At 70.3% G+C, this 56,991-nt stretch carries 56 protein-coding genes and 2 tRNA genes (1 of these 58 only partly in view); 21 read left to right on the top strand and 37 right to left on the bottom strand.

Going from position 1 to position 56,991, the window contains the following annotated elements; translation table 11 throughout:
* The 10 genes from Q1V88_RS14615 to Q1V88_RS14570 all read right to left on the bottom strand — a co-directional run.
* Positions 1-80, bottom strand: the 5' portion of a protein-coding gene (locus Q1V88_RS14615; RefSeq protein ID WP_300682024.1) for a hypothetical protein. It extends 67 nt beyond the left edge of the window; the window shows 80 of its 147 coding nt (coding positions 1-80); it begins with the start codon at positions 78-80; its stop codon lies off the left edge, out of view.
* A 96-nt stretch (positions 81-176) separates the two neighbouring features.
* Positions 177-479 (bottom strand): hypothetical protein, encoded by a 303-nt coding sequence (locus Q1V88_RS14610; RefSeq protein ID WP_300682023.1) that lies wholly within the window; start codon positions 477-479, stop codon positions 177-179.
* 5 nt (positions 480-484) lie between these two features.
* On the bottom strand, positions 485-1,780 hold the full coding sequence (locus tag Q1V88_RS14605) for an MFS transporter (protein ID WP_300682022.1): 1,296 nt from the start codon (positions 1,778-1,780) through the stop codon (positions 485-487).
* Positions 1,777-2,478 carry an FCD domain-containing protein gene (locus Q1V88_RS14600; RefSeq protein ID WP_300682021.1) on the bottom strand — a complete coding sequence of 234 codons (702 nt, stop codon included), beginning with the start codon at positions 2,476-2,478 and terminating at the stop codon, positions 1,777-1,779. Before Q1V88_RS14600 ends, Q1V88_RS14605 begins: the two co-directional genes overlap by 4 nt.
* A gap of 73 nt (positions 2,479-2,551) precedes the next feature.
* On the bottom strand, positions 2,552-2,929 hold the full coding sequence (locus Q1V88_RS14595; protein ID WP_300682020.1) for a VOC family protein: 378 nt from the start codon (positions 2,927-2,929) through the stop codon (positions 2,552-2,554).
* Between the two features lie 26 nt (positions 2,930-2,955).
* Entirely contained in the window at positions 2,956-4,191 is a 1,236-nt protein-coding gene (locus tag Q1V88_RS14590; protein ID WP_300682019.1) for a low temperature requirement protein A, read from the bottom strand.
* Positions 4,192-4,250: 59 nt separating this feature from the next.
* A complete protein-coding gene (locus Q1V88_RS14585; protein WP_300682018.1) occupies positions 4,251-5,030 on the bottom strand; it encodes a lysophospholipid acyltransferase family protein in 780 nt (259 codons plus the stop codon).
* Positions 5,031-5,036: 6 nt separating this feature from the next.
* Complete coding sequence (gene murD / locus Q1V88_RS14580; protein ID WP_300682017.1) at positions 5,037-6,359, bottom strand: UDP-N-acetylmuramoyl-L-alanine--D-glutamate ligase; 1,323 nt, start codon at positions 6,357-6,359, stop codon at positions 5,037-5,039.
* Positions 6,346-7,695, bottom strand: a complete 1,350-nt coding sequence (locus Q1V88_RS14575; RefSeq protein WP_300682016.1) for a hypothetical protein — start codon at positions 7,693-7,695, stop codon at positions 6,346-6,348. The genes murD and Q1V88_RS14575 overlap by 14 nt, the downstream gene beginning before the upstream one ends.
* A 116-nt stretch (positions 7,696-7,811) precedes the next feature.
* Complete coding sequence (locus Q1V88_RS14570; RefSeq protein ID WP_300682015.1) at positions 7,812-10,085, bottom strand: MMPL family transporter; 2,274 nt, start codon at positions 10,083-10,085, stop codon at positions 7,812-7,814.
* Positions 10,086-10,252: 167 nt separating this feature from the next.
* On the opposite strand from Q1V88_RS14570, the gene Q1V88_RS14565 reads away from it, so the two are divergent.
* From Q1V88_RS14565 to Q1V88_RS14550, 4 genes are all read left to right on the top strand, one after another.
* The gene (locus Q1V88_RS14565; RefSeq protein WP_300682014.1) at positions 10,253-10,837 is read left to right on the top strand and encodes a TetR/AcrR family transcriptional regulator; all 585 of its coding nucleotides are present in this window, start codon (positions 10,253-10,255) and stop codon (positions 10,835-10,837) included.
* A 320-nt stretch (positions 10,838-11,157) separates the two neighbouring features.
* A complete protein-coding gene (locus Q1V88_RS14560; protein ID WP_300682013.1) occupies positions 11,158-12,096 on the top strand; it encodes a hypothetical protein in 939 nt (312 codons plus the stop codon).
* Between the two features lie 173 nt (positions 12,097-12,269).
* The gene (locus Q1V88_RS14555; protein WP_300682012.1) at positions 12,270-13,667 is read left to right on the top strand and encodes a hemolysin family protein; all 1,398 of its coding nucleotides are present in this window, start codon (positions 12,270-12,272) and stop codon (positions 13,665-13,667) included.
* Positions 13,660-14,700 carry a hemolysin family protein gene (locus tag Q1V88_RS14550; protein ID WP_300682011.1) on the top strand — a complete coding sequence of 347 codons (1,041 nt, stop codon included), beginning with the start codon at positions 13,660-13,662 and terminating at the stop codon, positions 14,698-14,700. Before Q1V88_RS14555 ends, Q1V88_RS14550 begins: the two co-directional genes overlap by 8 nt.
* A gap of 40 nt (positions 14,701-14,740) precedes the next feature.
* Here Q1V88_RS14550 and Q1V88_RS14545 read toward each other — a convergent pair whose 3' ends face one another.
* Entirely contained in the window at positions 14,741-15,199 is a 459-nt protein-coding gene (locus tag Q1V88_RS14545; RefSeq protein ID WP_300682010.1) for a ribosomal protein L7/L12, read from the bottom strand.
* A 112-nt stretch (positions 15,200-15,311) separates the two neighbouring features.
* Here Q1V88_RS14545 and Q1V88_RS14540 point away from each other — a divergent pair, with 112 nt between their 5' ends.
* Complete coding sequence (locus tag Q1V88_RS14540) at positions 15,312-16,052, top strand: endonuclease/exonuclease/phosphatase family protein (RefSeq protein ID WP_300682009.1); 741 nt, start codon at positions 15,312-15,314, stop codon at positions 16,050-16,052.
* Here the strand turns inward: Q1V88_RS14540 and Q1V88_RS14535 are convergent.
* The 3 genes from Q1V88_RS14535 to Q1V88_RS14525 all read right to left on the bottom strand — a co-directional run bounded on the left by Q1V88_RS14535 (position 16,046) and on the right by Q1V88_RS14525 (position 17,693).
* Positions 16,046-16,777 carry a hypothetical protein gene (locus Q1V88_RS14535; protein ID WP_300682008.1) on the bottom strand — a complete coding sequence of 244 codons (732 nt, stop codon included), beginning with the start codon at positions 16,775-16,777 and terminating at the stop codon, positions 16,046-16,048. The two genes, Q1V88_RS14540 and Q1V88_RS14535, sit on opposite strands and share 7 nt — an antisense overlap.
* A gap of 211 nt (positions 16,778-16,988) precedes the next feature.
* Positions 16,989-17,061, bottom strand: a tRNA-Ala gene (locus Q1V88_RS14530).
* Between the two features lie 62 nt (positions 17,062-17,123).
* The gene (locus Q1V88_RS14525) at positions 17,124-17,693 is read right to left on the bottom strand and encodes a helix-turn-helix domain-containing protein (RefSeq protein ID WP_300682007.1); all 570 of its coding nucleotides are present in this window, start codon (positions 17,691-17,693) and stop codon (positions 17,124-17,126) included.
* A gap of 78 nt (positions 17,694-17,771) precedes the next feature.
* On the opposite strand from Q1V88_RS14525, the gene Q1V88_RS14520 reads away from it, so the two are divergent.
* Positions 17,772-18,701, top strand: a complete 930-nt coding sequence (locus Q1V88_RS14520) for an NAD(P)/FAD-dependent oxidoreductase (protein WP_300682006.1) — start codon at positions 17,772-17,774, stop codon at positions 18,699-18,701.
* Between the two features lie 30 nt (positions 18,702-18,731).
* Here Q1V88_RS14520 and Q1V88_RS14515 read toward each other — a convergent pair whose 3' ends face one another.
* From Q1V88_RS14515 to Q1V88_RS14465, 11 genes are all read right to left on the bottom strand, one after another.
* Positions 18,732-20,825, bottom strand: a complete 2,094-nt coding sequence (locus Q1V88_RS14515) for an acyltransferase family protein (protein WP_300682005.1) — start codon at positions 20,823-20,825, stop codon at positions 18,732-18,734.
* 278 nt (positions 20,826-21,103) lie between these two features.
* A tRNA-Ala gene (locus Q1V88_RS14510) sits at positions 21,104-21,176 on the bottom strand.
* Between the two features lie 90 nt (positions 21,177-21,266).
* On the bottom strand, positions 21,267-21,893 hold the full coding sequence (locus Q1V88_RS14505; RefSeq protein WP_300682004.1) for a histidine phosphatase family protein: 627 nt from the start codon (positions 21,891-21,893) through the stop codon (positions 21,267-21,269).
* Positions 21,890-22,303 carry a ribosome silencing factor gene (gene rsfS, locus Q1V88_RS14500; protein WP_300682003.1) on the bottom strand — a complete coding sequence of 138 codons (414 nt, stop codon included), beginning with the start codon at positions 22,301-22,303 and terminating at the stop codon, positions 21,890-21,892. Before rsfS ends, Q1V88_RS14505 begins: the two co-directional genes overlap by 4 nt.
* A gap of 9 nt (positions 22,304-22,312) precedes the next feature.
* Positions 22,313-22,942 carry a nicotinate-nucleotide adenylyltransferase gene (gene nadD / locus Q1V88_RS14495; RefSeq protein WP_300682002.1) on the bottom strand — a complete coding sequence of 210 codons (630 nt, stop codon included), beginning with the start codon at positions 22,940-22,942 and terminating at the stop codon, positions 22,313-22,315.
* Positions 22,943-22,956: 14 nt separating this feature from the next.
* Positions 22,957-23,109, bottom strand: a complete 153-nt coding sequence (locus tag Q1V88_RS14490; RefSeq protein ID WP_300682001.1) for a hypothetical protein — start codon at positions 23,107-23,109, stop codon at positions 22,957-22,959.
* Between the two features lie 28 nt (positions 23,110-23,137).
* Complete coding sequence (locus Q1V88_RS14485; RefSeq protein WP_300682000.1) at positions 23,138-24,403, bottom strand: glutamate-5-semialdehyde dehydrogenase; 1,266 nt, start codon at positions 24,401-24,403, stop codon at positions 23,138-23,140.
* A 59-nt stretch (positions 24,404-24,462) separates the two neighbouring features.
* Positions 24,463-25,929, bottom strand: a complete 1,467-nt coding sequence (locus Q1V88_RS14480; protein WP_300681999.1) for a phospholipase D-like domain-containing protein — start codon at positions 25,927-25,929, stop codon at positions 24,463-24,465.
* Positions 25,930-26,129: 200 nt separating this feature from the next.
* Complete coding sequence (locus Q1V88_RS14475) at positions 26,130-27,092, bottom strand: electron transfer flavoprotein subunit alpha/FixB family protein (protein WP_300681998.1); 963 nt, start codon at positions 27,090-27,092, stop codon at positions 26,130-26,132.
* A gap of 19 nt (positions 27,093-27,111) precedes the next feature.
* Positions 27,112-27,903: an electron transfer flavoprotein subunit beta/FixA family protein gene (locus Q1V88_RS14470; protein ID WP_300681997.1), complete on the bottom strand. Its 792-nt coding sequence runs from the start codon at positions 27,901-27,903 to the stop codon at positions 27,112-27,114.
* Positions 27,904-27,970: 67 nt separating this feature from the next.
* Positions 27,971-28,294 (bottom strand): hypothetical protein, encoded by a 324-nt coding sequence (locus Q1V88_RS14465; RefSeq protein ID WP_300681996.1) that lies wholly within the window; start codon positions 28,292-28,294, stop codon positions 27,971-27,973.
* 103 nt (positions 28,295-28,397) lie between these two features.
* Here Q1V88_RS14465 and glgX point away from each other — a divergent pair, with 103 nt between their 5' ends.
* From glgX to Q1V88_RS14445, 4 genes are read left to right on the top strand one after another with little or no spacing between them, the layout of a single operon-like run.
* Entirely contained in the window at positions 28,398-30,551 is a 2,154-nt protein-coding gene (gene glgX, locus Q1V88_RS14460) for a glycogen debranching protein GlgX (RefSeq protein WP_300681995.1), read from the top strand.
* 16 nt (positions 30,552-30,567) lie between these two features.
* The gene (locus Q1V88_RS14455; protein ID WP_300681994.1) at positions 30,568-32,439 is read left to right on the top strand and encodes a maltotransferase domain-containing protein; all 1,872 of its coding nucleotides are present in this window, start codon (positions 30,568-30,570) and stop codon (positions 32,437-32,439) included.
* Entirely contained in the window at positions 32,436-34,241 is a 1,806-nt protein-coding gene (gene glgB / locus Q1V88_RS14450; RefSeq protein ID WP_300681993.1) for a 1,4-alpha-glucan branching protein GlgB, read from the top strand. The genes Q1V88_RS14455 and glgB overlap by 4 nt, the downstream gene beginning before the upstream one ends.
* The gene (locus Q1V88_RS14445; protein ID WP_300681992.1) at positions 34,238-35,020 is read left to right on the top strand and encodes an NUDIX domain-containing protein; all 783 of its coding nucleotides are present in this window, start codon (positions 34,238-34,240) and stop codon (positions 35,018-35,020) included. The genes glgB and Q1V88_RS14445 overlap by 4 nt, the downstream gene beginning before the upstream one ends.
* Positions 35,021-35,050: 30 nt before the next feature.
* Here Q1V88_RS14445 and Q1V88_RS14440 read toward each other — a convergent pair whose 3' ends face one another.
* From Q1V88_RS14440 to Q1V88_RS14430, 3 genes are read right to left on the bottom strand one after another with little or no spacing between them, the layout of a single operon-like run.
* Positions 35,051-35,986 (bottom strand): tetratricopeptide repeat protein, encoded by a 936-nt coding sequence (locus tag Q1V88_RS14440; RefSeq protein WP_300681991.1) that lies wholly within the window; start codon positions 35,984-35,986, stop codon positions 35,051-35,053.
* Between the two features lie 10 nt (positions 35,987-35,996).
* The gene (gene meaB, locus Q1V88_RS14435) at positions 35,997-36,953 is read right to left on the bottom strand and encodes a methylmalonyl Co-A mutase-associated GTPase MeaB (RefSeq protein ID WP_300681990.1); all 957 of its coding nucleotides are present in this window, start codon (positions 36,951-36,953) and stop codon (positions 35,997-35,999) included.
* Positions 36,943-38,127 carry an acetyl-CoA C-acetyltransferase gene (locus Q1V88_RS14430; protein WP_300681989.1) on the bottom strand — a complete coding sequence of 395 codons (1,185 nt, stop codon included), beginning with the start codon at positions 38,125-38,127 and terminating at the stop codon, positions 36,943-36,945. The genes meaB and Q1V88_RS14430 overlap by 11 nt, the downstream gene beginning before the upstream one ends.
* Before the next feature lie 49 nt (positions 38,128-38,176).
* On the opposite strand from Q1V88_RS14430, the gene mce reads away from it, so the two are divergent.
* From mce to Q1V88_RS14410, 4 genes are all read left to right on the top strand, one after another.
* On the top strand, positions 38,177-38,632 hold the full coding sequence (gene mce / locus Q1V88_RS14425) for a methylmalonyl-CoA epimerase (RefSeq protein ID WP_300681988.1): 456 nt from the start codon (positions 38,177-38,179) through the stop codon (positions 38,630-38,632).
* 207 nt (positions 38,633-38,839) lie between these two features.
* Positions 38,840-40,180 carry a crotonyl-CoA carboxylase/reductase gene (gene ccrA, locus Q1V88_RS14420; RefSeq protein ID WP_300681987.1) on the top strand — a complete coding sequence of 447 codons (1,341 nt, stop codon included), beginning with the start codon at positions 38,840-38,842 and terminating at the stop codon, positions 40,178-40,180.
* 218 nt (positions 40,181-40,398) lie between these two features.
* Positions 40,399-41,580, top strand: coding sequence for a hypothetical protein (locus tag Q1V88_RS14415; RefSeq protein ID WP_300681986.1), 1,182 nt, complete (start codon positions 40,399-40,401; stop codon positions 41,578-41,580).
* Positions 41,577-42,707, top strand: coding sequence for an AI-2E family transporter (locus tag Q1V88_RS14410; protein WP_300681985.1), 1,131 nt, complete (start codon positions 41,577-41,579; stop codon positions 42,705-42,707). Before Q1V88_RS14415 ends, Q1V88_RS14410 begins: the two co-directional genes overlap by 4 nt.
* Positions 42,708-42,984: 277 nt before the next feature.
* Here the strand turns inward: Q1V88_RS14410 and Q1V88_RS14405 are convergent, their stop codons facing one another.
* Positions 42,985-43,779 (bottom strand): alpha/beta fold hydrolase, encoded by a 795-nt coding sequence (locus tag Q1V88_RS14405; protein WP_300681984.1) that lies wholly within the window; start codon positions 43,777-43,779, stop codon positions 42,985-42,987.
* A 9-nt stretch (positions 43,780-43,788) separates the two neighbouring features.
* Complete coding sequence (locus Q1V88_RS14400) at positions 43,789-44,961, bottom strand: 3-hydroxyacyl-CoA dehydrogenase NAD-binding domain-containing protein (protein WP_300681983.1); 1,173 nt, start codon at positions 44,959-44,961, stop codon at positions 43,789-43,791.
* Positions 44,962-45,056: 95 nt separating this feature from the next.
* Between Q1V88_RS14400 and nucS the strand changes: the two genes are divergently transcribed.
* From nucS to Q1V88_RS14385, 3 genes are all read left to right on the top strand, one after another.
* Positions 45,057-45,755 carry an endonuclease NucS gene (gene nucS / locus Q1V88_RS14395; protein ID WP_300681982.1) on the top strand — a complete coding sequence of 233 codons (699 nt, stop codon included), beginning with the start codon at positions 45,057-45,059 and terminating at the stop codon, positions 45,753-45,755.
* A 114-nt stretch (positions 45,756-45,869) separates the two neighbouring features.
* Positions 45,870-46,271, top strand: coding sequence for a hypothetical protein (locus Q1V88_RS14390; protein ID WP_300681981.1), 402 nt, complete (start codon positions 45,870-45,872; stop codon positions 46,269-46,271).
* Positions 46,272-46,295: 24 nt separating this feature from the next.
* Positions 46,296-46,877: a DUF952 domain-containing protein gene (locus tag Q1V88_RS14385; RefSeq protein ID WP_300681980.1), complete on the top strand. Its 582-nt coding sequence runs from the start codon at positions 46,296-46,298 to the stop codon at positions 46,875-46,877.
* A 1-nt stretch (position 46,878) separates the two neighbouring features.
* Here Q1V88_RS14385 and Q1V88_RS14380 read toward each other — a convergent pair whose 3' ends face one another.
* Genes Q1V88_RS14380 through Q1V88_RS14370 form a run of 3 tightly spaced genes read right to left on the bottom strand, consistent with a single transcriptional unit; the run spans position 46,879 to position 49,643 of the window.
* Entirely contained in the window at positions 46,879-47,403 is a 525-nt protein-coding gene (locus tag Q1V88_RS14380) for a ferritin (RefSeq protein WP_300681979.1), read from the bottom strand.
* A gap of 17 nt (positions 47,404-47,420) precedes the next feature.
* A complete protein-coding gene (locus Q1V88_RS14375) occupies positions 47,421-47,606 on the bottom strand; it encodes a hypothetical protein (protein ID WP_300681978.1) in 186 nt (61 codons plus the stop codon).
* A 39-nt stretch (positions 47,607-47,645) separates the two neighbouring features.
* Positions 47,646-49,643, bottom strand: a complete 1,998-nt coding sequence (locus Q1V88_RS14370) for a protein meaA (protein ID WP_300681977.1) — start codon at positions 49,641-49,643, stop codon at positions 47,646-47,648.
* A 152-nt stretch (positions 49,644-49,795) separates the two neighbouring features.
* On the opposite strand from Q1V88_RS14370, the gene Q1V88_RS14365 reads away from it, so the two are divergent.
* From Q1V88_RS14365 to Q1V88_RS14350, 4 genes are all read left to right on the top strand, one after another.
* The gene (locus Q1V88_RS14365; RefSeq protein ID WP_300681976.1) at positions 49,796-50,362 is read left to right on the top strand and encodes a PadR family transcriptional regulator; all 567 of its coding nucleotides are present in this window, start codon (positions 49,796-49,798) and stop codon (positions 50,360-50,362) included.
* Entirely contained in the window at positions 50,359-51,054 is a 696-nt protein-coding gene (locus Q1V88_RS14360) for an ABC transporter ATP-binding protein (RefSeq protein WP_300681975.1), read from the top strand. The genes Q1V88_RS14365 and Q1V88_RS14360 overlap by 4 nt, the downstream gene beginning before the upstream one ends.
* Positions 51,051-53,567 carry an FtsX-like permease family protein gene (locus Q1V88_RS14355; RefSeq protein WP_300681974.1) on the top strand — a complete coding sequence of 839 codons (2,517 nt, stop codon included), beginning with the start codon at positions 51,051-51,053 and terminating at the stop codon, positions 53,565-53,567. Before Q1V88_RS14360 ends, Q1V88_RS14355 begins: the two co-directional genes overlap by 4 nt.
* Positions 53,568-53,664: 97 nt before the next feature.
* Positions 53,665-54,237, top strand: a complete 573-nt coding sequence (locus Q1V88_RS14350; protein ID WP_300681973.1) for a cob(I)yrinic acid a,c-diamide adenosyltransferase — start codon at positions 53,665-53,667, stop codon at positions 54,235-54,237.
* Positions 54,238-54,298: 61 nt separating this feature from the next.
* On the opposite strand, the gene Q1V88_RS14345 is transcribed toward Q1V88_RS14350, so the two are convergent.
* From Q1V88_RS14345 to atpD, 4 genes are all read right to left on the bottom strand, one after another.
* Entirely contained in the window at positions 54,299-55,438 is a 1,140-nt protein-coding gene (locus tag Q1V88_RS14345) for an MFS transporter (protein WP_300681972.1), read from the bottom strand.
* A 47-nt stretch (positions 55,439-55,485) separates the two neighbouring features.
* Positions 55,486-55,935 (bottom strand): DUF2550 domain-containing protein, encoded by a 450-nt coding sequence (locus Q1V88_RS14340; RefSeq protein ID WP_300681971.1) that lies wholly within the window; start codon positions 55,933-55,935, stop codon positions 55,486-55,488.
* Between the two features lie 7 nt (positions 55,936-55,942).
* Positions 55,943-56,203: a F0F1 ATP synthase subunit epsilon gene (locus tag Q1V88_RS14335; protein ID WP_300681970.1), complete on the bottom strand. Its 261-nt coding sequence runs from the start codon at positions 56,201-56,203 to the stop codon at positions 55,943-55,945.
* A 2-nt stretch (positions 56,204-56,205) separates the two neighbouring features.
* The coding region (gene atpD, locus Q1V88_RS14330; RefSeq protein ID WP_300681969.1) for a F0F1 ATP synthase subunit beta at positions 56,206-56,991 on the bottom strand (786 nt) is incomplete at its 5' end.

Genomic DNA, 56,991 nt, shown 5'->3' with positions numbered 1-56,991 from the left:
CCACCGGCGGAGGAGAACGCACCGAACGCGACCGTCACGGCCCGAACCAGGCCTCGGAGCACCACGTTGACCCATCTCATCACCGCCACCGACCTTCCCTCGCGACCGCTGTCGCCGAATCTACCCCGCGTCGGCGTGGCCCTCCACCGTTCCTGCGGGGGCGGGGGGGCTGCCGCCTAGTCGGTGCGCCCCGGCGGCAGATCGGCGAGCCGAGCCTCGGGGTGAGCCGAGATCGCGTCCAGGACGGCGAACCAGCCGTACCCCAGCGACGGTGCGGGCCACTCGGGGCGGGTCGCGCCGAAGGCCCAGGCCCGGAGCAGGTCGACGCCGCACCACGACGGCACCGAACCGGTGGTCCGCACGACCTCGTCGGCCTCGGCCACCAGGCGCCACAGTGCCTGCGGAGTGGCGGCGACCCGGGCGTAGCCGTCGTAGGAGCCGGCCCAGGCGATCTCTGCCGCCGACGCCATCTCCTCCACGTCACTCAGCCTAGGGTGCGTCCACGCCCGGACTGGTATCCGGCGGCCATCACCCCGAACGCCAGCACGAGCAGCACCGCAAGCGGCAGGTCCCAGCCTCCGCTGGCCTGGTGGAGCCCGGCTACGGCCAGCGGTGCCGCTGCCGCCACCAGGTAGCCGACGCACTGGGCCATCCCCGACAGCGAGGCGGCGTGGGCGTGGTCGCGGGTGCGCAGGCCGAAGAAGGAGAGCGCCAGCACGATCGTCCCGCCGCCACCGAAGCCGGCCAGACAGGCCCAGACCACACTGGCCTGCGGGGCAGCCCAGATCCCTGCCACGGCCAGCGCGAGGACTCCCCCGGCGGCGGTGGCGACCAGGCGTTGGTCGGCGAAGCGTGGGATCAGTCGCGAGCAGGCCAGGCTGCCGAGGATGCCGCAGCCGTTGAGCAGCATCTGGTGCAGCCCGGCTGTCGAGGCGCTGATCCCGGCATCGGTCTCGATGGTGGGCAGCCATGTGATCAGGACGTAGAAGATCACCGACTGCAGCCCCATGAAGAGCGTCACCTGCCAGGCCAGCAGGTGGCGCCAGGGCCGGAACCGTTCGGCCCGCAGGACCGGATCGTCGCCGTCGAGCTCGGCCTCGATCACGGCCTCCCGGGCGAGCACGGCCGCGTCCTCGCGGTGCACCCAGCGCGGAGCGAGCACCGCCAACGCGATCACGGCGAGACCGGCCCACAGCCCCAGGGAGAGCCGCCAGCCCGCGCCCCCGACGTGGGAGAGCGGCACCGAGACGCCGGCCGCGAGGGCGGCGAAGATCGACTGCACCGCGGAGTACGCCCCGGTGACCGGGCCGATCCGGTCGGGGAAGTCACGCTTGACCGCGGCCGGCAGGACGACGTTCATCACCGCGATCGCCACGCCCAGCAGGGCGGTGCCGACCCAGAGCAGTCCCGCGAGCGGCAGCGACCTGACCACCAGCCCGACGGCGAGGACGGCCAGGGCCAGCGCCAGGCAGCGCTCGAAGCCGAGCCGGCGGGCCAGTCGGGGTGCCAGCGGTGAGACCAGGGCGAAGGCGACCAGCGGCAGGCTGACCAGTGCCGAGGCCGCCACGGCGGAGAGGCCGAGGTCGGCGCGGACGTGGTCGAGCACCGGCCCCACCGAGGTGATCCCGGCCCGCAGGTTGCCGGCGACGGCGAGGATGCCGATCAGCACCAGCGCCGAGGCGAGGGTGCCTCCGCGGCTGGTCCGTTCCGCGCCGTCCGCTGAGCCCACCCGGCCCCGCGCGGTCCCCTGCGCGACGCCCCGTGCAGTCCCCCGCGTCACTGCCGACCCTCCCTGTCGTCGTGGTAGTCCTGCACCAGGGCGACGAGCTGCTCGACGGTGGCCTCGGCCTGATCGGGGTCCCCGGCCACGATCGCGTCGACCAACGCCGCGTGGGCGTCATCGATGGGGGCCATGTCCGCGGCCACGGCGGCGAAGCCACGTTCCTCGGCGTCGAGGTCGCGGTGGGCGGCCTCGACTCCCCCGGCTCCGCGGTAGAGCTCGGCCAGGAGCGCATTGCCCGAGGCCTCCAGCAGCAGCCGGTGGAAGGCGATGTCGGCGGCCGTGTAGGCCGCCAGGTCGCTGGCCTCGCGACGTGCCTCCAGGGCGCTGCGCAGGTCGCGACGCTGCTCGTCGCTGGCGCGCAGGGCGGCCAGACGGGCACCCTCGCGCTCCAGCAGCAGCCTGACCTCGGCGACGTCGCGGTCCTGATCGATCTCAAGACGTCGAGCGAGCGCCGGGGCCAGGTCGCTGGCGGCGATCACGTAGGTGCCGTCTCCGGCCCGTGCCCGCAGCAGCCCGGCGTGGACCAGCGACCGGATCGCCTCACGCATGCTGTTGCGGCTCACCCCGAGCTCGGCGGCGAGCTCGTTCTCGGTGGGCATCCGTGCGCCGACCGGGAACTCGCCGGTCGCGATCCGCGACCGCAGCTGGGTCGCGACCTGCTCGGCCAGAGGAACGTGCGGGGTCAACCGGGTCATACCGCCACGCTAACCCCAAAGAGCCAAATGTCCTACATTTCTCTCTCCTGCGTCCGCGCCACACCCCCGTCCCTCAGCTGCGGCACAGACAGAACGGATGCCCGACCGGATCGAGGAAGACCCGGAACGACGTCCCCGGCTGGTGCTCGTGCTTGGCGCCACCCAAGCGGAGCACCTCGGCCTCCCCTGCGTCGAGGTCGTCGCAGACGAAGTCGAGATGGGTCTGCTGCGGGACGTCCTGGCCGGGCCACTGCGGCGGCCTGAACCCCTCGACCCTCTGGAACTCGATCGGGGCCGACCGCGCCGCGGCCGGGTCCTCGGCCGCGAGCGTCGCCCACGACCCGTCGTCGTCGACCGTGGACGTCCACCCGAGGAGGTCGCCGTAGAAAGCAGCAAGAGCGGCGGGGTCTGGGCAGTCGATCACCAGCCCCGGAAACCGTGCGATAGCCATGTCACGACACTAGGCCTGCCCACCGACTAAGCACCCGCCAGCAGATCGGCGTTGTGCCGGTAGCCGTAGGTCTCGTAGCCGATCACCGTCACCCACGGCGTCAGCGCGAGCACTGCCAGGCACCAGGGTGCCTCCACCCCGGCCGCCGCCATCGCGAGCGCGGCTCCGATCACCACCGCCGAGCCGACCAGGTTCAGCAGGTGCAGCGCGTCGAAGGTCCGGGTCAGGGCACTGAGCAGCGCGTAGAAGACGACCAGGTAGAGCGCCGTCGGCACCGCCACCGCGCTCACCGTCGCGACCAGGGACATGTGGCTCTTGCCCTCCAGGAAGCTCGCCGCCACGTGCAGTCCCGCCCCGATCGCCACGATCGAGCCGAACAGCACGATGTGCCCGTAGCCCCAGCCGAAGGAGCGCTCCCGCCAGCGCTCCAGGGCCTCGCCGTGCGGGATCGTGTAGTAGGTCCACCACAACCCGAACGCCAGGCTGGTCCCGGCGAACGCCAGCAGCACGATGTCGGTGCTCAGCCCCTCACCGGCCAGCGCCGTCAACGTCGCCATCGTGCCGAGCAGGCCCTCGCCGAGCGCGATGATCACCATCAGGCTGTAGCGCTCGGCGATGTGGTGCGGATGCCAGGGCGTCCCACCCCGGTAGGTCTCGGCCAGATACGGACCGACCAGCTCGACCAGCAGCGGCACCACCATCGCCGCGAACGTCCAGCCGATCCCGAGGTCGACCACGGCCAGCACGCACCACAGCACCTGGGCGGTGAAGATCGAGACCAGATAGGCCTTCTGCGCCGACCGACGTGAGGGATCCTCCCGCGCAGCGCGCAGCCACTGGACCCCCATCGCGACCCGCATCACGACGTACCCCAGCACCATCACCCGGTTGTCGAGCGTGGCCTCGTGGTGCTCGATCGACCTGAACACCGCCGGCAGGCCCAGCGCCAGGATCAGCACGCCGACCATCTGCACCATCGTGGTGAGGCGGTAGAGCCAGTCGTCGGTGTCGTACGCCGAGGCGAACCACGCGAAGTTGATCCACGCCCACGAGATCGCGAACGTCACGAAGCAGAACGCGATCAGCACCGGCCACAGGTGTCCCTCGGCCAGGCCGTGGGTCAGCTGGTCGGCGGCGGTGCCGAAGGCGATCACGAAGGTGAGGTCGAAGAGCAGCTCCAGCGGCGTCGCCGCCCGATGGGTCTCGTCGGTGGCGCGCCCGGTCATGCGGGCCAGGCGATGGGGTCGCGTCGCTTCAGACATGGGCCCAGCCTCGCACAGCCCGAGCCCCCTAACCGTCAGCCTGGCCCTGAGCGAGGCCCTCAGCGACGCTTGGCGTCCTTGGCCGCGCTCTTGGCGGCCTTGCGCTCGGCCCGCAGGCGACGTTCCTCGGCGTACATCTCGGCGGCCTCCTCCAGGGTCGGCGCGGAGCCGCCGTACGCCTTCGGCAGCCACCACGATCCCGGGGGCTGCTCGGCGGCCGGATAGTTCCGGATCAGGTCGTCGAGCATCGACTCCATCCGGGCCTTGAGCTCGGCGGTCTCGGCGACCGGGTCCTCCCCGGTCGGGTACATCGGCTCACCGACGGCGATCGCGACCGTCTTGTGCCGACCGAAGTCGGCCTTGCGCCCCTTGGTCAGGAAGCGCTGGGTGCCCCAGAGCACGACCGGGATCAGCGGGGCGCCGGCCTCGGCGGCGATCCGGACCGCACCGGTCTTGACCTCCTTGATCAGGAAGCTGCTCGAGATGGTGGCCTCGGGGAAGATCCCGACCAGCTCACCGGCCCGCAGGGTGTCGGCGGCCAGCCTCATCCCGGCCTCGCCATCGGCCCGATCGATCGGGAGGTGGTGGAAGGAGCGCATCACCGGCCCGCCGACGGCGTGGTCGAAGACCTCCTTCTTGGCGATGAACCGGGTCAGGCGGCCACGGTCGGCACCGGGCAGGCCCGCCATGATGTAGTCCACGTAGGACAGGTGGTTGACCGCCAGCAGCGCACCGCCGGTCTCGGGGATGTTCTCCACCCCGGTCATCGAGATCCTGAGGTCGCCGAGCTTGAACCACACCCGAGCCGCCTTGATCACAGCGGGGTAGACCAGATCCATCGCGCGTCAGCGCTCCTTGTCGTGAACAGTGTCGAGAGGACCATCGCCGACGGCGGCGGTCTGGAAGGCGGTCGAGCGCGCCACGTAGTCGGCGAACTCGTCGAAGCTCGGCGCTCCGGGAGAGAGCAGAACGACCTCGGCCGGGTTGGCTGCCGAATGGGCCCAGGCGGTGGCCTCGGCGAAGGTGGCGAACGGGGTGGCGCCGACCTCGGCGGCGATCCGGGCGCCGACCGGTCCGATCAGCAGGGGCCGCACCCGCGGGTTGGCCGCCAGGTAGGCGGTCAGCCGGGTGAAGTCCAGACCACGGTCAGCACCGCCGATGATCGCCGCGACACGGCGCCCGGGCAGGGCCTCCAGGGTCGCGATCACGGCCTCCGGTGCGGTGGCGAGGCTGTCGTCGATCCAGGTCCTGCCGTCGGTCGAGGCGACCGGCTGCATCCGGTGCTCCAGCGGCGCGAACGTGGTGATCGCCGCGGCGATGGTGGCCGGATCGAGCCCCTCCTGGGCACAGACCAGTGCGGCCAGGGCGGCGTTGCGTGCCTGATGCCGTCCGAGCAACGGCATCGCGTCGGCCCGCACCCGGGTGCCATCGGCCCAGATCAGACCGCCCTCGTCGTCGACGGTGACACTGTCGGGTCCGGTCGCCAGCAGCGGTACGTCGCCCGCAGCGGCACCCACCCGCGTGCGCAGCCCCTCGTCACCGCCGGTGATCACCACCGCATCGGGTCCGTGCGCGGCGGCGTTGAGCTTGTCGGCGTAGTACGCCTCCTCCGAGCCGTGCCAGGTCAGGTGCTCGGGGAAGAGCACCGTGACGGCCAGGATCCGCGGCGAGATCGTGAGCGACTGGGCCTGGTAGCTGGACAGCTCCATCACCACCGTCTCCGAGGGCGGCGTCGGCTCCTCGAGCACCGGGGTGCCGATGTTGCCGCGCAGGCTGACGCTGCGTCCGGCCGAGGCCAGCACGTGGGCGATCAGGGAGGCGGTGGTGGACTTGCCCTTGGTGCCGGTGACGGCGATGGTGCGGCGGGCGTTCTCGTGCATCCACAGGTCGGTCAGGCTGGTGATCCGCAGGCCGGGCACCGCCGCTGCCTCGCGGTAAAGCGCGGAGGTCACCGGGATACCGGGGCTCTTGATCGCGACGTCGGCGCCGAGCACGGCGGCACGGCCCGCGTCGGCGTACAGCACCTCGGGGTTCTCGCCGCTGGGTCGATCCGGCTCGGCGATGGTGAAGCCGAGGCCGAGGTCACGCAGGTGGGCGGCCACGGATCGTCCCTCGCGGCCGTAGCCCCACACGACGACCCGTCTGCCGGCCAGGTCAGAGAAGTCCACGGACGGCCTTCTCGAACTCCGCAGGCAGGAAGTGGGCGTCGTGGAAGACGAACGAGGCGTCGATCACCGCGTCGCCGACCAGGCAGGCCGCCACCTCGGGATCGGCCAGGAACGGGTGGTCGGCCCAGTCGGGATGACGGCTGAGCAGCGTGAGCGCGGCACGGCACTCGTCGGGCTCGCCGACGCACTCGAACGGCTTGAGCCGCTCACCGGCGTTGAGCAGCTCCAGGAACCCCTCGCGCTGGGTCGGGTCGGCGAGGAGGTCGCGGCCGGTGAAGATCGCCAGCATCGCCTCACGGCTGATGAACGGGGCCAGGCAGAGGAAGACGAAGCGGCACTTCGGACAGTCACCGCACCAGCGCCGGCGCTTGCCGGCGTCGAGGTGGAAGGCGCGGTTGCAGCTGGTGAAGACCGGGTGGTAGTCGCTCAGCCGCGCGAACTGACGGGTGATGGCGAGCTCGGAGAGCGGGCGCAGGAAGGAGAGGTAGCGCAGGGTCGGGCCGTCGACCAGGTCACGGACCAGGGACTCGCACTCGATCCCCTTGGACCACTGGTGGTTGACGTCGACGCCCTCCCAATGCAGGTTGCCGAAGGACGAGCTGGCCTCGTTGCTGAAGATCACGGCGTCGTAGCCCGAGCGCAGCGCGGTCAGCGCGCCGATCAGGGAGTTGATCGCGGTGACCGGGACGTGGCCGTTGAGGGCACCGGCGGCGTTGAGGTCGAAGAGCCGGGCGTCGAGCCGGCGGCGCGCGACGGTCAGCGGCAGGCCGGCATGGGTGGCGGTGTCACGGATCGGCTCGTACTCGTTGACCGAGAACAGGGTGACGTCCGGGCTCAGCGCCCGCACCGCCTCGATGGTGACGATCGAGTCCTTGCCTCCGCCGACGGCGATCAGGGGGCGGCGCGGTGGTGCGTCCGTACGCCGTGCGGCAGGCGTCTCGGGCAGCTCGGGGGCCACGATCCTCGGGTGCAGCGCCTCGGGCACGTCGTTGCGGTAGGCGAACTCGGCCAGCCCCTGGCGGGTCAGCTCGACCAGGAAGCGCCGTTCGGCAGCACTAAGGCCACCGGGCACCTCGACGGTGGCCGGGATGCAGCTCTTGTAGTAGCTGGCCGAGGCGGCCAGGGCGAGCAGGCGACTGATCCGGGTGAACTCGGCCTCGTCGCGCTCGGCGACCGCCTCACCGGGCAGCACCACGGTCTCGTCGAACTCGGCCAGGACCGCGCCCTCGGGTCCGGTGATCTGGTAGCGCAGGCTCAGCGTCGCCTCGCCGTCGAACCCCGGCTCCAGGACCCGGAACGTCAGGGCGGTTCGGGGTGCGGAGAGCAGCGAGGTCACCGGCCCAGTGTACCGAGCACGCACCGGCTCCCCGACCTTCGCCGACGTGGCACGACGCACAGCGACCCCACACCCGAACGGGTGTGGGGTCGCTGCGTGGCGCCTGCCCCGGGACGTCAGACCAGGGCGGGCTCGTCGTCCTCGGCGGCGGCGTCGAGGCGCTTGGTCAGCCCCTCGCCCTCGATGTCGAGGTTCGGCACGGCGCGGTCGAGCCAGCGCGGCATCCACCACATCCGCTCGCCGACGATGGACATCAGTGCGGGCACGATCAGCATCCGCACCAGGAAGGCGTCGGCGAGGACACCGACGGCGAGCGCGAAGCCCATCGTCTTGAGGATCACCGAGTCACCCAGCGCGAAGCCACCGAAGACGCCGACCATGATGATCGCGGCGGCGACCACGACGCGGGAGCTGTGCGCGAAGCCCTCGACGACGGCGCGGCGGGCCGGCGTGCCGTGCACGTAGGACTCACGCATCCGGGTGACCAGGAAGACCTCGTAGTCCATCGCCAGGCCGAACAGGATGCCGGTGAGCAGGATCGGCAGGATGAAGACGACCGGCGAGGTGACGTCGAGGCCGAGGAGCTGGTTGAGCCAGCCCCACTGGAAGACCGCCACGGTCATGCCGAGCGAGATGCCGACCGAGAGCAGGAAGCCGAGCGCGGCCTTGATCGGCACCCAGATCGAGCGGAAGACCGCGATCAGGAGGACGATCGCCAGGCCGACCACGACCAGCAGGTACAGCGGGAAGACGCTGGTCAGCTTGTCGGCGATGTCGACACCGACGGCGGTCTGGCCGGTGACCAGGGCCCGGGCACCGGTCTCGGCAGGCAGGTCGGCCATCGCGGTCCGGATGTCGGCGACCAGGTCCTTGGTCTCCTGGTCGGAGGGACCGTTGGTCGGGATCACCGTCAGGGTGGCGAAGTGCACGGCGTCGAGCTGGGCAGCGAAGGCCTGGGTGGCGGCCTCGTCGGTGCCCTTGACTGCGGGGATGACCGCCGCGATGTGGGAGTCCTTGGTCCGAGCCAGTGCCTGCAGCTTCTGGGTCGCGGTGGTGACCGCGGCCTCGGCGTCGGCGGTGTTCGCGGTCTTCGCGGTGTCGACGACGACCAGGAGCGGGCCGTTGGAGCCGGCGCCGAAGTTCTGCGAGGTCAGGTCGTAGGCGATTCGGGCGTCGCTGCCCGCTGCGGCGGTGCCGTCGTCAGGGATGGCGAGCTCCATCGAGGCGACCGGGATGGAGAGCACGATGGCGACACCGATGCCGCCGAGCAGGGCGGGCCACTTGAACGTGGTGACCTTCTCGACCCAGCGACGGCCGTTGGTGCGGACCGCACCGCTCTCGTCGTCGGCGTCGACCGAGCCCTTCTTCTTGAACAGGCTGGCGCCACCGGGCTTCACCTTGGCCCCGGCGAAGCCGAGGATCGCAGGCAGCAGGGTGAGCGCGATCATCACGGCCAGGGCGACCATGAAGGCACCGCCCAGACCCATCTGGGTGAGGAAGCCGATGCCGCAGACCGACAGGCCGACGAGGGCGATGATGACGGTGAGGCCGGCGAAGACGACGGCCGAGCCGGCGGTGCCGACAGCACGTCCGGCGGCCTCCTCGCGGGAGCGTCCCAGCCGCAGCTCGTGCTGGTAGCGGGACATGATGAACAGCGCGTAGTCGATGCCGACCGCGAGTCCGAGCATCGTGCCCAGCGCCGAGGTGGTCGAGCTGAGGGTGAGGAACCCGGTCGCGGTGGTGATCGACAGCATCCCGATGCCGACCCCGATCAGGGCGGTCAGCAGCGGCATCCCGGCCGCGACCAGGGAGCCGAGGGTGATCGCCAGCACGATGAAGCCGACCACGACACCGATCAGCTCACCGGTGGGCGCGGCCTCCTCGGCCGAGGCGGCGGTGCCGCCGATCGCGACCGTCAGCCCGGCGTCCTTGGCGGTCGACTTCACCGCGTCCAGGGCCTGGGTGTCGCTGTCGTCGATCTCCATCGTGGTGTGGGTGAAGGAGACCGACGCGTAGCCGACCTTGCCGTTCTCGGAGATGGTGCCGGCCGTGTACGGGTCGGCGATCGACTGCGTCCTCGCGGTGCCGAGCTTCGCCAGGGAGGCCTCGACCGCGTCCTTGACGCCGGCGTCGGTGAGGGTCTTGCCCTCGGGCGCCTCGAAGACGATCTGGGCCGACGCGCCGTCGGGCGCGGCCGCGGGGCTGCGCTCCTTGATCAGGCTGAAGGCGTCGGTCGACTCGATCCCCTTGAGCGTGAACGAGTCATCGGTCTTGCCCGACAACGTTGCCGAGCCGACGATCATCACGACCAGGATCGCCGCCCAGATCCCGGCAACGATCTTGCGATGCACATAGGACCAGCGACCGAGCTGGAAGAGCCTCCACGCCACGTTTTCCTCCACACGAGTCAATCGGACCCTTTGGTCCGGTTATCGCACTGTAGACCCATCTGGACCCCAAGGTCCATTTCGTGGAGAGTGATCCGTGTCCCACTGGAGGCGATAACCCGTCACAATGTCGCGAGCACGTCCCCACTCCCCCGACCCCGAGGCCCTTCATGACCAGCCAGCCCGATCACTGGAACGCGCGCCGAGCCGACGCTCGCCGCAACCACGAGGCGGTCCTCGCCGCCGCGATCGAGGTCTTCACCGAGCAGGGACTCGAGGCCACCATCCCCGAGATCGCTGCGCGAGCCGGGGTCGGCAAGGCCACCGTCTACCGTAGCTACCCGAGCAAAGCCGACCTGATCCAGGCGATCGCGCACCAGGGCGCCGAGTGGATCCACGGCTGCCTGATCGAGGCCTCACGCAACCCCGACCCCCTGGCCGGGATCGAGGAGTTCCTCACCGCGACGATGACCCGCCTGGCCGGCGACAAGCTGATGTCCGACATCTTCGACAGCATCGACGAGTCGGGCAAGCTCGCCCACCGCGACGACGAGCGCCACCGCGAGGCCGAGTCGGCGATCGACTCACTCCTGCAGCGCGCCCGCGACCACGGCCAGATCCGCACCGACATCACCGGCTTCGACATCCAGGTGATGATGGGCGGCTGCGCCCGCTCCCTGATGAAGCTCAACATCGCCGACCCGGAGGTGTGGCAGCGCTACGCCCGGCTCACCCTGGACGCCCTGCGCCCCTGAACGACTTCCGGGTTCACCACCGCCGACTTCCGGGTTCACCACCGCCGACTTCCGGGTTCACCACCGCCCAGATCGGCAGGGGACCGCATCGATCAGGAGACGGCGTACGTGTGCGACATGGCCAGCGCAACATCGAGCACCTTCTGATACCGGGTGTCACTCAGCACCCCAAGGATCACGATCGCATAACGATACGATCGTCTATTCTATACGATCTATTCAGATCGCCCGTCGGCGTCCTACGTTCCGTGGCGGCGCGCATCCACGCGCCACGGCCCCGCACCCCGGTGCGGAGCCGCCCCCACGGATGAAGGACGGCCATGTCACTACGCGTCACCTCGGCCCGGGCCCTGTCGGCCCTGGCCCTCGTCACCTCGATCGGTCTCGCCACCCCGGGCTCGGCCCACGCCGACGCCACCGGGTCGCCGATCACGCCGACCGCCGTGTCGACGTACGACTCGAAGATCACCAACGACGGCACCAACGTCTACTACCCGACCAACGTCAGCGGCACCCTGCCCGTCGCACTGCTGCTCCAGGGCGGCAAGGTGCACCGGCAGTACTACAGCGACTACGCCCGCACGGTGGCGTCGTACGGCTTCATCGTGGTCACGCCCAACCACAAGCGACTCAACTTCTTCGACCTCGACTACTACACCTCAACCAGCCAGATCGGCGAGACGCTGTCGTGGATGGCAGCGGAGAACACCAACGCCTCCTCTCCCCTGGCCAGCCACATCGACACCGGCTCGATGGTGCTGCTGGGCCACTCCTTCGGCGGCGCGACCGGGCTGAGCATCGCCGAGTCGAAGTGCTCGATCCCCTTCTGTACGACGCTCTCCTTCACGCTCCCCTCCGCGGTGAAGGCCGGCTCGTTCTACGGCACCAACAACGGCATCCTCGGCATCTACCCCTCGATCGACAACCAGATCCCGATCCAGCTGGTCCAGGGGCAGTCCGACGGCAAGGCCGAGCCGGCCCAGGCCGAGTCGACGTACGCCAAGATCGCCAACGGCCACAAGCAGATCGTCAGGGTCGCCGGGGCCAACCACTACGGCATCACGAACATGCAGAACCCCAGTGGCGCCGAGGCCGAGACGAACACCCAGACCAGCACCCAGGCCGCGAGCATCGAGACCAGTGCCCGGTGGGCGGCGCTGTGGCTGCGGGCACAGCTGGGCGACACCGCGGCAGCGACGTACGTCTACAGCACCGGTGACGCCGCCGACACCGACGTCACCGTGACCAGCGCTCCCTGAGTGCACGAGGGCGTCCGGTCCGACGGGACCGGACGCCCTCACCCGTGTCGGAACATTGAGGCACCCTCGCTCGTTAGTACCGGCGTGAGATCCTCGCGCGACCGATCGCGCCCTCGAAGTCCCCGCCCTCCTGATCCCCAGCGCGCCACGGCCGTGGTCAGGAGGTGGAAGCCGTGAACGAGTGGATCCTGCTCGCCCTGGGCCTGCTGCTCACCGCAGGCACCGGGCTGTTCGTGGCCTCGGAGTTCGCCCTGGTCAACCTCGACCGGCACGAGCTCGAGAGGCGCCGCGACCGCGGCGAGAAGGGCCTCGGCCCCGTCATCGGCGCACTGCGCTCGACCTCGACGCACCTCTCGGCAGCCCAGCTGGGCATCACCCTCACCACGCTGCTGACCGGCTACACGTTCGAGCCGGCGATCAGCTCACTGCTGCACACGCCGCTGAGCGACGCCGGTCTGAGTGACGGCGCCGTCACCGCGACCGGTGCCGTGATCGGCGTACTGCTGGCCACCATCTTCTCGATGGTGATCGGCGAGCTCGCCCCGAAGAACTTCGCGCTGGCGGTCCCCCGCCAGACCGCCAAGCTGGTCATCCCCGCCCAGGTCGCCTTCAGCGCCACCTTCAAGCCGATCGTGGCGCTGCTCAACGGCACCGCGAACAAGGTGATCCGCGCGATGGGGATCGAGCCCCAGGAGGAGCTGTCCAGCGCCCGCTCCGCCGAGGAGCTGACCTTCCTGGTCCGGCACTCGGCCGAGGCAGGCCTGCTGGAGGCCCACGACGCCACCCTGCTCGACCGCAGCCTGCGCTTCTCGGCCCTCGACGCCGGTGACGTGATGACGCCGCGGGTGCGGATGACCACCGTGCCGGCCGACGCGACCGCGGCCGACGTGATCGCCGCGTCCCTGGCCAGCGGTCACTCCCGGCTCCCGGTGATCGAGGACGGCCCCGACGACATCGTCGGCGTCGTCCACGTCAAGCAGGCCTGGGCCCTGGCCCCCGAGCACCGCGACCGTGCCGTCACCGACCTCCTCACCGCACCGGTCCGGGTGCCGGAGTCGATGGGCGCCGACGCCCTGCTGGCCACGTTGCGGGCCCAGGGCCTCCAGCTCGCCGTCGTCACCGACGAGTACGGCGGCACCGCCGGGATCGTCACCCTGGAGGATCTGGTCGAGGAGCTCGTAGGCGAGCTCGACGACGAGTTCGACAGGGCGCGGCCCGAGATCGTCCGTCGCGGGCAGTCGGTCGTCTTCGACGCCTCGCTGCGCGCCGACGAGCTCGCCGACCGGACCGGGATCGTGGTGCCCGACTCCGAGGAGTGGGACACCATCGCCGGGTTCGTGCTCGATCGTCTGGAGCGGCTCCCCGAGCTCGGCGACGAGGTCGCCCTGGAGTCCGGGACGCTGCGGGTGGAGCGGATCGACGGCCACCGGCTGGTCCGGCTGCGCTACCTGCCGCAGGCCGGCGAGTCCGGCCAGACCGGCACCGCCGTGAGCACCGCCGGCGACCGCACCGACAGCGACGAGCACAGCGAGCCCAGCACCACCGTCACCGAGGGGACCAGCCATGAGTGAGTACCTTCCCGGCCTGATCTGGCTCGTCGTGCTGCTGGCGGGCAACGCCTTCTTCGTCGGCGCCGAGTTCGCCGTCATCTCCGCACGCCGGTCCCAGATCGAGCCGCGCGCCGCGGCCGGGAGCAAGGCTGCGAAGACGACGCTCTACGCGATGGAGCACGCCACCTTGATGCTGGCCACCAGCCAGCTCGGCATCACGGTCTGCTCCCTGATCATCCTCAACGTCTCCGAGCCCGCGATCCACCACCTGCTGGAGCATCCGCTGGCCTCGACCCCGCTGAGCGCGGAGGGGATCAGCATCACCGCGTTCATCCTGACCCTGGTGCTGGTGACGTTCCTGCACGTCGTCTTCGGCGAGATGGTGCCCAAGAACACCGCCTTCTCGGTGCCCGACCGGGCCGCTCTGGTGCTGGCGCCCCCGCTGGTGATGGTCTCGCGGGTCTTCCGCCCCGTGATCGCCGCGCTGAACTGGACGGCGAACCTCGCCGTCAGGGCCGCCGGCGTGGAGCCGAAGGACGAGGCGACCAGCACCTTCACCCTGGACCAGGTCGCCGGCATCATCGAGCAGTCCCAGCGTGAGGGGACCCTCTCGGACGCCTCGGGCACCCTGGCCGGGACGTTCGAGTTCACCACCAAGACGGTCGCCGACGAGCAGATCCCGCTGGCCGACCTGGTGCTGCTGCCTGCCGACGTGACCCCCGAGCAGGTGCACGCCGCGGCCCAGCGCTACGGGTACTCGCGCTACCTGGTCGCCGACGCCGATGGCGCTCCGGCCGGCTACCTGCACGTCAAGGACGTGATGGACCTGGAGCAGAGCGCCGCCACCCTCCCGGTCCCGGCCAAGCGGATCCGACGCCTGGTCTCGGTGCCGCCGGCTGCCGAGCTCGAGGACGCGATGCGCACCATGCGGCTGCACGGCAGCCACGTCGCCCGCGTCGTCGACACCGACGGCACCATCACCGGGACCGTCTTCCTCGAGGACATCCTGGAGGTGCTGGTCGGCACGGTCAGCGATGTGACCAGCCGGGCCTGACGCCGACTGCGGGTCCTGCCAGCCAACGGCAGGGCCCGGGTCAGCCGGCCGCCGGGACGTCCTCCATCGACACCGTCGCACCGGCAGCCTCGAGGCGTGCCCGGACCCGGTCGGCGCTGGTCACGCTGACCTGGTCGGCCATGATCGAGGGCACCCCCTCGACCAGGATCTTGGCCTCGTACAGGTCGGCCCCGCTGACCTCGCGGATCGCCTTGATCACCTGGATCGGGCGCTCCCCCGCCGCCTCCAGCCGGACGCGGTAGGTCCCCGGCTCGGCGAACTCGGCCGGCGGCGGGGTCGCCGTGGAGGGGCGCTGGCCGGTGACGACGTACGTCCACCACGCCTTCCAGTTCGTGGCGACGGTCGCCCCCACGACCACCAGCCCCGCGATCTCGGCGAACATGTGCCCCGAGGCGAGGCCGAGCACGCCGAGGACGAGGACGCAGATCCGGGGCAGTGCCCGGCCGATCTGGGCAGTGCGCGAGGTCGGCTTCGTCATGCCTCGATCCTGCCATCCGCCCCGGAACTCCCCCGTCGGCGGCCCCGCCGCGAGGTCGGCGTACCGCACAATGGACTCCTGCCCCGATCGCCGCCTCGAAGGAGGTCGTCCCATGCCGAGGACCCGGATCACCACCGCGAACGTGCTGTCCTCACTGAGCCCGCAGCAGGCCGACGAGTGTCTGGCGACGGTGCTCGCCGGTGACCCCGACATCGTCGGCCTCCAGGAGTGGCGGATCATGCGCCTGCGCGGCCTGGCACGCACCGGCAGCGTCGGCGTGGCCGGCGTGCCCCGTCTGCGCACCGGCAGCGGGGCGTACACCTGGGTGACCTCGGGTCCCGGCGACTGCGTCGTGGGGCTGCGCGCCTCGCGGTTCACCGTCCTGGCCACCCGCCAGGTCAGCCTCGGCACCGTCGGTCACGCCGACCGCGGCTCCCGCATCCTCGACCTGCTCCCGCCCCGCTGGGTGAGCGTGGTCGAGGCCGAGGACCACCTCACCGCCCAGCGCCTCGGGATCGTGAGCTACCACCTCATCCCCGGCACCCAGGGCAACGACGTCTACCGCGCCGACCGGCCCCGCAACGCCCGTCGCCATCAGCAGGAGGTACGCCGTCTCCAGCGCGTCGTCTCCCGGCTGCTGCGACGCTGCGACGCCGTCTGCGCCCTCGGCGACTCCAACTTCCACGGCCTCGCCCTGCCCCCGCTGCACTCGGCGTGGGAGGGGCACCCCGGAACGACCGGCACCCTGACCTCCCACCGCAGGATCGACGACGTCTTCTTCACCGAGCCGAGCCGGGACGTGCAGCTGCTGCGCAGCCACTCCGACCACGCCTTCGTGCAGGTGGACTACTGACCCGGTGGCGTGGCCCCGCCCGCGCCGGCCGTCGTGGACGTGGCGCTCTCGAACCCCTTCGCGAAGGCAGCGCCCATCGCATCCCCGATCGCCTGGGCGATCGCGGTGTACGGCGTCTGGCCGATCTCCCCGGGCCGGATGTCGAGGAACGACGACTCCCCGCCTCGGTTCCAGTCGAAGGCGTCCTTGAGGTGCTCGAGGGTCACGTCGGTCGGGTTGAGGTAGAGGTACATCCGCCCGAAGCGCAGGGCGTGGCGGCGTGAAAGCAGCGTGACGCTCTCGTGGAAGAAGGATCGCGCCAGGGCGACGAAGTACTTGACCGCGACCAGCACGACACCGCCCAGCGAGATCGCTGAGACGACCCGGAGGATCAGCTCGTTGCGGCCGATCGTCGGCGGCGGAGAGGCCGCGTGCACGGCGATGTAGTAGCTCAGCGCACCGACGGCGAGGACCGCCGCAGCCGACGCCATCGTCCCGGCGATCGACATCCGCGCGGCCCGCTTGCCCAGCACCCGCTGGGCCTTCTCCACGAACAGGTCGACCGCGGCCAGCCGGAAGACCACGTCAGGGTCGAGGGCCTTGGCCGGGAAGCGCTCCGCCAGCTGCTTGCTGGCGGTGACCAGGGACTCGGTGCGCAGCCGCAGCGCCTGGTCGATCTCCCCGAACTCGAAGTGGGTGGGGTCGGTGGACCACGCACGTCCCCGCCCCCACAGCCGACGCGTCACCGCGAACATCTCGACCCTGCCTCTCCCCGGCGGACGCGCGAACCGTCCTCGTGGCGGCAGTGTGGCAGTCAGCGCCGGGGCCGTCGGGCGGAATCGGCAGACTCCGTGGCGGTGGACTAGAGGGTCTTCGGTCCCGCCCCGAAGCCGTCACGCGGTGCCACCAATGCCGAACGGCGGTGCGATCCTCAGATCGCACCGCCGTTCGTCGCTGTGGAGGTGAGGGGACTCGAACCCCTGACCCCCTGCATGCCATGCAGGTGCGCTACCAGCTGCGCCACACCCCCAGCGTCTCACCGACCCGTCTCCGTGTCGGCAACAAGGAAAACACTAGCGAACCACCCGGCGTCTACGCCATTCGGGCCCCCTCCACCCCGGTGGTGTGCAGGCGGACGCCCTCGCTGTTGAAGATGCTGAGCACCTGAGCAGGGCGCGGACCGACCGCGGAGAGGCTGTGCGGGACCCGGGTGTCGAACTCGGCAGCCTCCCCCGCGCCGAGCACGAAGACCTGGTCGCCGAGCGAGAGCCGGAGCTTGCCGGCCAGGACGTAGAGCCACTCGAAGCCGTCGTGCACGCGCTGCTCGGGGCACTGCGCCGAGGGCGGGTAGGTCACCTTGTAGGTCCCCACCGCAGAGCCTTCCGGCGCCAACGGAGCGATCACGATCCCGTCGCGGTGGATCGCTGGACGACGTACGCGCGGATCGGCGACCACGGGCGCGACCAGGTCGTCCAGGCCGATCCCGAGCTCGCGGGTCAACGGGATCAGCAGCTCCAGGCTGGCCTGGCGCTTGCCCGACTCCAGGCGTGACAGCGTGCTGGCCGACATCCCGGCTCGCTCCGCGAGCTCGTCCAACGTCCACCCGCGCGAGTGCCGGAACGCCCGCAGCCGTGCCGCGACCTGCTTCAACTCGTCGACCATCAGGACCGCCTTGAGGACTGCCTTGCCAATTCCGCAAGAATCTTTGCTGTTTCGCCATCATGCCAGTGCACTGGTGACATGAGCGAACAACCCGACGTGATCGTCATCGGTGGCGCAGCCGCCGGCCTCTCCGCAGCACTGACCCTGGGCCGGGCCCGGCGCCGGGTGCTGGTGCTGGACACCGGTCTGCCGCGCAACCGGTTCGCCGCCCACATGCACGGCGTGCTCGGCCACGACGGGCTCGACCCCGCCGAGCTGATCCGGATCGGACGCGAGGAGTGCCGCCAGTACGACGTCACCCTCACCTCGGCCGAGGTGGCCGCCGTCACCGACGCCGGAACGTCCGGCCTCAGCGTCACCCTGACCGACGGCACCGCGCTCAGGACACGCGCCGTGATCGTCGCCAGCGGCCTGAGCGACGTGCTGCCCGACCTCCCCGGCCTGGCCGAGCAGTGGGGCCGCGGCGTGGTGCACTGCCCGTACTGCCACGGCTGGGAGGTGCGCGACCAACGCCTGGCAGTGCTCGCCACCGGCCCGAACTCGCTGCATCAGGTGCAGCTGGTCCGGCAATGGAGCGACCGGCTGACGTTCCTCTCCGCGGGCTACGGCACCCTGTCGTCCGAGGAGGAGGCACGGCTGCGCTCGCGCGGGATCGAGATCGTTACCACCCCGGTCGCCGAGATCCTGGCCGATGACGGCCGGCTGAGCGGCGTACGCCTGGAGGACGGTCGCCAGATCGCGTACGACGCCCTCTTCACCGCGCCGCACTCCCGGCCGCACGACGCCTTCCTGGCCGGGCTCGACCTGGACCGCACCGAGAACCCGATGGGCAGCTTCCTCGCCGTCGACCCGACCGGTCAGACCAGTCATCCGCGGATCTGGGCCACCGGCAACGTCACCAACCCCGGAGGGAGCGTCCCGATCGCGATCGGCGCAGCGGTCCTCACCGGTGCGATGGTGAACATGGCCCTGGTCAACGAGGAGTTCGACACCGCCTTGGAGGCCTGAGCCGATCCGATGCGGTCACGGCGGGCCGCCTCACGAACGCCCGGTCCGCACGATCGCCGAGGACATCGCGCGCACCCCGGCCGGGGTGAGGTGGACACCGTCGGGGCCGAACCAGTCGTCATGGCCGGCCGCCATCCGGTGGAAGTCGACGACCTGGACGTTCGGGTAGCGCGCGGCCGCCTGCCGGATCGCCGCCACGCTGGTCGACTCCCAACTGCGCGCCACCCGCGGAGTGATCAGCACGATCCGGGCCTCAGCGTGCGTACGGCAGAACGCGGAGAGCGCCGAGGCGTCGATCGCGCCGTTGGTGCCGATCCCGAGGATGTAGGTGCCGCCCGGTCGGTTGAACTGCGGGTAGCCGCCCGCGATCTGCAGGCCGGTGCGCGGCTGGCGGCCGATCTGGGCGTCGATCGAGATGCCGGGCAGAGCCCGCTCCAGGGAGGGGGCGATGTCGATCATCAGCGAGTCGCCGACCACGACCGTCCGGGCGCCGGCCATCGGGCGGCTGAGCGGTCCGGGGGTGGCGGCCCCGCTCGGGCCACCGCTCGGGACGCCGCTCGGACTCCCACTCGGGACGCCGCTCGGAGATCCACTCGGCGTCGTGCCGTCACTCGGCTCCGTACCACGGCTGGGGTCTGCACCGGGGCTGAGACTGGCACTGTGGCTGGGGCTGAGATGAGGACTGGGACCGCCGCTCGAACTCCCGTGCGGCACATGCGGAGTATGCGGGGCACCCGAGGCACCCGGGCTCGGCGACCTGTGCGGCCTCGTCTCGTGGCCGGTCAGTGCCGAGCCGGGGCCGACCTGGATCGTGGTCGGACCGTGGTCGACCGGGGCGGGGTCCACCCGACCGCTGAGCGCGAGCGCGATCACGGCGACCGGGGCGACCATCCCGAAGACGGCACCCATCCGCGGCGCGGGGGCCAGGGAGCCGATGCGCCCGCCCAGGCGCCGCAGCGAGCCGCGCAGACCCGCGCGGCGGACCGGGTTCTCGATGCACCGGTGGGTGAGCTCGGCCAGCAGTGCCGTCACGGCGACGACGGCGACGACCCGGGTCCAGGAGAACCTGCCGTAGTCGGTCGCCGAGGAGAGCGCGACCAGGACCGGGAAGTGCCACAGGTAGAGCACGTAGGAGCGGCGTCCGACCGCCCCCACCAGCCCCCGGTCGAGGCGGGCCACTACCGCGACGGCCCCCACCGAGGCGACCAGGCCGACCGAGGCCACGGTGGCCAGGGCCAGACCGCCCAGGTAGGTCGGGGCGGCGGTCTCGCGCAACGTCACCACCAGCACCACGAACACCACCAGGGACGCCAGGAACAGCCCGCGCAGACCGAGCCGGCGTACGCGCTCGGGCACGATCCGCTCGACCAGCGCCGTGAGCGCCGCCGGGGCCAGGTGCAGCGCCAGCGCGAGCGTGGCGCCCGCCAACAGCTCCCCCGCACGCGTGTCGGTGCCCAGGTAGAGCCGGTTGAGGCTCACCCCTGCCAGGTAGCCGACGACCACGGCCAGCAGCGAGGCGAGGCCGAGCAGGCCGACGACCAGCACACTGCGCGCGTTGCGCCCCACGACGACTAGGAGCCCGACGAGCACCACCGGCCAGAGCAGGTAGAACTGCTCCTCCACGGCCAGGCTCCAGAAGTGCGTCAGCGGTGAGGGCAGACCGAAGGAGTCGAAGTAGGACGTGTGCCGGACGACCATCCACCAGTTGTTCCCGTAGACCAGCGCCGCCAGCGCGTCAGGCCGCAGCCGGGGCAGCAGCTCCCGGTGGGTCAGCGTCGCCCAGACCAGGCACGCGGCGATGACGACGTACGCCGCCGGGAACAGCCTCCGCGCCCGGCGCCGCCAGAACGCGAGGAGGTCCACACGCCCGGTCAGCGCGCGTTCGCGCAGCAGCAGGTGGGTGATCAGGAACCCGGAGACGACGAAGAAGAGAGTGACGCCGAGGAACCCGCCGGCCAGACCGGGCACGCCGAGGTGGTAGCCGATCACGGCCGTGACACCCACGGCTCGCAGCACGTCCAGGCCCACGATCCGGCCAGGGCGCCCAGTGCCGTCGGCAGGACCGGGACGCTCGGCGCCCGGCTCAGCAGGCAGCGGGGAGGCAGCAGGAGGAGCCGACGTCACCACGGAGCGATCTCTCCCACCGCCAGCAGGGTCGCCCTGACACGCCTTTGCCTCACGTCCGTCACCCTGATCCCTTCCCTGGGCGCACCTGCTCGCCCCTCGATGCGCCCGATGCTAGGAACGCCACCTCACGGGAGCCTCACAGCCGGATCACAACACGAGCACGGATCCTCACAGCGCACCGCCGCGCGCCACATCGCACTGAGAATCGCGGTGAAATAGAAACAAGGCCCACACGCGGGCCCTGACGGGCCGGCCTGTGAGCCTTGCACTTCGGGTGGAGGTGAGGGGACTCGAACCCCTGACCCCCTGCATGCCATGCAGGTGCGCTACCAGCTGCGCCACACCCCCGATTGGCGTTGTCCGAGGCTGATCACTCCCCGGCAACGAGAAGAACAGTAGCGAATGACCCCGCAGAACAAGAAATCGGGGCCACCGGGATCAGACCGACAGCTCCGCGACCGCGGGTGCGCCCCGGTTGTAGGCCACCAGCCGGCCGGCGTCGCCACGCAGCTCGACCTCGGCCCAGGCGCAGTTGTCCATCCCGACCAGGGTCGAGACCGACGCGGCCGGGCTGAGCCCGATCAGGGCGCCGACGAGCAGCTTGAGGGCCGCACCGTGGGAGACGATCACGGCGGTCTCCCCCGCCTCCAGCTCGGCGCCGAGGTCGCGGGCGCTGGCGTGCAGCCGGGCCGCGACGACCTCGGAGTTCTCCGCGGAGTCGATCAGGTCGAAGTCACCGGCGCGGAAGGCGTCGTACTGGCCGGGCGAGCGCTCGGCGAACTCACGGTGCGAGAGCCCCTCGATCTCACCGAACCCGCGCTCGCGCAGGCGTTCGTCGTGGCGCACCAGCAGGCCGCACTCGACGGCGATGCGGGCGGCCGTGGCCGAGGCGCGGCTCAGGTCCGAGGACCAGATCGCGACCGGCTCGAAGCCCGCGATGTACGGCGCCACCGCCGCAGCCTGGGCCACGCCGACCTCATCGAGGTCGACGTCGGTCTGGCCCTGGATCCGCCCCAGGCGGTTCCACTCGGTACGCCCGTGGCGCACCAGGACCAGTCGGGTCACTGCCCCGCGGCAGGCGTGTCGGTGGCCCCGGCGGCAGCAGCGGCCTCGGCCTCGAGGTCGCCCAGGTCGACGGCCGGGCAGTCGCGCCAGAGCCGCTCCAGGGCGTAGAACTGGCGCTCCTCCTCGTGCTGCACGTGGATCACGGCGTCACCGAAGTCGAGCAGCACCCAGCGGGCGTCGCGCTCACCCTCACGGCGGATCGGCTTGGCGCCGAACTCGCGGACCTTGTCCTCGATCTCGTCGACGATCGCCTTGACCTGCCGGTCGTTGGCGCCCGAGCAGAGCAGGAAGACATCGGTGATGGCGAGCTGCTCACTCACGTCGAACGCGACGATGTTCTGGGCGAGCTTGGCCGAGGCGGCACGAGCCGCAACCACAGCGAGGTCGCGGGCGTAGTCAGTGGCAGTCATGGAGAGCTTTCAGGGGGTGTGGGAATGATCAGCGGGAGCATCGAGCGCATAGAGCTCGTGCTTCCCGATGTATTGAACAACGCCGTCGGGCACGAGGTACCAGATCGGCTGGCCGCTGCGGTGCCGGTCACGGCAGTCGGTCGAGGAGATCGCCAGGGCGGGGATCTCCAGGAGCGTCACCCGGTCCGAGGGCACCCGGGCCAGCACCGACTCGTCGATCTCGTAGCCCGGCCGGGTGCAGCCGACGAACTCGGCGAGCTCGAACAGCTGGTCGGCGTTGCGCCAGGTGAAGATCTCGGCCAATGCGTCGATGCCGGTGATGAAGACCAGATCCGCATCCGGCATCGCCGCCGTGAGGTCGTGCAGCGTGTCATAGGTGTACGTCGGCCCCTGCCGGTCGATGTCGACCCGGCTGACGGTGAACCGCGGGTTGGCGGCCGTCGCGACGACGGTCATCAGGTAGCGATGCTCGGCCGGAGAGACCTCGCGGTCGGACTTCTGCCAGGGCGCACCCGTAGGGACGAAGACGACCTCGTCGAGCCCGAAGACCCCCTGGACCTCGCTGGCCGCGACGAGGTGACCGTTGTGGATGGGATCGAAGGTCCCACCCATCACCCCGACCCTGCGACGCGCCGTCACGAGCGGATCGTGGATCAGGAGTGCTCGCGCCCGCGGGCGAAGGCCATCAGGACCAGCAGCATGCCCAGCAGGATGGCGATGGCGATGCCACCGATGATCCAGTGGTTCACGGACTCGTGGTGCTCGGCCTCAGCAGCGGCGGCAAGGGTGACAAGCGTGCTCAGCATGGGCTCACCCTACCGTGACCCCTCCCGCTCATCGCACATGGCCGTCCCCGGTGACGATGAACTTGGTCGAGGTCATCTCGGGAAGGCCCATCGGACCGCGGGCGTGCAGCTTCTGGGTGCTGATCCCGATCTCTGCGCCGAAGCCGAACTCGCCGCCGTCGGTGAAGCGGGTGGAGGCGTTCACCATCACCGCAGCGGAGTCGACCGCGGCACTGAAACGACGGGCCGCGGCCAGGTCCTCGGTCACGATCGCCTCGGTGTGACCGCTGGACCAGCGCCGGATGTGGGCGATCGCGGCGTCCAGGTCGGGCACCACGGCGGCGGCCATGTCGAGGGAGAGGTACTCCGTGGCCCAGTCCTCGTCGGTCGCGGCCACCACGCCGTCGTACGCCTCGAAGGCGGTGTCGCCGTGCAGCGTGACGCCCTCGCTCTGCAGCGCCTTGACCACCCGGGGCACGAACTCGGCGGCGATGTCGGCGTGCACCAGCAACGACTCGGCGCTGTTGCACACGCTGGTGCGGTGGGTCTTGGAGTTGAGCACGATCGCGAGCGCCTTGTCCTGGTCGGCCGCGCGGTCGACGTACACGTGCACGTTGCCCACTCCGGTCTCGATCACGGGAACGGTGGAGCCCTCCACGACGGCCTTGATCAGCCCGGCCCCGCCCCGCGGGATCAGCACGTCGACCAGTCCGCGGGCCTGCATCAGGGCGCCGACGGAGTCGTGGGTGTGCGCCGGCAGCAGCTGTACGACGTCGGCGGGCAGGCCCTGGGCGGCGGCCACGTCACGCAGCACCGCCACGATCGCGGCGTTGGACTCCGCCGCCGAGCCCGACCCGCGCAGCAGCACCGCGTTGCCCGACTTGAGGCAGATGCCGGCCGCGTCGGCGGTGACGTTAGGGCGGGCCTCGTAGATCATCCCGACGACGCCGAACGGCACCCGGATCTGGCGCAACTCCAGGCCGTTGGCCAGCGCCGAGCCGCGCACGACCTCGCCGACCGGGTCAGGCAGTCCCGCCACGTCGCGCAGCCCCTGGGCCATCGCCTCCAGCCGGTCGGGCGTTAGCCGCAGCCGGTCGACGATGTTCTCCGGCGTGCCACCGACCAGGGCCCGCTCCACGTCGGCGGCGTTGGCGGCCAGCACCTCGCCCGCGCGTGCCACCAGCGCCTCGGCCATCGCGGTCAGGGCGGCGTCCTTGACCGCACGGGTGGCCAGGGCCAGGTCGTAGCTGGCGGTCCGGGCACGGGTCGCGGCCTCGCGCACTGCGCTCACGACGGCGGGGTCCAGGGTCGTCATGGGGGAAAGTTTACGGGGCGGCAGGGTTGCCCCTACCGCCCCGTTCCACCCGCTGAGCCTCAGCGCACCGAGCCCGGCCCCCCGAGGGGCTTGACGCCCATCCGGTGGGTGGCCTTGGTGGTGAAGAGCTTGTTGAAGTGGTTCGCGTAACGCTTGTAGACGTTCGCGCTGTTGATCTGGAGGACGACCTCCTCGTTGGCCTTGGACAGCCCGTCCCAGTTCTCCGAACCGGTGACGACGAGGTTGGCCGGCTGGCCGTTGTACGTGCCGCTGACGGCCATGTACTTCAGGTGCGAGTAGAACCGCGGGCCGTAGCCGCCGATGCCGTCCTCGAGCAGCGGGTCACGGTAGGTGAACTCCCAGTCGGCGCTGCGGGTCGGGATGCCGGCCTTGGTCAGCGTGGGCCACTGCGAGCCGGGGACGCTCATGATGACCTTGACGTCGCAGCCCTGCTTCTTCTTGGCCACCAGCATCTTGGTCAGCGCCCTGCCTCGGGCGCCGAACATCGCGTACATGGCCAGTCGGATGGTGGTGCGTCCGTTGGCGCCGTACCCCTTGGGAGCCTTGCAGCTGATCTTGGAGATCTGCTTGGCCGGGCGGTCGGTCTTGGCGTTGTACCGCTGCAGCGTCGTGGTGGACAGCGTGGCGAGCTGGTCCGAGGCGGCCGCGGCCTTGCGCTGGAACCAGTAGCTGTAGGCACCGCTGGTGGTGGTGTAGGTCAGCACCCGGGCGCCGGTCTGCTTCTTGAACTTCATCTGGTTGAACATCTTCAGCCAGGTGTCGTAGAGCTGCTTGTCGTTGGCCACGGCGTAGGAGTCGTTCCACTGCCGGTAGACGGCCTTGGAGGTCAGGTTGCCCGAGCCGGTGATGACCAGGTACTGCGCGCCACCGGAGCGGCTGAACGCGAACACCTTGTCGTGCTCGTTGCCGGCGGTCTTGCCGCCGTTGCGGCAGCGGCCGGGGCAGCTGATCAGGAAGTTGGCCTTGCGCGGGTTCTTGCCCAGCGTCGACTGGAGCTTGCGGGCCACGCTGGACATGACCTTCTGAGCGACGATCACCTGGACGCTGACGCCGCGCTGCTTGGCCTTGCGCAGCGCGTAGGCGATCTCGGAGCGGTCGAAGGAGTAGACCGCGATCCGGATCTGCGAGCCACGCTTGGCGTGCATGATCGCCTGGTAGACCCGGCGCACGATCGCCTGGGCGTCCGAGGACGAACCGAGCGGGTCGTTGAAGACCGGACCGAGCTTGGGCCGCCACCCGGGCAGCCAGCCGACGTACGGGCAGTTCGGCGCCGTCGTCGTGGCCGTCTTCGTCGCGTACGCCGTGGTGGTGGTCGTCGCGGTCGAGGTCGCCGTCGTCACCGTGGCGGTCGCCGTGGCCGTCGGCGTCGTGGTCGTCGTGGTGGTCGTCGGACACCCGTTGGCGTCAACGGCCGCTGCGGCCTGCGCCACCGGCGAGGGGCCGGCGATGTCCAGAACGTTGAGGCCGACGCCTCCCACCGTGGCGAGGGCTACGCCCGTCGCCACCAAAGCCTTCCACCGTCGCACCCTGATCTCCCCCGCACTCATCTCGTCACCAGCTCCCCCGAGAGGGGGTGTTCACCGTCACATATCTGACACTGCTAGTCAAAGTAAAGACCACAGTGCCCCCGACTTTGGTGAGTCGGGGGCACTTCACAGGTTATTTTCGCCTGAGTTCACAGGCAGGAGTCGCTGTGGGGTGGGGCTCAGCCCTTGCGCGCCTTGATCTCGGCGGTCAGCGCCGGGAGCACGGTGTGCAGGTCGCCGACGACGCCGAAGTCGACCAGCTCGAAGATCGGGGCCTCTTCGTCCTTGTTGACGGCCACGATCGTCTTGGAGGTCTGCATGCCGGCGCGGTGCTGGATCGCACCGGAGATGCCGTTGGCGATGTAGAGCTGCGGCGAGACCGTCTTGCCGGTCTGGCCCACCTGGAAGGTGTGCGGCTTCCAGCCCGAGTCGACGGCGGCACGCGAGGCGCCGACCGCGGCACCGAGCTGGTCGGCCAGGTCCTCGACGGCGGAGAAGTCGCCGCCGGTGCCACGGCCACCGGAGACGATGATCGCGGCCTCGGTCAGCTCGGGACGACCCGAGGCCTGACGCGGCTGGGTGGCGACGATCTGGGCCGTCTTGGCAGCGTCGGAGATGGTCACGGCGGTGGCCACGACCTCGCCTGCAGCAGCCGACTCCTCGGGGGCGGCGGCGTTGGGCTTGACCGTGATGATCGGCGTGCCCCGGGTGACCTTGCCCTCGACGGTGAAGTTGCCGGCGAAGACCGACTGGGTGGCGACGATCGCGCCACCGGCAGCCTGGACGTCGACGGCGTCGAGGATGACACCGGAGTCGAGCTTGATCGCCAGACGCGCGGCGATCTCCTTCGTCTCGGCGTTGGACGGCAGCAGGATCGCGGCCGGGGCGGCGGTGGCCGCGATCTGGGCCAGGGCCTCCGCCTTCGGAGCGACCAGGTAGCCCTTGATCTGGGCGTCGTCGACGGCGTAGACCTTCGTCGCGCCGTAGCCCTTGACCACGTCGGCCACGGCGGCGGCCTCGGCCGGCGCGCCGATGAAGACGGCCGACGGCTCGCCGATGCGGCGGGCGATGGTGAGCAGCTCCAGGGTCGGCTTCTTGACGGCGCCGCCCTGGTAGTCAACAAGAACGAGAACTTCAGACATGGTGTGTACCCCCGCCTTCTCAGATGAACTTCTTGGACGCGAGGAACTCGGCCAGCGCCTTGGCGCCCGAGCCGTCCTCGTCCTTGACGATCTCGCCGGCGGTGCGCGGCGGACGTGCCGTCACGGTCTCGACGGCGGTGTAGGCAGCGCCGAGGCCCACCGAGCCGGCGTCGACACCGAGGTCGGCCAGGCTCCAGGACTCCAGCGGCTTCTTCTTGGCCGCCATGATGCCCTTGAACGACGGGTAGCGCGCCTCACCGGACTGGTCGGTGACCGACAGCACCAGCGGCATCGCGCCGCCGATGACCTCGGTGGCGGCGTCGGTGTCGCGCTTGATCCGGACCTGGTCGCCCTGGGTCTCGACCACGGAGGCGAGGGTGACCTGGGGCAGACCGAGCCGCTCGGCGAGCATCGGCGGGACGACGGAGAGACCGGCGTCGGTCGAGGCCAGACCGGCGACGACGAGGTCGACCTTGCCCAGCTTCTCGATCGCCTTGGCGAGCACCAGCGAGGTGGCCAGGGCGTCCGAGCCGGCGATCGCGTCGTCGACGACGTGGACGGCCTTGTCGGCACCCATCTGGAGGGCCTTGCGGACGGCGGCCTCGGCCTCGGCCGGGCCGACGGTCAGCGCCGTGACCTCGACCTCTTCGCCGTCGCGCTTCTCCTTGATCTGGAGGGCCTGCTCGACGGCGTACTCGTCGAGCTCCGACAGCAGGCCGTCGACGCCGACGCGGTCAACGGTGTTGTCCGACTCGAACCGGCGGTCTGCCGTCGCGTCGGGGACGTACTTCACGAGGACAACAATGTTCATAGTGTGGTGCGGCCTGGACGGCCCCTCCTGTGGATGATCGATGTTGAATGGCGATGTTACTCACGGGTCACTTACGTGTCACGGTGGGCCTGACGAAGTAGTCCACCACGCGCCCGAGGATGATCCAGGCGAGTGCCCCCAGACCCCAGTTGAAGAGCGCGTTCTTCGTCTGCGCATTCTCCGAGGTCCACTCCTTGATGCCGTGGGCTCGATCGAAGATCCCGAGATCGACGACGTCGGCGACGTTGAGCACGAACGTCACGAGTGCGTTCTTCTCGTCGGCCTGAAACACCACCAAGAGAACGCCGAGGGCCAGGAACAGCGCGGCCAACGAGCACAGTGCGAACAGCACCTGCCCTCCGACCGTGCGGACCCTTCTCCACGTCTCCATGGCGCCGACCCTATCGGGCACGTCACCAGCGCGCGCGCCCCGTAGCCAGTCGGTGGAATAGAGCGCTCAGCGCCACCACACCGTGGGCCTGCACAATGGCGTCGTGGAACTGTGGCGAGGCATGGGCGAGACGCGCCCGGTGTGGCGTGGCCGGAACTGGCCGCTGGGAGCGACCTGGGCCGAGGAGTCGACCAACTTCGCGGTCTACGCGCCGCGTGCCACCGCGATGTGGGTCTGCGTCTTCACCCTCCACCCCGACGGCACCGAGACCGAGACCCGCTACCAGCTCACCGAGCAGTCCCTGGGCATCTGGCACGGCGCCATCCCCGATCTCGACCCAGGCACCCGCTACGGCTACCGCGCCGACGGTCCGTGGCTGCCCGACCAGGGACTGCGGTTCAACGTGAACAAGCTGCTGCTCGACCCCTACGGGCTGGCCACATCGGGGACGATCCGCAACACCCAGGAGCTCTACGGCTACCGCTGGGACGCGCCCGAGGAGATGGACACCTCCGACTCGGCCCCGGTCACCGCCCGCTCGGTCGTGGTCGACACCTCCTTCGACTGGGAGGGCGAGACCCCGATCCAGCGCCGCTGGCGCGACACCGTGGTCTACGAGCTGCACGTCAAAGGGTTCACCCGGCTCCACCCCGAGGTGCCCGAGAACATGCGCGGCACGTACGCAGGCCTCGCCTCGAAGCCGGTGATCAGCTACCTGAAGAACCTCGGCGTCACGGCCGTGGAGCTGATGCCGATCCACCAGTTCTTCTCCGAACCCGCCCTGCTCGACCGGGGCACGACCAACTACTGGGGATACAACACCGCCTCCTACTTCGCGCCGGACGCGACGTACTCCTCCTCGGGCTCGACCGGCGAGCAGGTCCGCGAGTTCAAGGCGATGGTCAAGGAGCTGCACAAGGCCCGGATCGAGGTGATCCTCGACGTGGTCTACAACCACACCGCCGAGGCCGGTCCGAAGGGCCCGACACTCTCCTTCCGCGGCCTCGACGACCGCGGCTTCTACAAGCGCGTCCCCGAGCACGAGGGCCAGTACGACGACACGTACTGGGACGTCACAGGCTGCGGCAACACGGTGAACACCTGGGACGACCTCGCACTCCGGCTGATCCTGGACTCGCTGCGCTACTGGGTCACCGAGATGCACGTCGACGGCTTCCGGTTCGACCTGGCCAGCGCCCTGACCCGGACTGGCACCGAGATCGACTTCCACTGCGCACTGCTGATCGCGATCGGCCAGGACCCGATCCTGCGCCACGTGAAGCTGATCGCCGAGCCCTGGGACACCTCCCAGGACGGCTACCTGGTCGGCCGGATGCCCCCGCCCTGGGTGGAGTGGAACGACCAGTTCCGCGACACCATCCGCGACTTCTGGCGCGGCCACACCGCCGGTGTGCGGGACGTCGCCACCCGGCTGGCCGGCTCCAGCGACCTGTACGCCGACGACGGCCGCTCGGCGTACAACTCGGTCAACTTCATCACCGCCCACGATGGCTTCACCCTGCGTGACCTGGTCACCTACGAGACCAAGCACAACGAGGCCAACGGCGAGAACAACACCGACGGCTCGGACAACAACCGGTCGTGGAACCACGGCGTCGAGGGCGAGACCGATGACGCCGCCATCGACGCGCTGCGCCGCCGCGACGCGGCCAACATGATCGCGATGCTGCTGCTGTCCAACGGCGTCCCGATGATCACCGCCGGCGACGAGCGCGGTCGCACCCAGCAGGGCAACAACAACGCCTACTGCCAGGACAACGAGATCTCCTGGCTGGACTGGACCCCCGAACACGCCTGGCAGGACGTCTACGAGGTCGCCCGCGCCGCGATCAAGTTGCGCCGCAACCACCCGGCGCTGCGCCAGCGACACTGGTTCGAGGGCTCCCCCACCATCGTCGGCGGCCCCAAGGACCTGGCCTGGCTCGACGCCGACGGCTCCGAGATGGCCGCCGAGGACTGGAACGACACCTCGCGCCGCTCGGTCGGGCTCTTCGTCTCCGGGGGGCCGCTGCGCTCGCCGGACCGCTATGGGCACCAGATCCTCGACGACTCCTTCGTGCTCTGGTTCAACGCCGGCGACACCCCGCTGGAGGTCACCCTGCCGGTGCAGCAGTGGGTCCGCTCCGGGGCGGTGGCGCTGTCCACCGACGCCGCGCTGCCGACCGGGACGCCGCTGGTCGCCGGCCAGCAGATCACTCTCGGCCCGCGCACCGTGGTCGTGATCCAAGGCGCTTGATCGGTAGGTTGGGTCCATGGTCGGACGCATCCCCCTCCTCGACGTCCACCCGGTCCTCGCTGACGGGTCCCCCAAGGCGACGGTGGGTGAGCCGTTCCCGGTCCGGGCCACGGTCTTCCGCGAGGGCCACGACAGGTTCGGTGCCGAGGTGGTGCCGATCGCTCCCGACGGCACCCGTGGCGCTCCGGTCAGGATGCGCGAGATCGCGCCGGGCACCGACCGCTACGAGGGCTGGTTCACCCCCGACGTGACCGGCGCCTGGTCCTTCGAGGTGCAGGCCTGGTCCGACCCGCTGGCCACCTGGCTGCACGACGCCCCGATCAAGATCGACGCCGGCGTCGACGTCGACCTGATGCACACCGAGGGTCGGCTGCTGCTCGAGCGCGTCACCGCGGCCGGCTTCGTGCCCGACCTGGCCGACACCCTGCTGGACTCCCTGGCCCTCGCCGCGCAGAGCCACCCGCTGCGCGAGCTGCTCACCGTGGCCGGCCCCTTCCCCGCGTACGCCGACCGGCGACGGGCTCTGACCGGCTCCTGGTACGAGTTCTTCCCCCGCTCCGAAGGTGGCCTGGTCGGAGCCACCGAACGCCTGGACGCGATCGCGGCGATGGGCTTCGACGTGGTCTACCTGCCCCCGATCCACCCGATCGGCGAGGTCAACCGCAAGGGCCCGAACAACCAGGTGCTGCCCGAGGGCAGCCCGATCCCGGCGACCTGGGTCGGCAGCCCGTGGGCGATCGGCTCACGCCACGGCGGCCACGACGCCGTCGAGCCCGCGCTCGGCACCCTGAGCGACTTCGACGCCTTCGTCGCCCGCGCCGGCGACCTCGGTCTGGAGGTCGCCCTCGACCTCGCGCTCCAGGCGGCGCCGGACCACCCGTGGGTGGGCACCAACCCGGAGTGGTTCACCACCCGCGCCGACGGCACCATCGCCTACGCGGAGAACCCGCCCAAGAAGTACCAGGACATCTACCCGGTCAACTTCGACAACGACCCGGCCGGGATCCGCGCCGAGGTGCTGCGGATCGTCAGGTTCTGGATGGACCGCGGCGTGCGGATCTTCAGGGTCGACAACCCGCACACCAAGCCGGTCGACTTCTGGGCCTGGCTGCTGGCCGAGATCCGGGCCACCGACCCCGACGTGCTCTTCCTCGCCGAGGCGTTCACCCGGCCCGCGATGATGCACGCCCTGGGCGAGGTCGGCTTCCACCAGTCCTACACCTACTTCACCTGGCGCAACGCCCGCGGCGAGCTCGAGGACTACCTCACCGAGCTGGCCAGCGAGTCCGACCACCTGATGCGGCCCAACCTGTTCCCGGTCACCCCCGACATCCTGCACGCCTACCTCCAGGACGGCGGCCCGGCGGCCTTCCGGATCAGGGCGACGCTGGCCGCCCTGGCCAGCCCCACCTGGGGCGTCTACAGCGGCTTCGAGCTGTGCGAGAACCGGCCGGTGCGCCCCGGCAGCGAGGAGTACCTCGACTCCGAGAAGTACCAGATCGTCGAGCGCGACTGGGCCGCGGCCGAGGCGGCCGGCACCACGCTGGCGCCCTACCTCACCCGGCTCAACGAGCTGCGACGGCTCCACCCGGCCCTCGGCCTGCTGCGCAACCTGCGGATCGTCCCTGTCGATGGCGAGGGCCTGATCGCCTTCACCAAGCAGACCCCCGGCCCCGACGGCGAGACCCTGATCGCGGTGATCGCCCTGGATCCCCACGCCGCCGTGGAGTCGGTGGTCCACCTCGACCTCGCCGCCCTCGGCCTGCCCGCCCGGTTCGAGGTTCACGACGAGCTCTCCGGCGCGGAGTGGGTCTGGGGTGCCGACAACTACGTCAGGCTGGACCCGGCCACCGGCCAGGTCGCCCACCTGCTGCGGGTGATCGCGTGAGTGCGGTCGACCTCTGGCAGCGTCAGGGCGCCCACGTCCAGCGCGACGCCGACGGCACCCTGCTCGGCACCCGGTTCGCGGTCTGCGCACCGCACGCCCGACGCGTCCAGCTCAAGGGCGACTTCAACGGCTGGGACGGCGCCGAGGACGAGCTGACCTGCGACGCCGACGGAGTCTGGCACCACTCCGTGGCCGACCTCGGTCCCGGTGAGCGCTACAAGTTCGCCATCCAAGGCGCCGACGGGCGCTGGACCGACCGTGCCGACCCGCTCGCCCGCGCCGCCGAGGTCGCTCCCGCGACCGCCTCGATCGTCGAGGAGTCGTCGTACGCCTGGAGCGACGGCGACTGGATGGCGCACCGGGGCGACGTGCTGGCCGTGAACGCCCCGATGTCGACGTACGAGGTCCACCTCGGCTCCTGGCGACGGGGCCTGAGCTACCGCGACCTGGCCGACCAGCTCACCGACTACGTCTCCTCGATGGGGTTCACCCACGTCGAGCTGATGCCGGTGATGCAGCACCCGTACGGCGGCTCGTGGGGCTACCACGTCACCGGCTACTACGCCCCCGACTCCCGGTTCGGCTGCCCCGACGAGCTGCGCTTCCTGATCGACCGGCTGCACCAGGCCGGGGTCGGCGTGATCCTGGACTGGGTGCCGGGCCACTTCGCCACCGACGAGTGGGCGCTGGAACGCTTCGACGGCACCCCGCTCTACGAGCACCCCGACCCGAAGCGCGGCTTCCACCCCGAGTGGGGCTCCCACATCTTCGACTTCGGTCGCGGCGAGGTCCGCGACTTCCTGATCTCCAACGCGCTCTACTGGGCCGAGGAGTTCCACGCCGACGCCCTCCGCGTGGACGGCGTCGCCTCGATGCTCTACCTGGACTACGCCCGCGGCCCCGGCCAGTGGGAGCCCAACGTGCACGGCGGCAACGAGCACCTGGAGGCGGTCGCCTTCCTCCAGGAGCTCAACGAGATCGTCTACGGTCGCGTCCCCGGGATCGTGATGATCGCCGAGGAGTCCAGCGCCTGGCCCGGCGTCACCCGGCCGACGTCGAGCGACGGCCTCGGCTTCGGCTTCAAGTGGAACATGGGCTGGATGCACGACACCCTCACCTACGTCGGGCGCGAGCCGGTCCACCGGCACTGGCACCACCACGACCTGGTGCACCCGACCAGCTACGCCTGGGCGGAGAACTTCGTGCTGCCGCTCTCCCACGACGAGGTGGTGCACGGCAAGGGGTCGCTGCTGGGCAAGATGCCCGGCTCCCGGGTCGACCAGTTCGCCACCCTGCGCGCCTATCTGGCCTTCCAGTGGGCCCAGCCGGGCAAGCAGCTGCTCTTCATGGGCGGCGAGATCGGCCAGATCGCCGAGTGGGCCGAGGCCGGCGAGGTGAACTGGTGGCTGCTGGACCGCTCCGGTGACCCCAGCCACGCCGGGCTGCAGGCGATGGTGCGCGAGCTCAACCGGCTCTACCGCGAGACCCCGGCGCTGTGGAGCCGGGACAACGAGCCGGCCGGCTTCGCCTGGATCGATGCCGACGACGCCGACCACGACACCTTCGCCTTCGTCCGCGACGGTTCCGGGCCGGCGCTGGCCTGCCTGACGAACTTCTCCGACGCCCCGGTCGAGCGGGGCTTCGGCCTCGACGCCGGTGACTGGGAGGTGGTGCTGACCACCGACGCGACGGCGTACGTCGGCTCCGGGCGGGGCCCCGAGGCGGGCGCCGTGGTCGCCGACGACGCGATCCTTCACCTGCCCCCGCTCTCCACAGTGTGGCTGCGTAGGCTGGAGCCGTGAGCGCTCCGTCCACCCCCGTCACCCGCACTGTGGCCGAGGGCGTCGCCCGGCTGTCCTGGGAGGCCGACGAGAACGTCGACGTGATCCGCCGCGCGGTGGCCCAGGCCCTCACCGACCATCACCGGGTGGAGGCGCTGGTCGCCCCCGACGACGAGCGCGGCCAGCGGATGGCGACCTTCTCCGGGATGCACCGCGAGGGCCTCACCCGCGGCATCACCGTCGACGGTGCGCCGGCGGACCGGATCGTCTACGCCCGGGTCGCCACCGACCTGCCCACGCAGGACCCCGAGGGCTTCCGCACCCTGCTGAACTCGTTCCTGCCGCGCAAGCGCGCCGTGGGCCAGATGCTGATCCGCCAGTCCGACACCACCGACGCGGACCGGATCCTGCTGTGCCAGATGACCTACAAGTCCGACTGGGACCTGCCCGGCGGCGTGGTCGAGGTCAACGAGTCCCCCGCCCTCGCGGTGGCCCGCGAGGTCGAGGAGGAGCTCTCCTTGACCATCCCGGCCGGGGAGCTGCTGCTCACCGACTGGCTGCCGCCGTGGAGCGGCTGGGACGACGCCTTGTGTCTGGTCTTCGACGGCGGCGAGCACCCCGCGACCCTGGTCGAGCAGGTGGTCCCGCAGGCCCGCGAGATCGCCACGGCGGAGTTCTGCACCCTCGACCAGGTCGAGGAGCGCTGCGCCGACTTCACCGCACGCCGCATCCGGGCAGCGCTGCGCCGTAGTGGCGGCGCGGGGGCGCCGTACACGGAGTCAGGCCGCGAGGTCGGCTGAGCCGACCCCGCGGTCGGGCGGAGTCGTGGCTCAGAAGAGCGCCGAGGCGAGCGCCCGGCGCCCATTGAGCACCCGCGGGTCCTCGTTGCCGACGGCCTCGAAGAGCGCGATCAGGTGCTCGCGGGCCTTGTTCCGCTCGTCCCCGGCGGTCCGTGAGACCAGACCGACCAGACGGGCGAAGGCGTCTTCGACGTGGCCGCCAAGCAGGTCGAGGTCAGCGACCATGATCTGGGCGTCGACGTCGTCAGGCGAGGCCGCGGCGGCGGCGCGGGCGGTGCCGAGGTCGACGCCGCGGGTGCGCTGCAGGACCTTGGCCATCGCCAGGCCGCGGGCGGCCTCGGTGTCGGCCGGGTTGCCCTCGACCAGCTTCTGGTACTCGGCCACGGCGGCGTCGATGTCGCCGTCGATCAGGGCCTGCTCGGCCGCGGCGTAGCGCGGGTCGGCGGCAGGCTCGCCGTCCTCGCTCACGCTCTGGCGCGGCTGGTGGCGCCCGGCGATGCCCTGCATGGTGAGCTGCTGGCCCAGCTGCTGGAAGAGCGCCTGGAGCTCCTCGGCGGTGACCACGCCCGGGATCGGCTGCATCGCGGGACGGCCGTCGAGCAGCACGAACGTGGTCGGGATCTGCTGCACCTGGAGGGCGTTGGCGATGGTGGGCGCGGCGTCGGCGTCGACGATCGCGGCGAGGAACCGGCCGTCGTACCCCTCGATCACCTCGGCCACGTCGCGGCCGTAGTCCAGGCTCGACGGCATCCGGGAGCCGGAGACGAAGACGAGCACGACCGGCGCGGTCATGGAGGCCTCGATCACGGACTGGAAGGTCGCCTCGGTGACCTGGACCGTGTAGGCGCCGCTGGGCGCTCCGGCGGCACCGGCCGGCGCGGCCTGGCCCGCGGCGGGCTGCTGCAGGCCGGAGAGGTCGACGGCACCCGCGACGGCGGGCTGACGGGAGAAGGGCTGCTGCGACATAGCCCGAATTCTAGGTGGACCCGACGAGGGCGTCAGCGGCGGAGTACGGGTCGGTCGCACCGGCGGCCACCGCGGCCGCCAGTTCCTCGAGCCGACCGCGGTCGCCGACCTCGCCCCACCGCGCGCGGACCGACTCCAGTGCGATCGCCTGGATCTCCTCGCGTGCTCGTCGCGTACGCCGTCCAGCGAGCTGTCCGCTCGCCGCGAGCCAGGCCTGATGCCGGTCCAGGGCGTCGGCCAGCTCGTCGAGACCGGTGCCGACCGAGGCCACGGTCTTGACGATCTCGGGCTCCCAGGCACCGGCCTCGCGCTGGCCCAGCGAGACCATCGCCCGCAGGTCGCGGGCGACGTGGGCGGCGCCGTCACGGTCGGCCTTGTTGACCACGAAGAGGTCGCCGATCTCCAGGATCCCGGCCTTGGCCGCCTGGATCCCGTCGCCCATCCCGGGGGCGAGCAGCACCAGGGTGGTGTCGGCCAGGGCAGCGATCTCGACCTCGGACTGACCGACCCCGACGGTCTCGATCACGACCGTGTCGAAGCCGGCGGCGTCGAGCACCCGGACCGCCTGCGGGGTGGTCCACGACAGTCCGCCGAGGTGGCCGCGCGAGGCCATCGACCTGATGAAGACCCCGGCGTCGGTGGCGTGGTCGGCCATCCGTACCCGGTCTCCGAGCAGGGCACCGCCGCTGAACGGCGAGGACGGGTCGACGGCCAGCACCCCGACCCGCTGACCGCGGCGCCGCAGCTCGGTGACCAGCGCGTTGGTGGTGGTCGACTTGCCCACGCCGGGTGAGCCGGTGATGCCGATGATCCGGGCGTGGCCGGTGTGCGGGGCCAGGGCGGCCATCACCTCGCGCAGCAGCGGTGAGGAGTCCTCGACCAGGGAGACGAGACGAGCGACCGCCCGCGGAGAGCCTCCGCGGGCGGTCGTCACCAGATCTGCGACCGAGTCGGTCTTACGGGACACGGATGATGAGCGCGTCGCCCTGACCGCCGCCACCGCACAAGGCGGCGGCGCCGACGCCACCACCGCGACGCTTGAGCTCGAGGGCGAGGTGCAGGGTGATCCGAGCACCGGAGGCACCCAGCGGGTGACCGATGGCGATCGCGCCGCCGTTGACGTTGACCTTCTCCGGGTCCAGGCCGAGCGCGTTGGCCGACTCGATGCCGACGGCGGCGAACGCCTCGTTGAACTCGACCAGGTCGAGGTCGGCGACGGCCAGACCGGCCTTGTCCAGCGCCTTGGCGGTGGCGTTGGCCGGCTGGAGCTGGAGCGAGGAGTCGGGGCCCGCGACCTGGCCGTGGGAGACGATCTCGGCCAGCCAGGTCAGACCGAGGGACTCGGCCTTCTCCTTGCTCATCACGACGACGAACGCGGCGCCGTCGGAGATCTGCGAGGACGAGCCCGCGGTGATGGTGCCGGTCTTGGAGAAGGCCGGCGGGAGCTTGGCCAGCGACTCGGCGCTGGTGTCGGCCCGGACGCCCTCGTCGGAGGTGACGACGATCGGCTCGCCGCGACGCTGCGGGATGGTCACCGCGACGATCTCGTCGTCGAAGACGCCGTTCTTCTGAGCGGCGGCGGCGCGCTGGTGGGAGCGGGCGGAGAACTCGTCCTGCTCCTCGCGGCTCAGCGGGGTGTCGCGGTCGGCGTTGACGGCCTCGGTGAGTGCCCCCATCGCCTGGGTGGTGGCCTGGTCGTAGAGCGCGTCGTAGGCCATGTGGTCGACCAGCGTGGTGTCGCCGTACTTGAAGCCCTCGCGCGACTTCGGCAGGAAGTGCGGGGCCTGGGTCATCGACTCCATGCCGCCGGCGACGACGATCTCGGCCTCACCGGCCGAGATCAGCACCGAGGCCTGCTGGATCGCGTTGATCCCCGACAGGCAGACCTTGTTGATCGTGATGGACGGGACACCCTGGGGCAGGCCCGCCTTCAGCCCGGCGGCGCGGGCCGGGTTCTGCCCGGCTCCGGCCTGGAGCACCTGGCCTGCGATGAGGTAGTCGACCTGCTCGGGGGCGACGCCGGCCTTCTCCAGGGCACCGGCGATGGCCACAGCGCCGAGGTCGGCAGCAGAGAGACCCTTGAAGCTTCCGAGAAGGCGTCCGATCGGGGTCCGCGCCCCGGCCACAATCACATTCGTCATAGGGCGAAACCTACTCGCCGGTAACAACGAGGTCCAGGGTTATGCCACGATGGGATCTATGTCGCTTGAGATTCCTGAGCACCTGTTCACTGCGATCGACCATGTCGGGATCGCCGTCCCCAACCTCGACGAGGCCATTGAATTCTACGCCTCGACGTTCGGCCTGCGTGAAATCCACCGCGAGATCAACGAGGAGCAGGGTGTCGCCGAGGCGATGCTCGCCGTCGGCGAGACCGACTCCAAGATCCAGCTGCTCGCCCCACTGACCCCGGAGTCCACGATCGCGAAGTTCCTGGACAAGAACGGCCAGGGCATCCAGCAGCTGGCCTACCGCGTCGTCGACGTCGACCAGGTCAGCGCGATCCTGCGCGAGCGTGGCGTTCGCCTGCTGTACGACGCGCCCCGGCGCGGCACCTCGGACTCGCGGATCAACTTCGTGCACCCCAAGGACGCCGGCGGCGTGCTGGTCGAGCTCGTCGAGCCGGCCGCGACCAGCGCCCACTGACCCCACCCGCACGTAGCGGCCCCCGCATCCGGTGATCGGATGCGGGGGCCGTCGTACGTGCGGAGGAAGGGGCGCCCTGGAAGCCCTTCGTCGGGTCGATCAGGCGCTGCGTCCGACACGGAGGGCTGAGCCTCCAGGGCGGCGCCATCGTGATCCACGTCACCAGGGTCTAGCCAACGTAGTTACTGACCAGTAACGTCTTCTGGCATGCAGAAAATCCTTGACGCGATCCTCTCCGGAGACGCCGCCAGCGGAGACTTCGCGGCGATCGAGATCCCTGACCACTACACCGCCGTCACGCTGCACAAGGACGAGGAGACGATGTTCGAGGGTGTCCCCTCGAAGGAGAAGGACCCGCGCAAGTCCCTCCACGTCGAGCCTGTCGCCCTGCCCGAGCTCGGTCCCGGCGAGGCACTGGTGGCAGTGATGGCCTCCTCGATCAACTACAACACGGTGTGGTCCTCGATCTTCGAGCCGGTCTCCACGTTCGGCTTCCTGGAGCGCTACGGACGTCTCAACGACCTGGCCAAGCGCCACGACCTGCCCTACCACGTGCTCGGCTCGGACCTCTCCGGCGTCGTGCTGCGCACCGGCCCGGGCGTGTCCAAGTGGAAGCCCGGCGCCGAGGTGGTGGCGCACTGCCTGTCGGTCGAGCTGGAGAGCCCCGACGGCCACGACGACACGATGATGGACCCCGAGCAGCGGATCTGGGGCTTCGAGACCAACTTCGGCGGCCTCGCCGAGCTCGCCATCGTCAAGGCGAACCAGCTGATGCCGAAGCCGGGCCACCTCACCTGGGAGGAGGCCGCCTCCCCGGGGCTGGTCAACTCCACGGCGTACCGCCAGCTGGTCTCCAAGAACGGCGGCAACATGAAGCAGGGCGACAACGTCCTGATCTGGGGCGCCTCGGGCGGCATCGGCGGCTTCGCGACGCAGTACGCCGTCAACGGCGGCGCCACCCCGGTCTGTGTCGTGTCCAGCAACGAGAAGGCCGAGATCGTCCGCTCGATGGGTGCGGAGCTGATCATCAACCGCGCCGAGGAGGGCTACCAGTTCTGGAACGCCGAGAACACCGAGCAGAACCCGCGGGAGTGGAAGCGCTTCGGCGCCAAGATCCGTGAGCTCACCGGCGGCGAGGACATCGACATCGTCTTCGAGCACCCCGGTCGCGAGACCTTCGGCGCCAGCGTCTACGTCACCCGCAAGGGCGGCACCATCGTCACCTGCGCCTCGACCTCGGGCTACAAGCACGAGTACGACAACCGCTACTTCTGGATGAACCTCAAGCGGATCATCGGCTCGCACTTCGCCAACTACCGCGAGTCGTGGGAGGCCAACCGCCTGATCGCCAAGGGCAAGATCCACCCGACCGTGTCCAAGGTCTACCCGATGGCCGAGGTCGGCCAGGCCGCGCTGGACGTCCACCACAACCTGCACCAGGGCAAGGTCGCCGTGCTGGCGCTCTCCCCGAGCGAGGGGCTGGGCGTGCGCAACAAGGAGTTCCGCGCCGAGCACCTCGACGCGATCAACAGGTTCCGCGGGATCTGACCCGGTCGAGACCGAGGTCGGACCGGCCGGCAGGGCGCGTGGGGGCGTCCTGCCGGCCGTTGTCGTTCCAGTTGTCGTTTCCAGCTGTCGTCCCACCTGTCTTCTGACCATCGGCCGAATCGCCCGCCGATCACCCGTCCGAGGCCTTGAGGGTCTGACAAGATGGATGTCGCGGTTCGCCCGGACCCGCATACCCGTCTTCAGAACCTGGATGTCTCATGAGTGATCAGGGCCTGTCGATCTTCGACAACGGTCAGCCGGCTGGAGCCCCGCCGGCACCTTCCCGCGGTGTGAGCAGCCCCTCGGCCACCCTGCCGCTGGCCCGCCGCGGCGGATACGACAAGGACGCCGTCGACGCCGTCCTCGCCCAGCACAACGCCCAGCTCTCCGGCCTCGCGGCCGAGCTCAACGCCGCCAAGATGAAGGCAGCCGAGCTCGAGGAGCGCCTCGAGACGGCCAACGAGCAGCTCACCGAGGTGCAGATGCCGTCGTACGCCGGCCTCGGTGGCCGTGCCTCGGCGATGCTGCGGCTCGCCGAGGAGGAGGCAGCCGAGATCCGCGCCAGCGCCGAGCGCGACGCCTTCGACATCCGCGAGCAGGCCAGCCGCGAGGCCACGAGCCTGCGCCTGGAGGCCAGCCAGGAGATGGACACCCTGCGCGCCGAGCAGCTCAAGGAACTCGAGGACCACCGCACCCGGCTGATCAACGACGCCGAGCACGAGCGCACCCTCGCCCAGGCTCACGCCGAGGACGTCCTGGCGGCCGCCAAGCGCGACGCCGACCAGCTCCGCCTGGCCGCCGAGCAGGAGGTCACCGAGCAGCGCACGCAGGCCCAGCGCGAGGTGGAGCAGGCCCGCGCCGGCGCCGACCGCGAGGTCCAGGAGTCGCGCCGGATGCTCGCCGTGGAGAAGGAGCGTCTGGCCCGCGAGGCCACCGACTTCCACGCGTCCAAGCTGGCCGAGACCCGATCGCTGGTCGAAGACGCCGAGGCACGGGCCGCGGCAGCCGAGGACCGCGCCCGGAGCGCCAACACCCAGGTCACCGAGTTGCGCCAGCAGGCCCAGCGCGACGCCGAATCGCTCCTGGCCCGCGCCAAGCGCGAGGCCGAACAGCTGATCACCTCGGCGCGCAACCAGGCCGAGTCGATCACCCTGGCCGGCACCGCCGACGCCGAGCGCTCCCTGGCCGCGGTCAAGGCCGAGGTCGAGCGGATGAAGAAGCGGCGCGACGCCATCTCCGCCCAGCTGGCATCGCTGGGCGATATCGTCGCTGGCTTCACCCGCGACGAGGAGCCTGCCGAGACCGCCGCTCCGGCTGCCGCCGCTGACTCGGCTGCGGAGGAGACGACGTCCGACGAGCCGACCGAGAACGACGACGCAGCGAAGGCAGCCGACGAGTGAGCAACGGGTCCGAGACCAACGCACGACTGATCGACGAGTCCGAGGGCGAGTTCCCCGATCTCCCTGAGGGCGTGGACCTGGGCACCCCCGGTCCGCGGTTCGATCGCAAGGCGCCGTACCTCTACGGCCTGCTGCTTGGTCTCGGACTCCTCACCGCGCTGGCGATCGGGAACGTCTTCACCTCGATCTCCGGCGTCCTGGTCCAGATCCTGGTGGCGTTCTTCATCGCCGCCGGGCTGAACCCCTCGGTCAACTTCTTCGAGCGCCGCGGGCTGAAGCGCCCCTGGGCGGTCACCGTGGTGATCACGTGTGTGCTGCTGGCCCTGGTCCTCTTCTTCGTCGCCTTCGTGCCGGTCATCTCCGATCAGGTACGCAGCATCACCAACAATGCGCCGGCCTGGCTCGACCAGCTCCAGACCAACCGGCACGTCCAGGACCTCGATAACCAGTACCACATCATCGAGAAGATCAAGGAGTACGTCACCAAGCCCGACTTCGTCTCCAACATCTTCGGCGGAGCCGTCGGCGTCGGCCTGGCAGTGCTCGGGGCGTTCTTCAACGCCTTCGTGATCTTCGTCCTGACCCTCTACTTCCTCGCCGGCCTGGAGACCACCAAGTCCGCCGCCTACCGGCTCGCGCCCGCCTCGCGCCGCGACCGGGTCAGCAAGATCGGCGACCAGGTGATCAAGGGCGTCGGCGGCTACGTCTCGGGCGCATTCATCGTCGCCCTGTGCGCCGGCGTCTCGACCGCGATCTTCCTGATGATCGTCGGGATGGGCGACTACGCCATCGCGCTGGCATTCGTGGTCTTCCTGCTCGACGTGATCCCGATGATCGGTGCGACCATCGGCGCCGTGATCGTCTCGGCGATCGCCTTCGCCACCGATCCCAAGGTCGGCATCGCGTGCATCATCTTCTACATCGTCTACCAGCAGGTCGAGAACTACGTGATCTACCCGCGGGTGATGTCACGCTCGGTCGACATCCCCGGCTCGGTGACCGTGATCGCGGCCCTGATCGGTGCCTCGCTGCTCGGCGTCGTCGGCGCCCTGCTGGCGATCCCCACCGCTGCCGCGGTGCTGCTGATCACCCGCGAGGTCTTCATCCGACAACAGGATCAGAGCTGACCGTAGCCCGCCCGGCGGGTGCTGCGGCGGCGCTCGGTCTGGGCGCCATCGGCGCCCTGCACCCGGCCTGGGCCACCGGCTCGTCGTAGCCCGCCGCCGACCAGCGCAGCCTCGCCGAGGCGGTCGCCGGCAGCGTCGCGACCGGTTCCGGGGGATGCCCCAGCCGGGCGCACGCTTCACCCGGCTCGACACCTGGGCCTATCGGCCGCTGTGCCTGCCCCTCGGCCTCCTCACCCTGGCGGCGAGCCGCCCGCGCCGCGTCGGCTGAGCCTCGGGCTCAGGCGTCGCCGAGGAACTGCTCGAGGATCTGCCGGAAGAGCTCCGGGCGCTCGGAGTGGACCCAGTGCCCGACGCCCTTCATCGTCACCTTGCGGTAGCGCGGGAACCAGCGGCGCATCGCGTCGTCGTACTCAGGGCGGACGTAGCTCGACTCACCCCCGGCGATCCACAGCACCGGGCCGTCGTACGGCGGCGTGCCGGCCAGCTCGGCCTCGGGCCAGTCCGCGAGGACGGCGCCGTCACGGGCCAGCAGGTCGATGTTGGCGGCCCACACCCAGCCGCCGTCGCGGTGGCGCAGGTTCTGGAGCAGGAAGCCGCGCACGGTGGCACTCGGCACCGTGGTCGCCACCAGCGCGTCGACGTCCTCGCGGCGCGGAGCATGGCTGAGGTCCAGGTCGCGCAGCATCGCGGCGTAGCTCAGCACTCCCCCGGTGGTCGACTCGTCCTCGGCGCCGTAGCGCACCGGCGACATGTCGGCGACCACGAGGCTCTCGACCAGCTCGGGGTGGCGCAGCGCCACCATCATGGCGACCTTGCCGCCCATCGAGTGGCCGACCAGCGTGACCGGGTCGCCCTGCTCCAGCAGCGCCGCCACCGCATCGGCCATCTCGGCGTAGTCGATCCGCTCGGTCCACTCCGAGCGGCCGTGGTTGGGCAGGTCAACCAGCGTCACCCGGTGCCGCTCGGCCAGCGCCTTGCCCAGGGTGTGCCAGTTGCGCCCCTGTCCGAAGAGACCGTGGAGAAAGACCACACGGCTCCCGGAGGTGCCGAGAGCCGTGGTGTGAAGGTGCACCGGTCAATCCTACGAGGCGTAGTCGTGGAACCCCTTCTTGGTCTTGCGTCCGAGCTCGCCGGCCTCGACCTTGGCCACCAGCGTCGCCGCCGGCGCCAGGCCGGGCTCCTTGAACTCGGCCAGCAGCTCCTCCTGGATCGCCAGCGAGACGTCGTTGCCGACCACGTCGAGAAGCTCGAAGGGCCCCATCGGGAAGGCGATGCCGGCCTTGATCGCCTCGTCGATCGCGCTCAGGCCGGTGCCGGCCTCGGAGAGCTTGATCGCGTCGTTGAGGTAGGGGAAGAGCAGGCAGTTGACGATGAAGCCGGAGCGGTCGGAGCAGGAGACGCCGACCTTGCCGATCTGCGCGGTCAGGGCCCTGACCGTCTCGTCGACCTCGGGCGCGGTGGCCTCGGTGGTGACGATCTCGACCAGCTTCATCACCGGTGCCGGGTTGAAGAAGTGCATCCCGATCACGTCGGCCGGGCGCGAGGTGGCCTGGGCGAGCTGGGTGATCGGCAGGCTCGACGTCGTCGTGGCCAGGATCGCTCCAGGCTTCGCGATCCGGTCGAGGTCGGCGAAGAGCTGGAGCTTGAGGTCGAGGTCTTCGGCGATCGCCTCGACGACGAGGTCGACGCCGCCCAGAGCCTCGCGCTCGGTGGAGCCGGTCAGCCGCTCGAAGAGGGCCGACTTGTCGTCCTGGGTGGCCTTGCCGCGCTCGATCGCCCGGTCGAGGTTCTTGGCGATGTAGGCCTCCACCCCGGCGAGCTTCTCGGCGCTGCGGCCGACGAACGTGACGTCGTAGCCGGCCTGGGCGAAGACCTGGACGATCCCCGAGGCCATCGTGCCGGTGCCGACCACGCCCACACTGGCGATCGGACGCCGGATCTGCGGCGGGGCGGCGTCGGCGTCCTCGGCGGCGACGAAGGTGCCTCCGGTGCCCGCCACGCTCACCAGCAGGTCGGCGGGCTCGTGCAGCCGGTCACCGGAGGCCGCGAAACGCACCGCCAGGGCGTCACGGACGACGGCGGGGCCGATCGCATCGAGGGCCGCCAGCGGGCCCTGCGGGTAGCCGCAGCCGAACCGCATCCCGTTGTCGATGTCGGCGGCGGTGGCGTAGCCGCTCTCCAGCATGCGTACGGCGTGGTTGAGATACGGATAGACGAGGGTTTCGACGATCTCTTCGGGTGTCCGAGCGCTCATGGGCCGTCATTCTGCCTCGCAGAATGGGGCTTGGCTACCCGTCAGTAACATTTTCGTGGACAAGTTTTCCCGGGCCTGCCCTAGGGTTGGTCGACGTGCGACTTGTGGTGGCGACGTGCCAGGTGGATTACGCAGGACGGCTCACGGCTCACCTCCCGATGGCGACCCGTGTGCTGATGCTGAAAGCCGACGGTTCGGTCCTGATCCACTCCGACGGCGGCTCCTACAAGCCGCTCAACTGGATGTCACCGCCGTGCTACTTCACCGAGGGCGTCGCCGACGACGGCCGGACCGAGTGGACCGTCGAGGCGAAGGCCTCCAAGGGCGCCACCCCCGACCAGCTCCGGATCCTGATCGACGAGATCCACCACGACTCCTCCCATGAGCTCGGCATCGACCCGGGCCTGCAGAAGGACGGCGTGGAGAAGCACCTCCAGGAGCTCCTCGCCGAGCACCCCGAGACGATCGCCACGGGTCTGACGCTGGTCCGACGCGAGTTCATGACCGCGATCGGCCCCGTCGACCTGATGTGCCGCGACGCGACGGGCATCTCGGTCGCCGTGGAGATCAAGCGCCGCGGCGAGATCGACGGCGTCGAGCAGCTCACCCGCTACCTCGAGCTGCTCAACCGCGACCCCCTGCTCACCATCAAGGGCCCCGTCCGCGGCATCTTCGCCGCCCAGGAGATCAAGCCCCAGGCACGCGTCCTCGCCGAGGACCGCGGCATCTCGTGCGCCCTGGTCGACTACGACGCCCTGCGCGGCCTGGACAACGCCGAGGACCGCCTCTTCTGAGGCGCCTCGATCTCGCGTCCGATGTTGCACCTCCGCCGCTGGGCGCTGCGAGTTATCCACAGGGCGGCGCCGAGCCGCTGGCGGGCTTGCGGTCCGCGACGTAGCGTGCCCGCCATGACCACGAATCCCTCTCTGACGCGCCGGGTGTCGCGACTGGAGAACGACCGGGACGCCCTCTACGACATCCTGACCGACCACAGCCGCCGGTTCGACAAGATCGAGGTCCGCCTCGACGGTATCGATCAGCGCCTCGACGGTATCGATCAGCGCCTCGACGGCATGGACCGCCGCCTCGACGGCATGGACCGCCGCCTCGACGGCATCGACCAGCGCCTCGACGGCATCGACCAGCGCCTCGACGGCATCGACCAGCGCCTCGACGGCGTCGACCGCCGCCTGGACGGCATCGATCGCAGGCTCGACGGCATCGACCGCCGTCTCGACGACCTCGGCACCGCCATGCAGGGTGTCGCGTCCGCGATCGACACCCTGGCGAGCCGCCTGCCCGCGGCGTGAGCTTGACTCTTCTAGGATCGAGCGGTGCAGCTCTTCCATATCGCCACCGTCTCCGACTGGGAGGCGGCGCGGCGCTCCGGTTTCTACACCACCTCGACCGTCGGTCGAACGCTGCAGGAGGAGGGCTTCCTGCACGCCTCGCGCAGTGATCAGTGGGAGGGGGTGCGCGAGCGGTACTACGGCGAGGTGCGCGAGCCCTTGGTGCTCCTGGTAATCGACTCCGACAGGCTCACCTCACCGTGGCGCGAGGACCAGGTCGGCGACGACACGTTCCCGCACATCTACGGCCCACTCAACCCCGCAGCGGTCCTCACCGCGATCCCGCTCGGATCCTCCGACGCGACGCCCCTGAAGGCCGAGCCGGCCGCGCAGACGCCTCTCCCCCAGCAGCAGCCACGATCCCAGGAGACCTTCGCCCAGGTCCTCTTCGGCGAGATGGCGATCCGCGCAGGCCTCGTCGTGCTCGCGATGGCGCTGAGCATCGTGGGCGAAATGGCAGCCAGCGCGATCTCCGACTCAGCCGGCTGGGTCGGTGCCCTGCTCGGCCTGATCGTCGGGATCGCGCTGGCTGTGGTGCTCTATCGCAGGCGCGAGCAGCGCCGCTGACTCAGGCGCCGGCGACCTTGGGGGCCGTCGGGTCGACGCCCTCGGCGCCCGCCTCGCGAGCGACGTACTCCTCGATCTGCTCGACGTCGTTCTTGTTCCGGGTCACCACGGCCAGCAGGTCGGACATCGAGGAGACCTCCTCGACCTGCTCCTTGATGAACCAGCCCATGAACTGCTCGGAGGCGAAGTCGACCTCCTCGCGCGCGATCCGATACAGCTCGTTGATCTGCTCGGTCACCCGCTTCTCCTGCTCCAGGGCGAGTGCCACCGGGGCCACGACGTCCTCGAACGTCGAGATGGTGGCACCGGTGGAGCCGATCTCGACCGGGTGGTCGGTGTCGAGCAGGTACTGCACCATCATCAGCGCGTGCTCGCGCTCCTCAGCGGCCTGCTGATAGAAGAAGGCCGCCATCTGCGGGAGGGTGAGCGCGTCGTAGTACACAGCGCAAGCGAGGTACTGATTGTGGGAGGCCAGTTCGTTGGTGATCTGGACGTTGAGCTGTCGTGCGAAACGCTCGGCTGCCACCGGGTCTCCTCAGGGTGTCAGGCGGCCTTCTTCAGCCGCTTCTTGGTCACTTTGCCGCCGTCCTCTCGGACGAGCTTGCGCTTCTTGACCGTATACCCCGCGGGCAGAGTTCCCTCTTTCAGCATCCGCAGCGGACACCGCTCGCAGCGCTTCTTCGAAACGCAGCACTCGGTCTTCGGCAGCTTGCGAACCTTCTTCCCCACATCGTCAAGTTAGCACAGCCTTACCTGATCGCGGAAGAGTCAGGCGAGACCATTCGCCGAGCGGATCACATCGACGAATCCGCCCATGATCTCGGTCAGGCCGAAGTCCTTCGGTGTGTAGACCGCCGCCACCCCGAGCTCCTTGAGCTTGGCAGCGTCCGACTCCGGGATGATCCCCCCGACCACGACCGGTACGTCGTCGATGCCCGCCTCCGCCATCGCGGCCAGCACATCGGGCACCAGCTCCATGTGCGACCCCGACAGGATCGACAGACCGACCAGCTGCACGTCCTCGGCGACGGCGGCAGCCACGATCTGCGCCGGCGTCAGCCGGATGCCCTGGTAGATCACCTCGAAGCCGGCATCACGGGCCCGCACGGCGATCTGCTCGGCACCGTTCGAGTGCCCGTCCAGACCGGGCTTGCCGACCAGGATCCGGAGCTTGTGGCCCAGCTCCTCGCCGGTCTCGGCCACGCGCCGACGTACGGCGGTCAGCTCCTCGCCCGCCTCGGCGACACCGACGGCCCCGGCCACCCCGGTGGGCGCACGGAACTCACCGAACACCTCGCGCAGGGTGCCGGCCCACTCCCCCGTGGTGGCGCCGGCGCGGGCGGCCGCGAGCGTGAACGGCATCAGGTTCTCGTCGGTCTTCGCCGCCGCGGCCAGCGCCGCCAGCGCCGCGTCGACCGCCGCCTGGTCACGCGAGGCCTTCCACGCGTCGAGGGAGGCGATCGCCGCCTGCTCGGCGTGCGGGTCAGCCGTCATGATCGCGTCGTCCAGGTTGGCCGTCAGCGGGGACGGCTCGGTGGTGGTGAACCGGTTGATCCCGACGACGACCTCGTCGCCGGACTCGATCCGCGCCCGACGCAGCGCGTGGGAGGAGACCAGCTCGGACTTCATGTAGCCCGAGTCGACGGCCGCGATCGCGCCGCCCATCTCCTGGACCCTGTCGATCTCGGCCTTGGCTCCGTCGACCAGCTCGCGGACCTTGGCCTCGATCACCGGGGAGCCGTCGAAGATGTCGCCGTACTCGAGCAGGTCGGACTCATAGGCGAGCACCTGCTGCAGGCGCAGCGACCACTGCTGGTCCCACGGCCGCGGCAGTCCGAGTGCCTCGTTCCAGGCGGGCAGCTGCACGGCTCGTGCGCGAGCGTTCTTCGACAGCGTGACCGCGAGCATCTCCAGCACGATCCGCTGCACGTTGTTCTCCGGCTGCGGCTCGGTCAGGCCGAGGCTGTTGACCTGCACCCCGTAACGGAAGCGGCGCATCTTCGGGTCCGTGACGCCGTACCGCTCACGGGTGAGCTCGTCCCAGAGCTCGACGAAGGCGCGCATCTTGCACATCTCCTCCACGAAGCGCACCCCGGCGTTGACGAAGAACGAGATCCGCCCGACGACCTTGCCGAAGTCCTCGTCGGAGACCTGGCCCGAGGCCTTCACCCGATCGAGTACGGCGATCGCGGTGCACATCGCGTAGGCGATCTCCTGCACGGGCGTCGCGCCGGCCTCCTGCAGGTGATAGCTGCAGATGTTGATCGGGTTCCACTTCGGGATCTGGTGGACCGTGTAGGCGATCATGTCGCTGATCAGACGCAACGACTGGTCCGGGCCGAAGACGTAGGTACCTCGCGAGAGGTACTCCTTGATGATGTCGTTCTGGGTGGTGCCGGCCAGCTGTGCGGCCACCTCGGTCGGGTCGAGATCAGGGTTCTGCTCCTCGGCGACGACCTGGTACATCGCCAACAGCCACATCGCGGTGGCGTTGATCGTCATCGAGGTGTTCATCTCCACCAGCGGGATCTGGTCGAAGAGCTTGCGCATCTCCCCCAGGTGCTGGATCGGTACGCCGACCTTGCCGACCTCGCCCTTGGCCAGCGGCGAGTCGGGGTCATAGCCGGTCTGCGTCGGCAGGTCGAAGGCGACCGAGAGGCCGGTCTGACCCTTCGCCAGGTTGGTCCGATAGAGCTCGTTCGACGCCTGCGCCGTGGAGTGACCGGCGTACGTGCGCATCACCCAGGGACGATCCTTCTCAGCCATGGGGGTCACCTTAATCAGGTTGTTACTGACAAGTAACCACCCTTCGTGAATCTGGTGTGTGGAAAATCCCACTCCTCGCCCGCGTGATCGGGCTCACGACTCGCCTAGACCAGTCGTTGACCCCCTGCATACTCGGTATGCATACTGAGTATGTGAGCGTGCGCAACGGGCTTCTGGCCCTCCTCTCCGAGCAGCCGATGTACGGCGCTCAACTCCGCGCGGAGTTCGAACGCCGGACCGGCGACACCTGGCCGCTCAACATCGGGCAGGTCTACTCCACCCTCCAGCGACTCGAGCGCGACGGTCTGGTCAGCCATGTCCACGGCGACCACGGCGAGGTCGAGGACACCAAGACGATCCCCTACGCCCTCACCGAGGACGGGCAGGCAGAGGTCTCGCACTGGTGGGCCTCGGCCACTCCGACCGTCGCCGACCCCCGCGACGAGCTGACCATCAAGCTCGCCCTGGCGGTGACGGTGCCCGGTGTCGAGGCGGCCACTCTGGTCCAGCGTCAGCGCACCGCCGCCCTCGCCCACCTCCAGGAGCTGACCCGGGCGAAACGATCGGGCACCGACTCGCTGGCCGCCGAGCTCGTCCTGGAACGCCGCATCTTCGACGCCGAAGCGCTCGTGCGCTGGCTCGACCACATCGAGGGCCGTCTGATGGCCCAGCCCGCCGAGCACACCGTCCGTACCTCGTCCCAGGAGATCGCCCGATGACCGCCCAGCCCGTGCTGACCCTCAGCCACGTCTCACGCTCCTACCGCGACGGGGAATCCTCCTTCCTCGCTCTGGACAACGTCTCCCTGGAGGTTGCCGCCGGGGAGCTCGTCGCGATCATGGGTCCCTCGGGCGCCGGGAAGTCCACGCTGCTCCAGATCGCCGGCGGCCTGGAGCGCTTCGACGGCGGCGACGTCCTGGTCGAGGGCCGCTCGCTGCGGGGCGCGTCGGCCGCGACCCTGGCCCAGATCCGTCGCCGCTCGGTCGGCTACGTCTTCCAGGAGCTCAACCTGATCCCCACCCTGACAGCACTGGAGAACATCACCCTGCCGCTCGAGCTCGACGGCATCGCGACGTCGGCTGCGAACAAGATCGGCCGCGACGCCCTGGTCGAGGTCGGACTCCCCGACGCCGACCGGCGCTTCCCCGACCAGCTCTCCGGCGGTCAGCGCCAACGGATCGCGATCGCCAGGGCCCTGGCCGGCCCGCGTCGGCTGCTGCTGGCCGACGAGCCGACCGGCGCCCTGGACTCCCGTACCGGCGAGGAGGTGCTCAAGGTGCTGCGCGAGCGGATCGATGCCGGGGCCGGCGGGGTGCTGGTCACCCACGACTCGCGGCACGCGGCCTGGGCGGACCGGATCGTGATGGTCCGCGACGGCAAGATCGTCGACATCGCGGGCGGTGGCGCGTGAGGCCCGCGCTGCGGCTGGCCTGGCGCGAGATCGTCAGATACAAGGGCCGCTCCCTGCTGGTGCTCGCCCTGATCGGGCTGCCGATCCTGGCCAGCGTCAGCGCCGTCACGGTGATCGAGACCTCGGAGATCACCGGCGTCGAGGCGCGCTCGTCGACGTACGGCAGTGCCCGCGCGCTGGTGACGTTCTCCGGCGACGAGGCGGGCATCACGACGGACCCGAGGCAGATCGACTCCCTCACCGCCACCCAGGCCCGCCAACGCCTCACGGCGGCGACCGACCTCCCCGCCGTCCCCGCCGACTGGTCCGCCCACTGGCTTGCGGCCCCCGGCGCCAACGGCTGGTCCGTGGACGTCCTCCAGACCGATCTCGGCTCACCCCTGGCTGCCGGGCTGGTGCAGGTCGTCAGCGGCCGACTGCCACGAACTGCCGGCGAAATCGCGGTCAGCCCGCACCTGGCACACGACGGCGCCGCCGTGGGCACCATGCTGAGCAGCGGCGGACAGCAGCTGCACGTGGTCGGCGTCGCGCGCTCCTTCTACGACCGGACGGTGCAGAACGACGCCGCGGTCGTCACCACGGCGACCTCGCTTCCTGCCTCCTCGGGCACCGCCTCCTCGCCGGTCTCCTGGACCTTCCTGGTCGGCAGCGCCGACGACGCTCCCCTCGACACCGCCACCCTCGACCGCCTGGAGCACAACGGCTTCACCGTGACCGACCGCACCGCCACGGGGTGGGACTGGAACAACTCGCTGTCGGGCACCGACGTCTCCTTGATCACGCTGCTGATCACCTGCCTGCTGATCGAGATCGTGCTGCTCGCCGGACCGGCCTTCGCTGTCGGCGTACGCCGTCAACGACGCACCCTGGCCCTGCTCGCGGTCGCCGGTGGCACGCCGCAGCACATCCGCCGGACCGTGCTGGCCCAGGGGCTGATCCTCGGGCTGACCGCCTCGGTGCTCGGTGCGGCCCTGTCGATCCCGCTCACCTGGGCCGGGCTCAGCCTGGTCGAGCGGCTCTGGGGACTGACTGCGGGACCGTTCGACATCGGCTGGATCGCGGTCGGCCCGGCGATCGTGCTCGGCACGCTGTCGGCCGTGCTGGCCAGCGTCGTCCCGGCCCGGCTGGCGGCCCGTGCCGATGTGGTCACCGCCCTGTCGGACCGGCAGCCGGCACCGCGGGTCAAGGCGGGCTGGCCGATCCTCGGCGCCGTGGTGCTCTTCGTCGGGACGATGGGCTCGATCAACTCGCTCAGCGCCAGCACCGGCGACCTGGTCAACGCATGGTGGGCCGTCGTCTCGGTCTGCGGTGCGGTGATGATGACGCCCTGGCTGATCGCGACGATCGCACGGATCGCCCCGCGGCTCGGCCTGGCGCTGCGGATCTCGTTGCGTGACGCCGACCGGCACCGCAGCCGGAGCGCCCCCGCCATCGCCGCGGTGATGGCGTCGGTCTCGGCCGTGGTCGCGCTCGGGATCGCCTCGGCCAGCGACGATCGGCAGAACTCCCGTGACTACACCGCCGGCTACCCGCTCGGCACCGTCACCCTCTCGGTCTTCGAGTCCGCCCAGGTCGCCCCGGTGGTCGCCGCGGTCAAGCAGCAGACCGGGATCACCCTGACCCGCCTGCAGCGGGTCGGAAGCGCCGGTCTCGACCCGGACTCCTCCATGATCGACAACCCCGCGATCTCGCAGTACGCCACCGCGGTCGTGGTCGCCGACGACGCCACCCTGCGGGCCTGGGGTGTGCACCTCAGCGAGGCAGCACGTTCAGCGCTCCAGGCCGGACGGGCGCTGGTCGACCGGGAGAGCGCGGCGCACGACGGACCGGTCGAGTTCTCCGACTGGAGCGATGAGGGCGAGTCGAGGCTCTCGGTCGACGCGACGGTCGCCGACCTGCGGATGGCCGGCACCGTGCCCGACGGCGCGCCGCGGCCGGTGGTAGCGGGCCTGGTCATCCCGCCGGCCACCGCAGCACGCCTGCACCTGGGCGCCGGCTCGGACGAGGTCGCCGTGCTGATCGCTGACGGCCGCGCAGCGGCGGCGGGCCAGATCGAGGCGATCGCCCAGTCGCTGACCTCCGGCAACGCCGCGGTCGAGGTGGCCGAGCAGCAGCAGTCCTACTACTGGCTCCTCTTCGCCCTGCTCGGTGCGCTCGGCGCCTTCACCGTGCTGCTCGGCACGTTCACCGCCACCGGCCTCGCCCTCGACGATGCCCGCAACGACCTCGACACCCTCTCCGCCGTGGGCGCCCGCCCGCGGACCCGACGGGCCGTCGCCGGGGCGCATGCCTTCCTGATCGCCTTCGTCGGCGCGGTGCTCGGCGTCGTCGTCGGCTTCACCCCGGGCATCACCGCATCGCGGCTGCTCACCATCAACGGCGGCACGGGCTGGATCCTGGTGATCCCCTGGCCACTCCTGGGCGCCGTCGTGATCGGGCTGCCGCTCCTGGCCGGCCTGCTGACCGCCGCCGTCACCCGCACCCGCTCCACCGTTCTCAGGAGGGAAGCATGAGCCCGAACCCCCGCCTCACCGACGCCCAACGGCGCCGGGAGCTGCGCGAGCTGATCGTCGTGCGCCGACTCCAGCTCGGACGGCTAGTGTCCTCCTCATGGTCAACCTCACCCGGATCTACACCCGCACCGGCGACGCAGGAACAACGCGACTCGGCGACATGAGCGAGACGACGAAGACCGATCTTCGTCTTGCCGCCTACGCCGACGTGGACGAGGCCAACGCCAGCCTCGGCGTCGTCCTGGCCACCACCTCACCGGACCCGGCCGTCGCCGAGGTGCTGCTGCGGGTGCAGAACGACCTCTTAGACGTCGGCGCCGACTTCTGCACGCCGGTGGTGGAGAACCCCGCCTATCCCCCGCTGCGGGTGGAGCAGGACTACGTCGACCGGCTGGAGTCCTGGTGCGACAGGTTCAACGAGGACCTGCCGAACCTGCGCAGCTTCATCCTCAACGGCGGTACGCCGGCCTCGGCCCTGCTGCACGTCGCCCGGACCGTCACCCGCCGCGCCGAGCGGGCGGCCTGGGCGGCGTACGAGGTCCACGGCGAGTCGATGAACAAGCTCGCGATCACGTACCTCAACCGGCTCTCGGACCTGCTCTTCATCCTGGCCCGCTACGAGAACCGCGAGCTCGGCGACGTGCTCTGGGTCCCCGGCGGAGAGCGCTGAGGAGACACACCTGCTGGTCGACACCGCTGCGGGGAGACCCGCACGGCCCGCTGACCAGCAGTTACTCCTTCACCGCGACCGGGACGCTGGCGCGCCGCACGGCGAAGACGCTCATCGCGGCGGGGATCATCAGCGCCGCGACCACGAGCAGGGAGTCCAGGGTGCCGACGTGGTCCCCGATCCAGCCCAGGAACGGCGGCCCGATCAGGAACGCCCCGTAGCCGATCGTGGACACGGCGCTGACCCGCTTGGCCGAGCCGACCGGGTCGTCGGCGGCGGCGCTCATCCCGACCGGGAAGCCGAGCGCGGCACCCAGACCCCAGATCACGACACCGACCAGAGCGAGCTGCGCGGAGCCGGCGTACACGGTGACGAGGATGCCGACGAAGGACGCTGCTGAACAGCCCCACAACATCGGGGCACGCCCGAACCGGTCGAGCAGGATCGGGCCGACGAAGCGGCCGGTGGTCATCGAGACCACGAACAGCGAGAACGCCGAGACGCCGACCCAGTGCGGCACGTCGTAGCCGTCGATGAAGCCCAGGCTCAGCCAGTCGTTGGCGGCGCCCTCGACCATCGCGTAGGCCAGCACCATCACACCGATCAGCAGCGTGCGCCGTTCGCGCCACGGGTTGATCGGCGCGACGTCGTCACCGGTCGGGGTGACGTGCGTGCCCTGGGGCAGGAAGCGTTCGGAGAAGAAGAAGGTCGCCGCGTACGCCGGCACCGCGACGATCAGCAGGTGCACGCCCACCGGCACGCCGAAGGCGGCCATCGGGATGCCGATGCCGCTGCCGACGATGGAGCCGACGCTCCACGACGCGTGGAACCGCGGCATGATCGTGCGTTTGAGCTGCCGCTCGAGCTCGGCGCCCTCGACGTTCATGGCGACGTCCCAGACCGAGACGCCGACGCCTTCGACGAAGAGGCTGACCCCGACCAGTGGGAGCCAGCCCAGGGTGGTGGCGCCGATGCCGGCACCGAGGATGCCCGCCACGACGGCGACGCCTCCGACGCGCACCACCGCGGTGGCACCGAAGCGCTCGATCAGGCGGCCGGCCAGCGGCAGCGAGATCACGCTGCCGGCCGACATCGACAGCAGCAGCAGGCCCAGGGAGCCGTTGGACAGGCTCAGGCCCTCGCGCACGTCGGGCAGACGCGACACCAGGGAGGCGAAGAGGAGGCCGGACAGAGCGAACACCGCGAACACCGCGGTGCGCCCCCGAGCCAGAGAAGGACTCGGTGCGTTCATCGGGACCAGTCGGTCCCGGGGTTACGCGACTCGAGCCAGGCCTGGAAGCCGATCAGCGACTCCGAGGCCATCGCCAGCTGCACGCCGTCGGGGCCCTCGCCCTCGACGTCGCACACCACGATGACGTGGCCCGGATAGAGCGCGATCGACTCGTCGGGGCCGGGCTCACGGCTGGAGCGGTAGGACATCGCCTCGCGCTCCCAGCGGCGTTTGGGCGCCGGTGAGAGCGAGAAGACGCGGAACCACTCGAGGCTGTCGCCGGAGTAGCGCCCGATTCCGAGAAGCCAACCGCGCCCGGGCTGGTCGGCCCGGACGCGGTAGGCAAGCTCGAAGGTGCCACCGTGACGGGCGATCACCCGACGGCGGACCATCAGACACACGAAGTATGCGACAACAAGGAGCAGCAGGACGCCGACGGCGTCAAGCAACCATTCCCAAAGCGCCATCCGTGGATCAGAGCGAAACGTGCTCGGAGAGGATCGACACGTGGTCGTGAGCCACCGAGATGAAGCCTCCGTCGACCTCTGCCGTCACCACGCCACCCTCGGTGGCCTTGATCTCGACGGCGGAGGACGCGAGCAGGGAGAGCAGCGGGGCGTGCCCCGGCAGGATGCCGAGGTCCCCGTCCACCGTCCGGGCAGAGACCGTCGAGGCCTCGCCGCTCCAGACCACACGGTCTGCAGCGACGAGATCGACGGTGATCGTGCCAGCCATGCTCAGAGGCTCTTCTGGATCTCAGCCCAGTTGGCCTCGACGTCGTCGAGCCCACCGCACATGAAGAACGCCTGCTCGGCGACGTGGTCGTACTCGCCGTCGCAGATCTTGTTGAACGCCTCGATGGTGTCGGCGATCGGAACCGTCGACCCCTCGATGCCGGTGAACTGCTTGGCGACGTACGTGTTCTGCGACAGGAAGCGCTGGATACGACGGGCACGGTGGACGACCGTGCGGTCCTCCTCCGAGAGCTCGTCGACACCGAGGATGGCGATGATGTCCTGGAGCTCCTTGTTGCGCTGCAGGATCTGCTTGATCCGGATCGCGCAGTCGTAGTGCGCCTGCCCGATGTACTGCGGGTCCAGGATGCGCGACGTCGACGTCAGCGGGTCCACCGCCGGGTAGATACCCAGCGAAGCGATCTCACGGGAGAGCTCGGTGGTGGCGTCGAGGTGGGCGAAGGTCGTCGCCGGCGCCGGGTCGGTGTAGTCGTCGGCCGGCACGTAGATCGCCTGCATCGAGGTGATCGAGTGACCACGCGTGGAGGTGATGCGCTCCTGGAGCGTACCCATCTCGTCGGCGAGGTTGGGCTGGTAGCCCACGGCGGACGGCATCCGACCGAGCAGGGTCGACACCTCCGAACCGGCCTGGGTGAAGCGGAAGATGTTGTCGATGAACAGCAGCACGTCCTGCTTCTGCACGTCGCGGAAGTACTCCGCCATGGTGAGCGCGGACAGCGCGACCCGCAGGCGGGTGCCCGGCGGCTCGTCCATCTGGCCGAACACCAG

Source organism: Nocardioides sp., from assembly GCF_030150155.1.
In the GTDB taxonomy this organism is placed as follows: domain Bacteria; phylum Actinomycetota; class Actinomycetes; order Propionibacteriales; family Nocardioidaceae; genus Nocardioides.
This window is presented reverse-complemented; position numbering and strand designations above follow the sequence as displayed.

Bases quoted from the DNA above. Each gene is read 5' to 3' on its own strand.
- Q1V88_RS14600 (WP_300682021.1), bottom strand. From the start codon at position 2,478: ATGACCCGGTTGACCCCGCACGTTCCTCTGGCCGAGCAGGTCGCGACC.
- Q1V88_RS14595 (WP_300682020.1), bottom strand. From the start codon at position 2,929: ATGGCTATCGCACGGTTTCCGGGGCTGGTGATCGACTGCCCAGACCCC.
- Q1V88_RS14590 (WP_300682019.1), bottom strand. From the start codon at position 4,191: ATGTCTGAAGCGACGCGACCCCATCGCCTGGCCCGCATGACCGGGCGC.
- Q1V88_RS14585 (WP_300682018.1), bottom strand. From the start codon at position 5,030: ATGGATCTGGTCTACCCCGCTGTGATCAAGGCGGCTCGGGTGTGGTTC.
- Q1V88_RS14565 (WP_300682014.1), top strand. From the start codon at position 10,253: ATGACCAGCCAGCCCGATCACTGGAACGCGCGCCGAGCCGACGCTCGC.
- Q1V88_RS14560 (WP_300682013.1), top strand. From the start codon at position 11,158: ATGTCACTACGCGTCACCTCGGCCCGGGCCCTGTCGGCCCTGGCCCTC.
- Q1V88_RS14550 (WP_300682011.1), top strand. From the start codon at position 13,660: ATGAGTGAGTACCTTCCCGGCCTGATCTGGCTCGTCGTGCTGCTGGCG.
- Q1V88_RS14545 (WP_300682010.1), bottom strand. From the start codon at position 15,199: ATGACGAAGCCGACCTCGCGCACTGCCCAGATCGGCCGGGCACTGCCC.
- Q1V88_RS14540 (WP_300682009.1), top strand. From the start codon at position 15,312: ATGCCGAGGACCCGGATCACCACCGCGAACGTGCTGTCCTCACTGAGC.
- Q1V88_RS14525 (WP_300682007.1), bottom strand. From the start codon at position 17,693: ATGGTCGACGAGTTGAAGCAGGTCGCGGCACGGCTGCGGGCGTTCCGG.
- Q1V88_RS14520 (WP_300682006.1), top strand. From the start codon at position 17,772: ATGAGCGAACAACCCGACGTGATCGTCATCGGTGGCGCAGCCGCCGGC.
- rsfS (WP_300682003.1), bottom strand. From the start codon at position 22,303: ATGACTGCCACTGACTACGCCCGCGACCTCGCTGTGGTTGCGGCTCGT.
- Q1V88_RS14490 (WP_300682001.1), bottom strand. From the start codon at position 23,109: ATGCTGAGCACGCTTGTCACCCTTGCCGCCGCTGCTGAGGCCGAGCAC.
- Q1V88_RS14485 (WP_300682000.1), bottom strand. From the start codon at position 24,403: ATGACGACCCTGGACCCCGCCGTCGTGAGCGCAGTGCGCGAGGCCGCG.
- Q1V88_RS14475 (WP_300681998.1), bottom strand. From the start codon at position 27,092: ATGTCTGAAGTTCTCGTTCTTGTTGACTACCAGGGCGGCGCCGTCAAG.
- Q1V88_RS14470 (WP_300681997.1), bottom strand. From the start codon at position 27,903: ATGAACATTGTTGTCCTCGTGAAGTACGTCCCCGACGCGACGGCAGAC.
- Q1V88_RS14465 (WP_300681996.1), bottom strand. From the start codon at position 28,294: ATGGAGACGTGGAGAAGGGTCCGCACGGTCGGAGGGCAGGTGCTGTTC.
- Q1V88_RS14455 (WP_300681994.1), top strand. From the start codon at position 30,568: ATGGTCGGACGCATCCCCCTCCTCGACGTCCACCCGGTCCTCGCTGAC.
- Q1V88_RS14440 (WP_300681991.1), bottom strand. From the start codon at position 35,986: ATGTCGCAGCAGCCCTTCTCCCGTCAGCCCGCCGTCGCGGGTGCCGTC.
- Q1V88_RS14430 (WP_300681989.1), bottom strand. From the start codon at position 38,127: ATGACGAATGTGATTGTGGCCGGGGCGCGGACCCCGATCGGACGCCTT.
- mce (WP_300681988.1), top strand. From the start codon at position 38,177: ATGGGATCTATGTCGCTTGAGATTCCTGAGCACCTGTTCACTGCGATC.
- ccrA (WP_300681987.1), top strand. From the start codon at position 38,840: ATGCAGAAAATCCTTGACGCGATCCTCTCCGGAGACGCCGCCAGCGGA.
- Q1V88_RS14415 (WP_300681986.1), top strand. From the start codon at position 40,399: ATGAGTGATCAGGGCCTGTCGATCTTCGACAACGGTCAGCCGGCTGGA.
- Q1V88_RS14400 (WP_300681983.1), bottom strand. From the start codon at position 44,961: ATGAGCGCTCGGACACCCGAAGAGATCGTCGAAACCCTCGTCTATCCG.
- Q1V88_RS14390 (WP_300681981.1), top strand. From the start codon at position 45,870: ATGACCACGAATCCCTCTCTGACGCGCCGGGTGTCGCGACTGGAGAAC.
- Q1V88_RS14370 (WP_300681977.1), bottom strand. From the start codon at position 49,643: ATGGCTGAGAAGGATCGTCCCTGGGTGATGCGCACGTACGCCGGTCAC.
- Q1V88_RS14360 (WP_300681975.1), top strand. From the start codon at position 50,359: ATGACCGCCCAGCCCGTGCTGACCCTCAGCCACGTCTCACGCTCCTAC.
- Q1V88_RS14350 (WP_300681973.1), top strand. From the start codon at position 53,665: ATGGTCAACCTCACCCGGATCTACACCCGCACCGGCGACGCAGGAACA.
- Q1V88_RS14340 (WP_300681971.1), bottom strand. From the start codon at position 55,935: ATGGCGCTTTGGGAATGGTTGCTTGACGCCGTCGGCGTCCTGCTGCTC.
- Q1V88_RS14335 (WP_300681970.1), bottom strand. From the start codon at position 56,203: ATGGCTGGCACGATCACCGTCGATCTCGTCGCTGCAGACCGTGTGGTC.